We start from the raw sequence: 56,021 nt of genomic DNA on the forward strand, positions 1-56,021 counted from the left end.
CGGACGAGCGCAGCCTGGAGCTGTGGAACATCAACGTGGAGGTGCACCGTCGCGGACTTGAACTCATCAAGCCGGGCGCCGTCTGCAAGGACATCGCCGCCGAGCTCAACGAGATCTTCATCAGCCACGGACTGCTCGCCAACCGGACCTTCGGCTACGGCCACTCCTTCGGCGTCCTCTCCCACTACTACGGACGGGAAGCGGGACTTGAGCTCCGCGAGGACATCGACACCGTCCTCGAACCCGGCATGGTTGTCTCCATGGAGCCCATGATCACCGTGGCTGACGGTGAACCAGGTGCCGGCGGCTACCGCGAGCACGACATCCTCGTCGTCGGCGAGGACGGAGCGGAGAACATCACCAGGTTCGGCTTCGGCCCCGAGCACAACATCATCGACGCCTGAGCCGGTAATGACGACGGCGCCCCCCTTCCGGTGCCGGCGCCGCCGTCGTTCCTTTCCACACTTCGCCCACCCAGCAGGAGAACACACATGACGCGCACCAGCGTGTATATGGAAGAACTCGACGCTTTTACCTACTCCAGGAAGATCAGCGCCGAGGACGGAATTGTCCTCATTCCCGCCGGCGCGATCGAGCAGCATGGCCCGCACATGCCGCTGAACGTTGACGTTCTGCTCTCCCGTGCGATGGCAGGGGAAGTCGCGGAGCAGATCGGTGCGCTTGTTGCCGCGCCGATCATGTACGGCTACAAGTCCCAGCAGCGCTCGGGCGGCGGCAATCACCTCCCTGGAACCACCAGCCTCGATGGAGCCACCGTCGCCGCCATCGCCAGGTCCCTCACGCTGGAGCTGGCACGCCACGGAGCGCGCCGGATTGTCTTCGTCAACGGCCACTTCGAGAACTACCAGTTCCTGTACGAGGGCGTGGACCTGGCAATCCGTGAGCTGCAGCTGGCCGGTCTGGACGACCGAAGGGTGATGCTGCTCTCCTACTGGGACTTCGTCGACGACACGACCATCCGCGAACTGTACCCGGACGGTTTCAGCGGCTGGGATGTCGAGCACGGCGGTGTGCTTGAAACATCCCTGATGCTGCACCTCTACCCCGAACGGGTCGATATGGAACAGGTCGAGGATTTTCCCCCGGCTGTCCTGCCCAACTACGACCTCTTACCCGTCCGTCCAGAGCTCACTCCCGGCTCCGGATGTCTGTCCTCCGCCGCGAAGGCCTCTGCGGACAAGGGAGAAATCCTACTAAAAAGGGCGTCGAACAGCATGGCTGACGCGATTTCCCATGAGTTCAGGAGAGATCAACGATGATCACCAACAAGCAGGCGGCAGCCACCACTGCGCCCAACGAGGATGCCCCTCTCGAAAACGGGGAAGCGGTGGAAACCCCGGTCCAGAGAAAGCGCAGGGCGGTGGATGACACGGCCATCAAGTGGCTGGCCGCGGTTCTCGTGGTGGCCATCCTTGTCGGCACCATCGCCACCCCCGACGCCGCGGCCGGAGCCATCGGTACCGCCCGCACCTTCGTCACCGAATACTTCACCTGGTTCTTTGTCCTCTTCTCCGTCCTCGCGCTCGCGATCTGCGCGTGGCTCGCATTCGGCCGTTACGGCCGGGTCCGGCTGGGCGGCGCAGGCGCCAGGCCGGACTACAGCAAATTCGCCTGGTACTCGATGCTCTACGCGTGCGGACAGGGCATCGGGCTGATCTTCTGGTCCGTTGCGGAGCCGATCATGCTCAAGGAGGAGAGCCCGCTGTTCACCGGAGTCGACGCCGGCGTGGCCCAGGATGGCTCCATGGCGTGGTCCTACTTCCACTGGGGACTCACCGCGTGGGCGATGTACTGCATCGTTGCGATCTGCCTGGCCTACTCCCACTACAACCTCGGCAGGAAGCTGACTTTCCGGGACGCCGTCGTCGACTTCTTCCCGGTGAAATCCCGCCGGAGCATCGGCGTCGTGGTCGAGGTTCTCGCCATCCTGGCCTGCGTGCTCGGTCTGGCCACCTCGTTCGGCTTCGCCACGCTCCAGTTCACCTTCGGACTCACGTCCTTCACCCCCATCACGGGCGGCATGCCGGTGTGGATCGCCGTCGTCGTGGTTTTCGCTGCTCTCACCGCGGTCTCCGTCTATTTCGGCATCAGCAAGGGCATGAAGCGCATCAGCGAGCTGAACTCGATCCTCAGCATCGTGCTGGTCGGCGCGGTCCTGCTCTTCGGCCCCGCGGTCTACCTGCTCTCCTCCGTGCTACAGACCTTCGGCGTGTACTTCCAGAACTTCCTGGCGATGAGCCTGTGGTCGGAGTCCGACGTCGCGGGCGCCGGCATGGACAGTTGGCAGGACAGCTGGAACGGGTGGTGGACCGTCTTCATCTGGTGCTGGGTCATCGCTTTCTCCGCCTTTGTTGGTCCATTCATTGCCCGGATCTCGCGGGGCCGGACCATCCGCGAGTTTGTTGTTGGCGTCACGGTCATCCCATCCGTCATCGTGATGGTGTGGATCGGGGTTCTCGGCGGCGCAGCGCACTTCTACGACAACGCCAACGACGGCGCCATCTCAGGACAGATTGCCGAGAGCACCGAAAGCGGGCTGTTCGCCATGCTCGACTTTGTGCCCGTCGTCGGCACTGTCCTGATGGTGGTCTCCACCGTTCTGGTGGCTACCTACTACATCACGTCGCTGGACTCCGGAGTCCACGCGCTCTCCGGCTTCGTCGCCTCGGCCAAGAGCCCGAGCAGGTGGTTCCGGGTGCTGCTGGTGGGAGCGATCGCGTCGGTCACCGTGGCGCTCCTGGTCCTCGGCGGGGTCTCGGTCATCGGAACGGTCCAGACCGGCACGATCATCGGCGCTTTCCCGCTGGCGTTCATCCTGATCATCATGGTCCTCAACTTCATCAAGCGGCTCCGGAGCAGCGCCACCAGAACTGCTCCTCCTGCTCCGCCGGCCCTTGACGTCTCCCTGGACGGGAAGGAACCGCCTGCACCCGAACTGGTGGCGTCCGACGGCGGTGCCCATCTGAACTAGCGCCTCGGGGTACTGCCGGCGGCGTCACCCAGCAGGGTGGCGCCGTCGGCGTTTCGCGACGAATAAGTCCCAATAGGGGATGATGAAAGACATCATGACAGCACAACCGGAAACCAGGGACAGCAAAGGGGCTTCGGTCATCTCCAACGTGATCGACGTGCTCCGGTGCTTCAGTATCGAAGAACCGCTGCAGGGAGTGACCGAGATCGCGGTGCAGGTGGGCCTGCACAAGAGTACGGTTTCGCGGATCCTTGCGACGCTCGAAAACGAGAACATCGTTGAACGGGACCCGCTCTCCCGGCGCTTTCGCCTTGGGCTCGGGATCATCACGCTCGCCGGTCCGCTGCTCGCGGACCTCGATGTCCGGAAAGTGGCGCACCCCGTGCTGCAGGAGCTGAGCCGGCAGACGGGCGAGACTTCCGCCCTGGTGCTGTGGAACGAGACGGAATCGATCTCGGTGGAGCAGGTGGTCAGCAGGAGCAACGTCAAGCACACCTCTCCCCTCGGTACCAGTTACGGCACGGCGCTGAGCGCCAGCGTCCAGGTGTTCCTTGCGCTGGAGGAGGAGGACCGCGTGCGGCAGCTTCTCGGCAGCGGGACAATTCAGCACCCCTCCCCCAACCGCGAGGGGCTGGATGCCTATCTCACCCGGCTCGGGGACGTGCGCAGCCACGGCTACGCGGTAAATTTCGGTGAAACCTCGGTGGAGGAAGTGGGAATCGCCGTCCCCGTGCATGACCACCGCGGGGATGTAGCGGCCGCTGTGCTCATTTCAGCACCCCGTTTCCGGGTGGACAGGGATCAGCTTGAGGTCCTGGTGTCAGCGTGTGTGCTGGCCGCGAAAGACATCACCCGCCGGCTCGGCGGGCGTCCTCCGGTTGATGCCGGCCTTCCGTAGGGGGCAGACAGCACTGCCGGGTGAGGCGGATACTAAGGGTGTCGGCACGCTTGACGGAGGGTGGCTAATGAAAGCATCAGTCGGTGACCGCATCCTTGTTCACGGAGCTCACGTGGACGACGCGGAACGCGAGGGTGAAGTGCTGGAGACGCGCGGCGAGGGCGGCGCACCGCCGTACCTGGTCCGCTGGTCCAACGGCTCGGAGGGTCTGGTGTTTCCCGGTCCCGGCGCGGAGATCCGCGCCACCGGTTCGTAACCGGCAGCGCCAGCAAACCCAACAACTCGGAGAACTACAGCCCTGCGTAGACCTCGCGCAGCAGGCGGGCGGTCTCGGACGGGGTTTTCCCGACCTTGACTCCGGCGGCCTCAAGGGCCTCCTTCTTTGCCTGCGCGGTGCCCGCGGAGCCGGAGACGATGGCGCCGGCGTGGCCCATGGTCTTGCCCTCAGGCGCCGTGAAGCCGGCGACATAGCCGACGACCGGCTTGGTGACGTTGGCCTTGATGAACTCGGCGGCACGCTCTTCGGCGTCGCCGCCGATTTCGCCGATCATCACGATCGCCTTGGTCTCGGGGTCCGCCTCGAACGCCTCGAGAGCGTCGATGTGGGTGGTTCCGATCACGGGGTCACCGCCGATGCCGATCGCGGTGGAGAAGCCGAGGTCACGGAGCTCGAACATCATCTGGTAGGTCAGGGTGCCCGACTTGGAGACCAGGCCTACACCGCCCTTGCCGGTGATGTTCGCCGGGGTGATGCCGACCAGGGATTCGCCGGGGGTGATGATGCCGGGGCAGTTGGGCCCGATGATCCGGGTGATCTGCTTGCCGTTCTCATCCGTGCGGGACTGGGCCAGCGCCCAAAACTCGGCCGAGTCCTGGACGGGGACGCCCTCGGTGATGATGACCACGAGGCCGATTCCGGCGTCGATCGCTTCAACGACGGCGTCCTTGGTGAACGCCGGCGGGACGAAGACGATTGAAACGTCCGCGCCGGTCTCGGCGATGGCTTCCTTGACGGTGCCGAATACGGGCAGGGTTGTCTCACCGTGGGTGACGGTGGTTCCGGCCTTGCGTGCGTTCACGCCGCCGACAACCTGGGTTCCCGCTTTCAGCATGAGCGCCGTGTGCTTGGTGCCCTCGCCGCCGGTGATGCCCTGGACGATCACCTTGGAGTCTTTGTTCAGAAAGATAGACATGTTGTTCCTTAGTCCTTGGAGTCGCGACCGGTCAGCGAGCGGCGTAAGCCAGCTCGGCGGCCTTGTCGGCGCCTTCGTCCATGGTGTCGGCGAGGGTAACCATCGGGTGGTTGGCCTCGGCGAGGATACGGCGGCCCTCTTCGACGTTGTTGCCGTCGAGACGCACCACGAGGGGCTTGTTCTCCTTGTCGCCGAGGATCTCAAGTGCCTTCACAATGCCGTTGGCCACGGCGTCGCAGGCGGTGATTCCACCGAAGACGTTCACAAACACGCTCTTGACCTGGGCGTCATTCAGGATGACGTCGAGCCCGGCCGCCATGATCTCCGCGGACGCGCCGCCGCCGATATCAAGGAAGTTGGCGGGCTTCACATTGCCGTGGGCCTCACCGGCGTAGGCAACGACGTCCAGGGTGGACATAACCAGACCGGCACCGTTGCCGATGATCCCTACTTCGCCGTCGAGCTTGACGTAGTTGAGGTCATTCTCCTTGGCCTTGGCCTCCAGCGGATCGGTGGAGTCCTTGTCCTCGAGTGCGGCATGGCCCTTCTGACGGAAGTCTGCGTTCTCGTCCAGGGTGACCTTGCCGTCAAGGGCGAGGATCTCACCGGCGCCGGTCTTGACCAGCGGGTTGACCTCAACCAGCGTTGCGTCTTCCTTGGTGAAGACATCCCACAGCTTCAGGATGGCGTTCGCCACGTCTTCGCGGAGCTCGGGAGCGAAGCCTGCGGCCTCGACGATCTCGTCAGCCTTGGCGCGGTCAATCCCGACGGCGGGATCCACGGCGATCCGAGCGAGGGCCTCGGGCCGCTCAACAGCGAGCTGCTCGATTTCCATGCCGCCCTCAACCGAACACATGGCAAGGTAGTTGCGGTTTGCCCGGTCCAGCAGCACCGAGAAGTAATACTCCTCGGCGATGTCGGCACCCTGGGCGATCATCACCTTGTGGACCGTGTGGCCCTTGATGTCCATACCGAGAATCGCGGACGCGTGTTCAAAAGCCTCGTCCGGGGTCTTGGCTACCTTGACGCCGCCTGCTTTGCCGCGACCGCCAACCTTGACCTGCGCCTTAACGACGACGACGCCGCCGATTTTCTCGGCTGCTGCTTTTGCTTCTTCGGGGGTCTGCGCCACGATACCGGCCAGCACGGGAACGCCGTGAGCCTCAAATAGATCGCGCGCCTGATATTCAAACAGGTCCACTTATCTAGTGTCCTTCTGCGTCGAAGTAGGTTTACACAGGGAACTCTAGCCCCTTGGCTCGGAACGCCTTTCCCAGACTACCGGTTTCGTGAGTAAGCACACAGTTCTATGAGTTGTAGAAAAGTAACCCGGTCGGTTACCGTTGAGCGCGCTGTTCCGCCGCAAAGATTTCGAAGGTATCCGCTGACGCCGCAAACCCGGTCTCCGTCGCAACCGCGACACACACCAGGCCGCGTTCTCCGGTTCCGCAACGGAACCCGTTGAGCTCAACAGCCAGTCCGTCTTCCAGGACCGGTAGCCGCCCGAGCGCGCCCTCCATACTCACGGCGCCCGGGCCAAGTTCAGATTCCATGAGCGTCATGCCTACCCGGCATCCTCCGTAGGACGCACCGTCCGCGGTGAGGAGGACCGTGCCGCCTTTGAAACCGAGCCCGGTGCCGTGACAATCGTCGGTGATCTCCGCCGGATCCGGGTAGCGCGCCAGTTCGCAGTACACGGCGGGCACCTCAAGGACGGAGTCATCCCGTTGCCCGCCGGAGAGCCGTGGGTCCACCGGCGAGTTGATGATCCCGCCCTGCTCTGTGGTGATGGCGCAGTAGGCATTACGGTTTTCGGTGAGAAACGCGACAGCCTCCCCGCCGACGGACTGAAGCTCCTCCACAGGCACCTCCGGCATTGCAGCCAGTTTCTGTTGCGGGCTCAGCTCCGGCTCCGCACTCGGCGCCGGACTCACGGGCACCTCCACGCAGCCGGTGAGCGCTGCCGCGGCGAACACGATCCAGCCGACGACGGCGGCACGGATCCGGACGCGACGGCGGGCTCCCCCGGTGGCTGGCACCCGCTGCTACCCGACTTTGGTGAGGGGTGCGTAGCGGAGCAGCAGCCGCTTCTCCCCGATGTCGAACCGGACCTTGGCGACCATCTTGTCACCGCCGCCTTCCACCGCAAGGACGGTCCCGTTGCCGAACGTTGTGTGGTTGACCTTGTCTCCGGCCGATACGGCGACAACCTCCTTCTGGGGTTGCACCCTTCCAGCGGTTTTCCCAGGCAATCCCCGCCCGGCTTCGTTACCCGCACCCGCACCGGCCCCCCAGTAGGAGCCGCTGAAGCGGGGTCCGCTGATGCTCTGGCCGCCGGTCCAGGCCGGCTTTGCCGCGCCCTCGCGCTTCCAGTGGATCAGCTCCTCGGGAACCTCTGAGACAAACTGGCTGGCCGGGTTGTACTGGCTCTGCCCCCAGAGGCTGCGGACCTCCGAGCGTGTGATGTACAGCCGCTTGCGCGCGCGGGTGAGGCCGACGTAGGCGAGCCGGCGCTCCTCGGCGAGCTCCTTGGGGTCCGTGGCCGACCGCTGGTGAGGGAAGATCCCCTGCTCCATGCCGGTCAGGAACACCACCGGGAATTCGAGGCCCTTGGCGGTGTGCAGGGTCATCAGGGTGACAACGCCCTGCCTCCGTGCTTCCTCCACCGCCTTCTCGACGTCTTCCCCGGAGCCCTCCGGTGCGTCGGGGATCTGGTCCGCGTCCGCCACCAGGGACACCTGCTCGAGGAAATCGCCCAGCGTCCCTTCCGGGTTCCCGACCTCATACTCGCGGACCACCGCAACGAGCTCGGCGAGGTTCTCCACGCGTGACTCGTCCTGGGGATCGGTGCTGGTACGGAGCTGCGCCAGGTAGCCGGTCTGCTCGAGGACGGCTTCGAGTGCGGCGGAGGCCCCGGATCCCGCAGCGACCTCGGCCAGATCATCGATGAGTTTCACAAACGAAGCCACCGCGTTGACTGAGCGCGTTGCCATCCCGGGCGCGTCATCCGCCCGGCGGAGCGCCTCCATGAAGCTCACGCGGTCCCTTTCCGCGAGCGCCGCGATGGCGTACTCGGCGCGGTCTCCGATGCCGCGCTTCGGTTCGTTGAGGATGCGGCGGAGGTTGACGACGTCGTCCTGGTTCACCAGCACGCGCAGGTAGGCCAGCGCGTCCTTGATCTCCTTGCGCTCATAGAAGCGGGTGCCGCCGACCACCTTGTAGGGAAGGCCGACGCGCATCAGAATTTCTTCGATCGAGCGTGACTGCGCGTTGGTCCGGTAGAACACCGCAACGTCCCCGGGACGCAGGTTTTCCTGATCCTGCAGCCGGTCGATCTCATCGGCGATGAACCTGGCTTCCTCATGCTCATTCTCACCGACGTAGCCGATGATCTTCTCGCCGTTGCCCTCGGCAGTCCACAGCCGTTTCTCCGGCCGGTTGGGGTTGCGGGAGATTACCGCGTTGGCGGCATTCAGGATGGTCTGGGTGGACCGGTAGTTCTGCTCGAGCAGAATGGTGCGGGCGTTCGGGTAGTCCTTCTCGAACTCCACGATGTTTCGGACGTCCGCACCCCGGAATGCGTAGATGGACTGGTCCGAGTCACCCACGACCGTCAGCTCGGCGGGTTCCTCCACGTTGTCCCCGGCTACGCCGACGATCTCCCGGACCAGCGCGTACTGCGCGTGGTTGGTGTCCTGGTACTCGTCCACCAGGACGTGGCGGAACCGGCGACGGTAGTAATCGGCGACCCCCGGGAAGGCACGGAACATGAAGACGGTCTGGGCAATCAGGTCATCGAAGTCCATGGCATTGGCCTGGCGTAGCCGCTGCGCATACCCCTTGTAGACCTCGGCGACCGCCTGCTCGAAGGGGTCCGAGTAGTTCGCGGAGGAGGCGTACTCCTCCTCGTCAACCAACTCGTTCTTCAGGGCGGAAATCTTGTGCTGGATGGCCTTGGGCGCAAACCGCTTGGGATCAAGGTCCAGACCCTTGGCTACGAGGGTGATGAGGCGGAGAGTGTCCGCCGAATCATAAATGGAGAAGTTCGAGTTCAGACCGATGGACGCGGCTTCACGGCGGAGGATCCTGACGCACGAGGAGTGGAAGGTGGAAATCCACATGCGCTTGGCGACCTCGCCGACCAGCCCCTCGATACGCTCACGCATTTCCGCAGCGGCCTTGTTGGTGAACGTGATGGCGAGGATCTGCCCGGCATGCGAGCGCCCGGTCGCCATGAGGTAGGCGATGCGGTGGCTGAGCACACGGGTTTTGCCCGAGCCTGCGCCGGCGACAATCAGCAGCGGCGAGCCGCTGTGCCGAACCGCTTCCTCCTGCTGGGGATTCAGTCCATCCAGCAGTTCCCGGGCGCGCGCCTCATCGGCGTGGCCGCAGCGCCGAGGATGCTCTGCGGCATCGGGCGAGGACGGCGACGGCGCGGCGCGCCTGCCTGCGGCGGGTGTGCTGAGGTGCGGGTCGAAAAGCAAGTCCATGGTGCCTTTAAGTCTAGGCGCTGGCACGGACAGAACCTGTCCGCCGTCGTTCTGCGAGCCTTACCTTCCCGTGGACGCGGGCCGGAACATAACGGTGCCCGCCGGGTCCGAGGACCCCGCGGGCACCGTGCGGATGGGTGGGTTCAGTTACCGGGCAGCCGTTTCGCGGTCCTCGGGCTCGGTGCCGAGATCGAGCAGCTTTCCGCTCTTGCGGTCGGCGAGGTAGTCCCGCATCTCCTTCTTGATGACCGGCAACAGCATGTAGACACCGAGGAGGTTGACGAAAGCACAGACGAACAATGCGGAGTCAGCGAAGCTGAGCACCTGTCCGAAGGTCAGGACCGTTCCGGTCACGGTGAAGAACAGGAAGATGACCTTGTAGAGAATCTCCGACATCTTGCCGCGGCCGAAAAGGTATTCCCAGGCCTTGAGTCCGTAGTAGGACCAGGTGATCAGCGTTGAAAAGGCGAACAGCGCCACGGCGACGGCAAGGACGATCGGGAACCAGTCGATGACGGTCGCGAAGGCGTCCGAGGTGAGGATGACGCCGTCCGGCGGACCCTCGCCGGCCTGAACCTGGTCGATTCCCGCCTGCAGGCTTGGAGCGCCGGCGATCACGATAGTCAGCGCCGTCATGGTGCAGATGATCACGGTGTCCACGAGCGGCTCGAACATCGCCACGAAGCCCTCGCTGACCGGGCGGCGGGTCTTGACCGCGGAGTGTGCAATGGCGGCGGAGCCGAGGCCGGCCTCATTGGAGAAAGCCGCGCGCTGGAAGCCGACGATCATGACGCCGACAACGCCGCCCGCCATTCCGGCAGGAGCAAACGCGCCCTCGATGATCTGGCCGAATGCTGCAGGAACCTGGCCGATGTTCACGATGATGACGAACAGGCAGGCGGTGACATAAATGATGCCCATTGCCGGAACGAGCTTGCCGGTTGTGGCGCCGATCGACTTGATGCCGCCGAGGATCACTGCGCCGACGAGTACGGCCAGGATGATGCCGAAGATCAGCGCGGCGCCCGGGTTTCCGAGGAAGCCGTCAGCACCGCCGGTGACTTCCTGCGCCTGAGCGAAGGTCTGGTTTGCCTGGAACATGTTGCCGCCGGCGACGCCGAAGATGAGGATGGCGACCGCGAAGATTCCCGTCAGGATCTTTGCCGGCCACTTGCCGAACTTGGCGAAGGCCACGGGCAGGTACTTGAACGGTCCACCCGAAACTGTGCCGTCCTCGTGAACCTCGCGGTACTTCACGCCCAGGGTGCACTCCGCGAACTTGGTGCACATGCCAAGGAGACCGGCGAGGATCATCCAGAAGGTTGCACCGGGCCCACCCAGCGCCATTGCTGCGCCGACACCGGCAATGTTTCCAAGCCCGACCGTGCCGGACAGCGCCGACGTCAGTGCCTGGAAGTGTGGAACCTCTCCTGGGTCGTCCTTCGCGGAGTAGCGTCCGCGGATTACCTCATAGGAAACCTTCAGCCCCCGGAACTGGATGAATCCGAAGTAGACCGTGAAGATAATTCCGGCGAGGATGAGCCAGGCGACGACCGCGGGGAAGCTGACTTCGCCGAGGGTGATCGGAAAGAAGACAACTGCGGCGAACCAGGTGGCAATAGGTTCAAAGACGGCGTCAATGGCGTCTTCGATGGCTGCGAGCCACCCCACCTGATCTGCAACGGAAGACATGGGAAGTGCTTGGTTTATAGCCATTGCTTAAAGAAACCCGGTTCTGGCTGTGATTGCAATCACGGACCCCCTGAATGCGCTATTGATATCAAAACGAGATCAAATCTGCTCTGGATTTTTCGGAACGGTTGCTGCATGGTAGTGGCCTAGCATTAGGGGTATGGGCAAAACGAGAGCGCAGATCGCACGCAAGCACGGGCCGGCAGCAGCCGGGCTGCCGTTATCTTCCGGTGACCGTCCTGCGCTACCCAGGCACAACGGAAATCTCATCCTCATTCCGGCGATTGCGGCGGCACTGTTCCTCTTCTGGTACTTCCATCTGCTCACGCTGTCCCAGATGACCCAGCTGTCCGGCGGGCTCGCGATGCCTGACATGCTCATCGGCGGCTATGACGCCGCCGTCATCGATCGGTTGCGTTCAGCTATGGACGCTGACGCGCTTGGTCAGCTCAGCTACGTGCACAAGACGGCGGGGACCCTGTTCCCGCTCCTCTTCGGGCTGGCGTGGCTGCTGCTCGTGCTGCTCTTCGTCAGCCGCCGTGGACTGCGTTGGCTCCTGTGGAGTCCGGTGCTGCTGTTCGTCGCCGTCGATCTGTGGGAGAACGTGGCTATTGATGCAGCCCTGGCAGGGCCCGACGGCGGATCGGTTGCCCTCGCATCGGCCCTCACTGTGAGCCGGTGGATACTCTTTGCAGTGAGCTGTGCTGCTGGCCTGGCGGCTGTGCTGCTGCCCCGCGCTGTGCGGTCCGCCCGCGTCAAGACTGTAAGCTAGTACCGCCTGCGGCGCCGTGCCGTGCTGTACAGGTCCCGCCTCTGTAGCTCAGTAGGATAGAGCGTCCCTCTCCTAAAGGGAAGGCCGTCGGTTCGATTCCGGCCAGGGGCACCATCATCCCCATGGGTAGCCCTGCCCATGGCACGGTTCCGCCCGCTGCATTAGCTTTGCGGCATGGGGATCTCGTCAGCCGTGCCGCCGCCGCATCATGTCATCCGCCTCTCGCCTTCCGCGTGGGCGCTGGCGCTCAGCGCGGCCGCGTCCGGACTGCCGGAAAGCGGCGACCCTCCAGTGGGCGGCAGGGCGGCCCGCATTCTCAGTGAACTTGACCATGCAGCGGTGCAGGACGGCTGGACGGAACTGCACCGCGAGGGCGTTGCAGACGGTTCCGGGCTGGCGGGCCGGTGGCGCGAAGCACTACAGGAAGTCCTCGCACCGGTGACGCTCCTCCGGCTCTCCGCGGCGTACAACGGCATCGGCGCGAACAGCGACCTCACCATCACTGCCGGCCGCGGGGTCTGCGTCCACCGCCGCAGCACCCTGGAAACCGATCCCGACGGCGGCCTCCGCACCACAGGGCATGAACCTTCCCTTGAGATAGCCCTGTTCGACGCCGGTTCGGCCTGGGGAGCCATCAGGCGTGTCCTGCCGCCGCTCAAGAAACTCCGCGCGGACGCTGCCCAGGCCGGTACCGTACACGCCGATAACGCCCTCCAGCTGCCGCTCACTCCGGCGGAGGCAGCTGGCCTGGCGCCGGAAGAGGTGATTCTGAGCGCCGCGATGACCACCCGGGCTGGGGACACCCGGCAGGTCTGGGCCGGCCGCTGGTCGGTGTGCGGCGGAACGCTCTATTCAGTGCGCACGGCGGACGGTGCTCTGCTCCTGACACCGCAGCGCGCCGGCCACGTGGCACGCGAAATCACGTTCGCCCTCGCCGGTGCCTACCAGTTCATTTCCGGAGCAGCAGCAAGGGTATGAACCGTCTCCTGGGAATGGACCCGAGCCAGGTCCGTCGGCTTGCCCGGAGTCTTGAGTGCGCGGCCGGGGAGCTCGAGCTGCTGGAGTTGCAGGTCGCCGGGAAGATGTCCGTCATTGGCTGGCATGGCAGCGACGCCGATGCCTTCCGCACCGATTGGGTGAGCCGGCATCGTCCGGTGCTGCTGAACATCGCCCAGGAGCTGAGACAGGCGGCGCTCGTTGCAGCCGGCAACGCCGACGCGCAGGAGGGCACCAGCGAGGCCGGGGCCGCCGCTGGTCCTCCGGCAGCCACCGGCGCCCAACCGGCACCCGGTACAGATTCGGCGCACCGAGATGCGGCCAGCGGACAGGCGGACAGCGGACAGGACAGCGGCTGGCTTGCGAATGGGCTGGACTGGGTGGCCGACGGCGCGGACTGGGTCACCGGCACGGCCGGTGACGGTGCCGGATGGTTCGCTGACCGGGCGGAACTGGGGTACGGCAACATCATCCGGTCATTCAGCGACGCCGCGTCCGATTCCGCTCATCTGCTCACCCTGCTGGACGCCTGGGCCGGAGGGAACCCTCCCTCACTGATGGAACTCGCCGCGTCCTCGTCGCTCGTCTGGACCGGCGCGGTGGACCTGAGTGCGACCATGGGCTCCCTCGGACAGCTGGCGCCGCTTCTGCTCGACGACGGGACGCCGTGGGCAGGAGAGCCCATCGCCGTCGGGATCTCCCGCGACGGCATGGGTCCGGCTGTCAATGGCCACCGGCCGGGCGTGCTGCCCTCGGACCTCGGCGCGATCGCACTCAACACCGCCCAGGCCTACAATGACGGCGACACCTCCTCGGCACCGGACGGCGCCGTGCGCATCACCAGGGTGCTGGACGGGGACGGCCCCTCCTACATCGTGACCATCCCGGGAACGCAGTCGTGGAGCCCGCTCACCTCCGGAACCGCAGCGGACCTGACCGGGAACCTGGTCACGGCGTCCGGTCAGCTTTCAACGGCTACCGCCGCGGTGGCGCTGGCCATGGAGCAGGCGGGCATCGAGCCGGGCGCACCGGTGATGCTCTCCGGCCATTCCCAGGGCGGAATGACCGCCGCGGCCCTGACCACCGACCCCGCCTTCATGGAGCAGTACAACGTCACCAACGTCATGACGTTCGGTTCTCCCATCGACGCCGCGGGGATCCCGCCCTCCGTGGAAGTCATCGCCTTCCAGCATGAGGACGACGTCGTTCCGCGCCTTGATCTCGGCGGCGTCACAGCGGACGGGGAATCACCACGGCGTCACGGGGTGCAGGTGACGCTGCCGAACCCGGGCGGAGGTACCTGGAACAACGTCGTGGCCAATCATGACTACAACAACTACGCCGCATCCATTTCCGACGCCGGCGCAGACCCAACCGGCGCGGCTGCGCAGTATGCGGGCCGCCCGGCCACCCTGCAGTTCCTCACTGATGATCCCACGCAGGTAGAGTCCTTCGTGGTCCCGGTCGGGAGGAGGCACCCATGAGACGGGCAATCGCGCTCTCCGCTGTGCTGTTCTGTGCGGCACTCACCTCGTGCTCGGCCCCCTCGCCCGCTCACCGGTACCAGCAGGCAATCTCCGCCGTCAGCGGGGTCGCTGACGTTGAGGTGGACTACGCCCGGCACGGGGGCACCGGGGATTCAACGGATGTCGAGATAGTCGCGGACACCAATGATTCCGAGGAACTGCAGCGGATCCTGGACCGGTCCCTCCGCGCGTTCATCGAGAGCACCGACCCGAAGGAGGAGACGTCCCTGAATTATCTGGTGTACTCCCGGGACAGGTCCACCTACCTCACTCCCAGCGATCTGGGAACGGTGCTGCGAACGCTCGCCGATATCCGGCGGCACTACGGGCTCGACTAGGACAGCTCCGGGACGCCCGGTTCCCGCTCAGCCGGACGCGTGGCCGATACTGGGAACATGTCCCGTCTCCTGGTGCGCCGCACTGTGCAGCTTCTCGTCGGTCTCTTCCTGTATGGGTTTTCGATCGGCATGATGATCCGGGCTGGAATCGGCGTATCCCCGTGGGACGTTCTGGGGCAGGGCGTGTCCCTGCAGAGCGGCATCCCGTTCGGCCTGGTCACCAACCTCATTGGGCTCGCGGTCCTGATCCTATGGATCCCGCTGCGGCAGAAGCCCGGAGTCGGGACAGTGCTCAATGTCCTGCTTGTCGGCCCGAGCGCGGAGATCGGCCTTGCCGTGATTCCGCAGCAGACTGAGCTGTGGGTCCAGATTTTCCTCTTCACCGGCGGACTGCTCCTGCTCGCCGTCGCCACCGGGCTGTACATCGGTGCGCGCATGGGCCCGGGGCCGCGTGACGGCCTCATGACCGGAATGAACAGGCGCTGGGGCTGGCCCATCTGGGCGGTGCGCACCGGCATCGAGGTGTCGGTACTCGCTGCCGGCTGGGTCCTTGGCGGCACCGTAGGCGTGGGCACCGTGGCGTTCGCCCTCTTCGTGGGTCCGCTCGTCAACCTGACGCTCCCCCGCCTCCGCGTCCCGGAACAGCCGAACGAGCCGGACCTCGGCAGCCGCACCGCAGCCTCCGGGGTCGCACCGTAAGATCCCGGCGGGCGGCAGCCGGTGCGTCAGGTTCCGGGGCCGGTCGCGGTGAGGGCCTCTGCGGGCTCATCGGGTGCCACTGTCTTCTGCACGGCAAACTGGGTGCGGTGAAGCTCGGCATACCGGCCCCCTTGAGCAAGCAGCTCCTCGTGGGTGCCCCGTTCGGCGATGTGCCCGTCCTCGATCACGAGGATCTGGTCCGCACTGCGGATGGTGGACAGCCGGTGGGCAATCACCAGTGCGGTCCGTCCTTCCAGCGCCTCGGTCAGCGCCGCCTGGACGGCAGCTTCCGACGTCGAATCCAGTGCGGCGGTGGCCTCGTCCAGGATCACGACGCGCGGCTGGGCGAGAAGGAGCCGCGCGATGGTCATCCGTTGCCGCTCACCGCCCGACAGCCGGTAACCACGTTCACCCACCATGGTGTCCAGCTGGTCCGGCAACGACCGGATCAACGTTTCCAGCCGGGCCCGGCGAACTGCGTCCCAAAGTTCCCCGTCCGTGGCATCCGGGCGTGCCAACCGGAGGTTGGAGGCAATAGTCTCGTGAAACAGGTGGCCATCCTGGGTCACCATGCCGAGTGTCTGCCGCAGCGACTCGAACGTCGCATCCCGGACGTCCATTCCTCCGATCCGGACCGCACCGGAGTCGACGTCGTACAGCCGCGCGAGCAACTGCGCGATGGTGGACTTGCCCGCTCCGGAGGTTCCCACCAGCGCAACGGTCTGGCCCGGTTCGATGCGGAAGCTGACGCCGTGCAGAACCTCCTCACCCCCGCGTGTGTCCAGGGTCGACACCTCTTCCAGGGAAGCGAGCGAAACCTTGTCCGCAGACGGGTAGGCGAAGCGGACCTCGTCGAACTCGACCCCCACCGGACCGTCCGGGATGCTGCCCGCTCCCGGCTTCTCCTTGATCAGCGGGTCAAGGTCCAGCACCTCGAAGACGCGCTCGAAGCTCACCAGTGCGCTCATGATCTCCACCCGTGCGTTTGCAAGGGAGGTCAGCGGCGCATACAGGCGGGTCAGCAGCAGCGCGAGCGTCACCACCTCGCCGGTGTCCAGGGCGCCGCCGAGCGCCAGGGAACCACCTAGTCCATAGACCAGAGCCAGGGCGAGCGCCGAGACAAGCATGAGGGCCGAGAAGAACACCCACTGGAGCATGGCCATCCGGACGCCGATGTCCCGAACCCGTGCTGCCCTGGCCCGGAACTCCTCCGACTCCTCATCGGGGCGTCCGAAGAGTTTCACCAGTGTGGCGCCCGGCGCGGAGAACCGCTCGGTCATCTGCGTGCTCATGGTGGAGTTGTAATCTGCGGCTTCCCGCCGCAGGGATGCCAACCTGCTTCCCATCCTTCGCGCGGGCAACAGGAAGATGGGCAGCATGATGATCGCAAGCACTGTGACCAGCACCGAGGTGCTGAGCATGACAATCAGCGTCAGGATCAGCGCCACCAGATTGCTCACCACCCCGGAGAGGGTGCCGCTGAAGGCCTGCTGGGCCCCGATGACGTCATTGTTCAGCCTGCTCACCAGCGCTCCGGTGCGCGTTCGGGTGAAAAAGGCAATGGGCATCTTCTGGACGTGGTCAAAGACAGCCGTGCGCAGATCCAGGATGACGCCTTCCCCGATCCGCGCGGAGTACCAGCGCGTCAGCAGGCCCACCCCGGTATCCGCGACGGCCACAAGCGCAATGACGACGGCGAGCCAGATGATGGTCCCAACCGGCGCCTCCGCGATGATCTCGTTGACCACCTGGCCGGCCAGGACAGGAGTTGCGACCGCGAGGAACGCGGACACCACGGACAGCGCGATGAACAGGATCAGCTTGACCCGGTAGGGCACAGCGAAGGACAGGATCCGCTTCAGCGTCTCCTTTGAGAATTTGTTGCTGCCGTTCTTGGCGGAGGAGATCCGGTACAGGGAACTCCAGGCCGCGCCTTCCATGCTCATGGATGCCTCCCGTTAGTGGACTTCAAGCTTAGGACCCGGGACTGACGCGCGAAGTCCGTGCCCGTGAATCCTCGCGGGCCTGTCCGCCCAGAGCGTCATTGACACGCGGGAGGACCTCCGTTCCCAGCAGCTCAATGGACTCCAGAACCTGAGCCTGCGGCACGGAAGAAAAGTCGAGCTGGAGGATATGGCGGTCGTGGCCCATCCCAGCATGCGTGAGAACGATTTTCTCCGCCACCTCCTCGGGATTTCCCACATAAAGGGCTCCCGTCCGCGCCGCCTGCATGTTGTACGTGACCCCGCTCGGCTGCGGGAAACCGCGTTCGGCCGAGATGCGCGTCATGGTGTCGAGCCAATACGGACGGAACGTGTCCTTCGCGCCATCCCGGAGAACCAGCCCGACGCCGCTCACCCCGATCCGGGGCGCGGCACCCGCTGCGTCGTTGAACTGTTCCCGGTACAGCGCCGCGTGCTGGGTGAAGTTGTCCACCGCGCCGCCCAGCAGGGCGTAGATGACCGGGGTGCCCAGCCGTGCGGCCCGTACGGAGGAGGCGGGCGTTCCTCCGGTGGCAACCCACACATCCAGCTTGTCCTGCAGCGGGCGCGGCAGAATCAGCGCGTCCTGCAGCGGTGGCCGGAACCGGCCTGACCAGGTCACGCGTTCCTCGTCGTTGAGGTGAAGCAGGAATTCGATCTTCTCGTTGTACAGGGCGTCATAGTCCTCAAGGGCGGCCCCGAAGAGCGGGTAGGACTCGATGAAAGACCCCCTGCCGGCCGTCAGCTCCGCCCGTCCGCCGGAAAGGAGATCGAGTGTGGCGAACTGCTGGAAGACCCGCACCGGGTCCTCGGTGCTGAGCACCGTCACTGCGGATCCCACACGGATGGAGGTGGTTTGCGCTGCCGCTGCAGCCAGCACGGGCACGATCGAGGACACAGCGTAATCCGGACGGTGGTGCTCTCCGATGCCGAAGTAGTGCAGGCCCACCTCGTCGGCCAGCCTCGCCCGCTCCAGGAGGTCCGCCATCCTCTGGCCGGGTGACACCCGCTCACCGGTTACCGGGTTGGGGTGGATGTCGCCGAAGCTGAAGATGCCGAGTTCCATACTGCTGTGCAACCCCGGACCGGGTACCCCTATTCCGGGCTCGGATCAGCTTCGATGCGCCGCGGATGGGTGTAGCAGTTCAGGGTCCGCCCTCGGCTGAATCCCACCAGCGTGATGCCCGATTCCTCCGCCAGCTCAGCAGCCAGCGACGACGGCGCGCTCACCGCGGCGAGCGTCGGGATGCCGGCGAGGTGTGCCTTCTGGACGAGCTCGAACGAGGCACGCCCGGAGACCTGCAGGATCATTCCCCGCAGCGGCAGCATTCCGCGCCGCAGCGCCCACCCGACCACCTTGTCCACCGCGTTGTGCCGTCCGACGTCCTCACGGAGGCAGAGGAGCTCCCCCTCGCGGCTGAAGAGACCCGCGGCGTGAACGCCACCGGTCCGGTCAAAAAGCTTCTGGCTGGTCCGCAGCCGGTCCGGCAGGGAGGCGAGGACCGACAGCTTCACTGTGCCGTCGTCGTCGTGCACCTCAAAGCGGGCCGATTTGCGGACCGCATCGATCGAGGCCGTCCCGCAGATACCACAGGAACTGGAGGTGTAGACGTGGCGTTCCATGGAGGTGTCCGGCAGGGCAACGTCCGGCCGGAGCTGTGCCTCGACCACGTTGAAGGTCTGCCGGCCTTCCTCGTCAACCCCCGCGCAGTAGCGAAGCGCCAGTATCTCTCCCGGCTCCGCCACAACGCCTTCGGAGACGAGGAAACCTGCCACGAGGTCGAAGTCGTCGCCTGGAGTGCGCATGGTCACGCTGAAAGCCCGGCCGCCCAACCGGATCTCCAGCGGTTCCTCACCGGCCAGCCGGTCTTCCCTGTGGCTGGCAGCGCCGTCCAGCCGGTAACGTGTGATTCGGCGCCGATCCATTACTCGCGTCATCGAGGTTGTCCTTCGTTTAGGTCTGGACTGAGCCTAGTTGACGCTCCGGCAGCCCAGCTACCGGAGTTCGTTGTACCCATAAGGGCGGCTCCTGAGCGACAATGGATCAGGTAGGACCACTCAGCGCTGAGAAGCGGCCAGAAAGGATGCGCCCATGACACGCTCCAACCCTCCCGTCGAGGAAGCAGACGAGAACGATCTCGACGTCAGCAAGCCCAAGGACTGGGCGGCAGGATTGCCCGGTGTGTATCACTCGATGCAACCGGCGTTCAAACACATGGGCGTCGAACGCAGTGTACGAACCCTGCTCCGGATGAACCAGAAGCAGGGCTTCGACTGCATGAGCTGCGCGTGGCCGGACCCGTCGGACCACCGCAGCACCTTTGAATACTGTGAAAACGGCGCCAAGGCTGTCACGTGGGAAGCAACCCCGGTGACGGTGTCCTCGGACTTCTGGGCGGAGCATTCCATCACGGAACTGCGGGGACGTTCCGAGTTCTGGCTGGGCATGCAGGGCCGGCTCACCGAGCCCGTCTACAAGGCAGCCGGCGAAGACCACTACCGGCCGATCGGCTGGGACAGGGCGATCACGCTTGTTTCCGACAAATTGAAGAGCCTTGGGTCCCCGGATGAGGCAGCGTTCTACACCAGCGGCCGCGCCTCCAACGAGGCGGCCTTCATCTACCAGCTTTTCATCCGCGGGCTCGGCACCAACAACATGCCGGACTGCTCGAATATGTGCCACGAATCCTCCGGCGTGGCCATGAGCCAGACGATCGGCATCGGCAAGGCCACCGTCGCCTATAACGACTACCTCAACTGCGACCTGATGATTGTCATCGGCCAGAACCCGGGAACCAACCATCCCCGCATGCTGAGCGCAATGGAGAAGCAGAAGGAAAACGGGGGCCAGATCGTCGCCGTCAACCCGCTCCCCGAGGCCGGCCTGCGGCGGTTCAAGAACCCGCAGAAGCCCAAGGGCGTTGTAGGCCGCGGCACCGACCTGGCCGACCAGTTCCTGCAGATTCGCGCCGGCGGTGACATGGCGCTCCTGCAGGCCATCTCCAAGCGCGTCCTTGAAGCCGAGGACAGGAACCCGGGCACCGTGCTGGACCACGAGTTCATCGCCAAGTACTGCGAGGGGCTGGATGAGCTGCGTGCGCACCTTGCCACCCTGGACGAGCAGACAGTACTGGAGGCCACCGGCCTCCGGTCCGAGGAAATCGACGAACTGGCCGACCGGTACATCAAGTCGAAAAAGACCATCATCACCTGGGCCATGGGCGTCACACAGCAGAAAAACGGCGTGGGCACCATCAAGGAGATCATCAACCTGCTCCTCCTGCGCGGCAACATGGGCCGGGCAGGTGCGGGCGCTTCACCGATCCGCGGGCACTCCAACGTGCAGGGCGACCGCACCATGGGAATCTGGGAGCAGATGCCGGACTCCTTCCTCGACGCGCTCGGCAAGGAATTCCGCTTCGAGCCTCCGCGCGAGCATGGTGTCGATTCGGTGGCGGCAGTGCGCGGGATGCGCGACGGCGACATCAAATTCTTCCTCGCTCTGGGAGGCAACTTCGTGGCCGCGATGTCAGACACCGCCGCCACGGAATCGGCAATGCAGAACCTGGAGATGAACGTTCAGATCTCCACGAAGCTGAACCGGTCGCACACGGTTGTGGGAACGGACACGGAGTCACTCATTCTGCCCACGCTAGGCCGTACCGAGATCGATATCCAGGCAACTGGTCCGCAGTTCGTCTCGGTCGAGGACACAGTGAGCGCAGTACACTCCTCCGAGGGCAGGGTTGAACCGGTGGCACCGGGCCTGCTGTCCGAGGTTGCGATTGTCAGCCGGATTGCACGCGCCACCCTCGGGGACCGTATCGCCGCTGACTGGCAGGGTTTCGAGGACGACTACGACCGCATCCGCGACCACATCGCGCACGTGGTGCCCGGCTGTGAGAACTACAACCGCCGGATCCGGGAGAAGGACGGGTTCCTGCTGGCGAACGGACCGCGTGATGCGCGCAAGTTCAACACTCCCACCGGCAAGGCCGTGATGACCGTCAACGAGCTTGACCCGCTGGACTGCCCGCCGGGACGCCTCATCCTCCAGACCATGCGCTCCCATGACCAGTTCAACACCACCATCTACGGCTACAACGACAGGTACCGCGGCATCAAGAAGGGCCGGCACGTGGTCTTCGTGAACCCCGAGGACCTGGCAGAGCTCGGCTTCAAGGATGGCGATCTGCTGGACGTTCACGGCGAGTATGTGGACGGCAAGGACCGGGCGCTGCGCAAGTTCCGCGCGGTGGCCTACCCCACCGCCCGCGGCTGCGCCGCCGCGTACTACCCCGAGGCCAACGTCCTGGTGCCGCTGGACGACACGGTCAAGGGAAGCAACACCCCGGTGTCGAAGGGCGTCATTGTCCGTCTGGAGCGTGCCGCTGACGGTCCCGCCGGAGGCACCAGCGACGAGAACGCTCAGAAGGACATGCCGGCGACGGTCTGATCCCCGCGTACCTGCCGTGGTTCAGTCAGCTGAACCACGGCAGGGGCAGCGCTTCGACTTTCTCATCCGGTTCGCAGCCCTGCTCCGGCACAACAAGTACCCCGTCGGCGTCAGCCAGTCCGCGCAGCATGCCCGACCGGTGATGGACCGTGGGCATGGCGCGCCCGTCCTCGGAGCGGTACGGCACCAACCGCGTGCGGCCCGGCAACGGTTTGAACGCTTCTCCGGCAAGAACCGAACGTGATTCGGGAAAAGCTGCTCCGCGCAGGCCTGCAAGGAGCGGCGCACCAACAGTTAGCAGCGCCATCATCGCGGCCAGCGGGTTACCCGGCAGGCCCACGAAGAAACGCCCGTCCGGCAGGTGCGCAAGCAGCGTCGGGTGCCCCGGCCGCATCGCGATGCCGTCGATGATCAGCTCCGCTTCCAGCACCGTCAGGGCACGCCGGATGTGATCGGCGTCGGACGCTCCAGTGCCTCCGGTGCTGATCAGCACATCCCCCGACGCCCGCGCAAGCGACACTTCGTCCATGGCTTCTGCACTAATGGCGGCCACCACGTCATCGAGATCATCCCGAGCCCGCGCGACGGTATCCACATGGCCGCCCAGCATCCCGATGAGGCCAGGCAACTGCGGGCCGAAGGTGTCACGTACCTGACCCGGCTCCGGCAGACCGGATTCAATGACCTCATCCCCGGTCAGCAGAAGGGAGACCCGCGGCGCACGCAGGACGGGAAGCGTGTCATAGCCGCAGACGGCAGCCAGCGCGATCTGGGCGGGATTCAGCACGGAGCCGGCGGCGATCGCCTGGGTTCCTTCGGCTGCTTCCTCCCCGGCGGGCCGGATGTGCTCGTTCTCGGTCGGTTCATCGGGACGCGCCCGCTCGTTGCGGGTCAGGACACCATCCTGTACGGCACCATGCTCGGTGCGGAGGACCCCGGTGGCTCCCGGAGGAACCACACCGCCGGTAAGGATGAAGGTAGCCTGACCAGGCTCGAGCGTCGCGTAACCGGACTTCTTGTGCTCGTGCGCACGGTGCCACGGGCTCTCGTCCTCCTGGACCGGTGTGATCAGCGTCCACGGGGGTTCACCATTCAGTGCCCAGCCATCCATGGCTGAGGACGCGTAATGCGGCATCGGCTGCAGGGCCACAACCGGTTCAGCCAGCGTCTGCCCCAGGGCGTCTGCGAGATTCACGGTCTGTGCGGGCTTGGCGGTGGCCGACTCATACGCCAACCGGCGTGCTTCCTGCCAACTCACCTGGTGTCCCGCGCCGCTCATCGGCGGTCCTCGCTGTCGGGAACAGGTGGGCACGCCGAGCCTGCGGTCTCGAGCGCCGACCGCATGGCGGTGGAACTGTCGGCCTGGCCGATCCCCACCGCCATTCCGGCCGCATACCCGGCGATAAAGGTGGTGAGCGGTGCCGCAGGACGGACCACCGAGTGCGCCGCCTGGCCGGCCAATGCGAGGATGGCGTCGACGTCGATCTCCGTCCCCTCAAGTTCGAACGTTTCCAGGAGCAACTCGCTCCACTGCCTGAGCAGGCGATCCCGATCCTCCATGGTGAACCTCTCGCTTATTTGCCCGCGCCGGGCTCCTCCGCACCGAACTGCAGGGCGTCGGACCACGTGTCAATGTCATTGGTTGAGCCTGCGGGAACTTCAACTGGACTCCATGTCACCCTAGCAAGGAGGGCGCGCATAGAAAGATTCCTTACCTCTTTCTGGTCGACGGCCGCCACGAGGTCCGCCCAGCGGTACAGTGCAGCGAGCGGCTGGTCCCTGCCGCCGTCGTGGGCCAGAACCGACCGGCCGCCGGCACCGGCCCCGGCAACCAGGGCCGGCAGTGCCCGGCTGATATCCGGCATGTCGCAGGCAAGCAGGAGAACCCAGGGCGCCGGGTCGGCACGCAGATGCGCGACGGCGGCACTCACGGCCGCTGCCGGCCCACCGAACGGAGGGTCCTCGCGGATCACCTCGTGCCCGGCAGGGACGTCCGGGGTGGAAGCGCCGACAACCACCAGCCGCCGTGCCGCACCCAGCGACGCACAGGTGCGCGCCAGCAGCGACCGCCCGTCGACCTGGAGAGAGGATTTGGCCACACCCCCCAGGCGGGAGGAGCGTCCGCCGCTCAGCACGACGGCGTCGAACATCAATTCTCCGGCGACCCTGCCGGCGGGAGGCCGGCCGCTCACGCCGCGTTGTCTGCGGGCAGGAACTCGCTCCACTGCGGTGAGGGCTTTTCCAGCTCGCGGATCTGCCAGAAGGATCCACGCGGTGGCTTCGGTGCGAACCTGAGCGTCCATCCCAGCGCGGCGAGGGTCTTGTCTCCCTTGACGTTGTTGCAGCGAAGACAGCAGGCCACAAGGTTCTCCCAGCTGTCTTCTCCCCCGCGGGAACGCGGCATCACATGGTCGATGGTTGAGGCGGTCTTCCCGCAGTACGCGCACAGGTGGTTGTCACGGCGGAGAACTCCACGCCGGGTCGCCACGGAGCCGGAATGATAGGGGATCTTCACATACCTGTTGAGCAGGATGACCGACGGACGGGACAGGACTTCGTTTGGCCCCACCACGGGATCCTCGCCTTCTGCGACCACGCTGGCTTTGCCTGTGAGCACAAGGACAAGCGCCCGGCGGAAGGTCACTACCGCCAGCGGTTCATATCCAGCATTCAGAACGAGAGTGCGCATGCACATTCCTCTTTGCCGTCCATAGCCCAAGGGGTTCGTAGACCCCTGACGCCCCTGAAGCTACAGCGAGGGTACTTCGGATTGACAGTGCAAGAGTAAGCCGTTCCGGCGCTGATTCGTCAATCGCCGCACGGGCTCATGACCATCAGCACAGACAAAAGCGCCCCCTGCCGCACTGGCAGGAGGCGCTTTGTCACTCATGAGGCTGAATCAGCCGCCAACGCGGATGTACACGCCGCCGGAGCCGAGCTCGGCCGGCGCAATAACGGTCTGGTTGCCGTTGAAACCACCGTGGACGGCCTGGCCGCCGCCGATGTACACAGCAATGTGGGCTGCGCCCATACCGCCGTCGGCGTAGTAGATGAGGTCTCCGGGGATAGCCTCGCCCGCGCTGACCGTGCGGCCAAGGGAGAGGTAGCCGGCCGGCCAACCGTGGAAGTTGATGCCTGCCGCGGCGAGGGCGTTGCTGGCAAGACGGGTGCAGTCCTGTGTTACGCCGAGCTGGGCCTTGGCGGCCGCCGCGATGGTCGCTGCTACCCCCGAGGAAACCTCCGGCGCGGCCGGAGCCGGCGCCTCGGCGACAGCCGGCTCCGCAGCGACAGCGACCGTTGCTTCGACTGCTGCTGCGGGCTCGGGTGCTTCGACCTCGGCGACCGGCGCCGCTACCGGCGCGGGCTCGACGGTCTCCGCCAGAGGCTGCACCACAGGGGCGGCCACAACCGGGGCGGCGACAGCCTTCACGGCAGTCTTGTTGAAGGAGATCTCCGCGTCAACCGGCGCCTGGACCGGGGCCTTTGCGGCCTGGACCTCCAGGGTGGTGGTCAGCGTGTTGCGCTCTGTGGGCAGTTCGACCGCATTCGCGGCAACACCGCTGGTCAGGACCAGGCCGGAAGCTGCTGCGATGACGGCTGCCTGGCGGCCTACGCCACCGGCGTTCTCACTGACGGCGCGAGCGATCGAGGAGAGGTGGGCTGAGCGCTGAACTTCGGCGCGGTGGCGTGCGATGGCACGGGTATTCGAGGTCATAAGTGGGAGCTCCAGGTAACGGGTCTTAGCTAACGCGGACGAAGCTGTAGCCAGAGAGATCGGACAGGCTGTGAAGGCCGGTATTCATACCATTCAGGCCACCGCTGATGACCTGACCGTTGCCTACATAGATGGCAACGTGACCACCGGAGACCACGAGGTCACCGGGTGCGGGGGAGGAAACAACTGATCCGAAGGCGAAGAAGTCGCTGGGAGCGATGTCGCCGACGGACTTGCCGATGGAGCGCAGAGCCTTCTCCACCATGGCGGTGCAATCCTGTGCGACTCCGATCTGGGAGTAGGCAGAACCAACCAGTGCTGCGCCGACTCCGCTTGAGGCGGGGGCCTCTGCGGGAGCCTTCACTGCGGCGGCCTCGACCTTGACCTCAGCAGGAGCTGCTGCAACCTCGACCACGGGCTCGGCAACCGGCGCCGGAGCGGCCTCGACTGCTACAGCCTGGACGGCAACCTCGGGAGCGGGAGCGGCTTCAACCACGGGCTGTGCAACCGGGGCTGCTACAGCCTCGACTGCTGCGCGCTCGAAGGTCACGGCTGCATCAGCGGAGGCACTGACGATGGTGGGCTGGGATGCTACTGCGCTGAGCGTCTTGACGGCCTGCGCAGAGCGCTGGGCGTCCTGTGCGCCGTGGGCCGGAAGTCCGGCGGTGAGAACGAGGCCGGAAGCGGCAACGATGACCGCGGCCTGACGTCCTACTGAACCTGCGTTTGAAGATACAGCCTTCGAAATGGCTGCGAGCGAGCTTGTATGAGCCGGAACCGCACGATGGCGTCCCAGCGCAGAGCTGTTTGACACGTTAAATTGCCTCTCCCTACGCCTGCGAGGTGAGCTGTCGGATTCGGATGGGAGTCACCCGGCCGCGGATCGTCTCAGATCCTGCGACTTAACCCCAAGGACTTCTGAAAAGAAGCCCACAATTGGTTCCCCCGCCCCTGCCATGCGATTGTTGCGAACGGACCTCGTGCGGTGGCAGAGCTAGGCGATCTGCACGAGAGTGCCGAACCCCCTGCGATTCGGCACGAGTTAGACGGTACATCAGATTTTGGGGTATGTCACATTCAGATCACGGAACGGTGTGTTCACGGTAACGACGGACCTGAAACCGTTCAGAGCCAGCCCAGCGGATCGACGTTCTCGCCGTCGACCAGGACCTCGAAATGCAGGTGGCAGCCCGTGGAGGCGCCGGTGGACCCCACGCGCGCGATGGCTTCGCCCCGCTCTACAACCTGACCCACGCTGACATCCATCGCGGAAAGGTGGTTGTAGGTGGTTTCCAGTCCGTTGGCGTGCTTGACGACAACGCGGTTGCCGCCACCGAAGGCATGCCAGCCCGCGAACGTCACAGTCCCGGCCGCTGCGGCCTTGACTGCTGTTCCGCAGGCTTCGCTCATGTCCTGGCCGGTGTGGAGCTCTCCCATGCCGGTGATAGGACTGATCCTGGTACCGAAGGGGGAACTCATGGCGGCGCCGTCCAACGGTGCGGACAGGGATCCCCTGGATTCCGCGGCGATGATCCCGCCGTCGGACGCCGAAACAATCTCGACCAGCTTGGCATCGGGATCAAACCTGCCGTGCAGCGCAGCACGGTCGAAAGTGACCTCGGCGTTGGCCGCGGCCTGCACCGGCTCTGCCTGGGCCTGCCCTGCGGCCGCCTGCGCATCGGAGGGCACCACTGCCGCGGTGGTGGGCAGCGCCACGGTCAGCACCATGCCGGAGGCAGCGGCAGCGATGGCAACCTTCTGGCTCAGTCCGGCGAAGGATACGTCACGGCGCGCCGATACTGCCCGACGTCGTCGTTCGATGCGCTGCAGGTCACGGGGGCGCGTGTCGGCCGCGGAAAATGAGCGGGCTCCGTTACCACTGCGGGCCTCGCGCCGCGATAGCGGGGCCGGGGAACAGGCTGCAACCTGCACCGGCGCGGTGATCAGGTCAATTTCGCGAGCCACAGGTGCGGCGGGCGCGGGCACAGCGCGGGCCACAGGTGCGGCGGGCGCGGGCACAGCGCGGGCCACGGATGCGGGTGGTGCGGCGGGCGCGGGCACGGCCCGGAAGACAGGTACGGCGGCCGGGGGTGCGGCGCGGACAGTCGGTGCGGGTACAGCAGGTGCGGCGGCGGCAAGAGATTCCTGGCGTGCAATGCGCTCCGCCCGCTCCCGCCGGTGGGCGTCGCGTGGCCGCGCTTCAGTACCCGGGGTGCTGGCACGGCGGCGCCCCGAAACAGTATTCGACAAAGAGACCCTCTCTCATTTTTCGCCTGCGAAGTTAGCTGTCGGATTCGAGTATGAGAAAACTCGGCTCAGGTACGTGCGCTGTAGCATTCCCCGAACTTCACCCCAAGGCCATGGCGAGCCATGACCGGTAGTGGGTCCTCCGCCCCTGTCCATCTGTTCAGCACTGCGTCCGCTGACAGGGTTAGGCATGCGAACCAGGTAACGCTGAAGTATCAGCGCCAGGTACCAACTATAACGGGATCGGAGTGAAAGTAATCATTTCGTAACCATGCTGTGGATATCCTTCGCCAATCCAGAGACTCCGGCTCTCAGGACGAGGGCTGGACCGCCACGAAGACGTGCGAAGCAACTTCTGGAGGCAGTTCCAGGGCACCCTCAACGCCGGGCACCCGCACTGAGACGTAGTCCCCGACTGCCTGCAGGTTGAGCCGCGCACCCGGGCGGAGGCCGCCTTCATCCATCTGGGTCAGCAGCTCCGGGTCAACCTGGATAGGTTCAGCCAGCCGGACAAGGGTCACGGTAGATCCGGGCGAATAGTTCGCCATCGCTTCTGTCAGCGTGCTCACGCCCAGGGTGAACGCTTCCGGCGGTGAGCCGCCGAGGGCTTCGAGGCCCGGTATGGGGTTGCCGTACGGCGACTGGGTGGGCTGGCCAAGCAGTTCGTAGAGGCGGCGCTCAACCCGCTCGCTCATCACGTGTTCCCACCGGCAGGCCTCATCATGGACATAGGCCCAGTCGAGACCGATAACGTCCGAGAGCAGCCGTTCCGCCAGGCGGTGCTTGCGCATCACTTCGGTGGCCCGCCGGCGGCCGAGCTCGGTCAGCTCAAGGTGGCGGTCCCCTGTCACCACTACCAGTCCGTCGCGTTCCATCCGCCCGATGGTCTGGGAGACCGTGGGCCCGGAGTGGCGCAGCCGCTCAGCGATCCGCGCACGCAGCGCCACGATGTTTTCTTCCTCAAGCTCAAGGATGGTCCGCAGGTACATCTCGGTGGTGTCGATGAGGTCCGTCATGCGGCGTTCAGCTCCTTGGCACTGGTGCAGATTGAGCGTTGATGCAGCGGCTGCATGCCGTCCCTAAGTCAAGACCGCCGTCGTCATCCCTACGCCACACAAGGTTAACCCATATACCTGCGCCGTCTGACGGTTGTCCCTTCGCGGTGGCGCAGGCAGCCGGCGGCGGTCATAATGCGCCGGTGCCGTTCCCGCTGGGGCAGAATGGTTGGCGACCTTCCATCGAACGCAAACGTCCTGGAGTAACCATGAGCAATTCCACCGACATCCGCATCCCCACCGAGTTGTTGCCCCAGGACGGACGCTTCGGCGCAGGTCCTTCCAAGGTCCGTCCGGAGCAGGTGGAGGCGCTCACCCGCGCGGGCCTTACCCTGCTTGGCACCTCCCACCGCCAGGCGCCCGTGAAGAACCTGGTTGGTTCTGTCCGCTCGGGACTGATGGACTTCTTCGGCGCTCCCGACGGCTACGAGGTTATCCTCGGTGTCGGCGGCTCCACCGCATTCTGGGATGTCGCCTCGTTCGGTCTGGTGGAATCGCGGGCGCAGCACCTCTCCTTCGGGGAGTTCGGATCCAAATTCGCCGCTGCTACCTCCCGAGCTCCGTTCCTGGGCGAGTCGACTGTCATCACCTCGGACCCCGGCACGCGCCCTGTCCCTGCAGCCGAGTCCGGCGTCGACTTCTACGCCTGGCCACAGAATGAAACCTCCACCGGCGTGGCGGCTCCGGTGGAGCGCGTCGCAGGAGCGGATGACGGCGCGCTCATCGCCATCGATGCCACCTCCGCGGCGGGCGGTCTCGCCGTGGACGTGTCACAGGCGGACGTCTATTACTTTGCGCCGCAGAAGAACTTCGCGTCCGACGGCGGACTGTGGCTTGGCCTGTTCTCTCCCGCAGCGCTCGAACGGGCGGCCGCGATCAAGGCCTCCAAACGCTGGATCCCCGATTTCCTCGACCTGCAGACGGCGATCGACAACTCCCTGCAGAACCAGACGTACAACACGCCATCGCTGGGCACCATCGTGACGCTCAATGCACAGGTTCAGTGGCTGAATGAGAACGGCGGCCTGAAATTCGCCGCAGAGCGCACCGCCGATTCCGCAGGCCGGGTCTACAGCTGGGCCGAGGCGTCTGCCGTTGCAACGCCCTTTGTGCAGGACCCCGAACACCGCTCCAACGTCATCGCCACGATCGACTTCGATGACTCGGTCGATGCCGCCGCCGTGGCGAAGGTGCTGCGCGCCAACGGGATTGTCGACGTCGAGCCGTACCGGAAGCTTGGCCGCAACCAGCTGCGCATCGCAATGTTCGTGGCGATCGAGCCCTCCGATGTCTCCGCGCTGCTGGAGTGCATCGATTACGTGGTGGAGCGCCTCTAACCATTCCTTTCAGCGGTGTCCCGTGCGGTGGCGGCCAGGGTCAGCCTGAGCCGCCGCGGCGCGGGGTTGAGAGGCGGAGCGTGACGTGGTGGGACCGCCAGACCCAGACCAGACCGGCGACGGCGGCAACCAGCCCGGAGGCAGCCGCCACCACCAGCCCCCACCGGGGGCCGTAGGCGTTGGTCACCCATCCGACAATCGGTGCACCGATCGGGGTGCCGCCGAGGAAGATCGCGAAGTACAGGGCCATGACCCTTCCGCGCATTTCCTGGACCGTGGTTGTCTGTACATAGGCGTTGGCGCTGGTCATCAACGTGAGCGCGAAAAGCCCCACCGGAACAAGCGCGACGCCGAAAAGCCACACTGAGGGAGCCAGCGCTGCGAGGGCACATGCCAGTCCGAAGGCGCCCGCAGCCCCGAACACAAATCGGAGGCGGGGCCGTTCACGGCGCGCTGATAGCAGCGCCCCGGTAACTGAACCGACCGCCATGATGGAGGAAAGCGTTCCGAAGACGCCCGCTCCGGTTCCGAACTCCGTGCGTGCCATCGCTGCGATGTAGACGGCGAAATTCAGGCCCAAGGTGCCGACGACGAAGATCGCGAACATCACCATCACCAGGTCCGGCCGCTGCCGCACGTAGCGGAACCCTGCGCGGATCCGGCCGCGTCCGGGTGCAGACCGGTTCAGGACACGCAGTTCACCCTGCCGGATGGTGGCCAGGACAAAGATCATCGCCCCGAAGGTCACGGCGTTGATCAGGAAGACCCAGCCGGGACCGACTGCCACCGTAAGCAGGCCGGCGACGGCAGGTCCGAACATCCTGGCGCCGTTGAAGGAGGCGCTGTTGAGTGCGACTGCGTTGGGAAGGTATTCGTCCTTCACGAGCTCGGATACGAAGGCCTGGCGCGCCGGTGCGTCGAGGGCCGAGACCAGTCCAAGCGCAAGGGCAAACGCATAGACGTGCCAGAGCTCCGCGAGACTGAGCACCACAAGGATGCCGAGACCGACGCCGAGTGCGGCCATGGCAGCCTGGGTTAAGATCAGCAGTTTGCGGCGGTCCACCGAGTCCGCGATCAGCCCCGCCCAGGGCGCGATGAACAGCTGCGGACCCAGCTGAAGGGCCATCACGATCCCCATGGCCGCGGCGTCCTGGTCCGTCAGGATGTCGTAGACGAGCCAATCCTGTGCGGTGCGCTGCATCCACGTACCCACGTTGGAGATCAGGGCGCCGATGAACCACAGCCGGTAGTTGTGGATACGCAGGGACCGGAACATGCTCATCAGGCAGCCCTCCTTCCTGCGTTACCCACGCCCTTAGGCGACCGGGGATTGATCTCCCGGGGTTTCCGGATCTTCACTTGCGGGAACGTCCGGGGTGCCGTCGTTGTCCGTAGCATCGTCGTCGTCCGGGGCACCGTCGGTCTCCGGAACAGCGGGCGCGTCGGCTTCGCCGTCGGTCTCCGTTCCGCCGTCGGTGTCCGCTCCGCCGTCGGTGTCCGCTCCGCCGTCGGTGTCCGGTCCACTACCCAGTTCCTGGGCACCGTCGGTATCCGGAGCACCGGAAACACCCGGTGCCTGTGCGGTGCCGGCGTCCGCGGTTTCCGTTGCCTCTTCTGCAGCGGTGTCTTCCGGGCGCACGCGCTCGGACCAGGGAACCCAGTCCGGTGCCAGCAGGGCGTCCTCCGAGGGCAGCAATCCCACCTCGCAGACAGTTGCGTCCTTGCCGCGGGGAACCCGCGCGAGGGTCGCGAACCAGTGCCACCCCACGTAGCCGGGAACCTGCGCGGCGAACCGGTGGGTTACCAGCCGTTCCGCCTCGGGAAACGCGCCCAGATGTTCACCTACCGCGGCGTCTCCGGCGATTTCAAGCACACCCCTGCGTGCAGTTTCCACGGCAGCCGCCAGCACTGCGTCAGGTTTGGACGGTTTCCGGACCGCCCGGCGCCTGGCAACCGGAGCCGCAGACTCAGCCGACACCGGCTCGGCCAGCACGGACTCAGCCGGCAGCGGCTCGGCCGGCCCTGTTTCCGTTTGGCTCAGTACGGCTGGTTCCATCGACGCCGGAGATTCAGTCATCGGGTTCAGACGTCCAGATCATCCGCTACGGCGCGCAGCACTGCGGCGACCTTCGCGGCATGCGACTTGTCGGGGTACCGGCCCCGACGCAGACCGTTGGAGACGTCATCGAGCAACCGGATCAGGTCTTCGGTGATGACGGCCATGTCTTCCGCCTTCTTGCGGGTTGCCTTGGCAACCGAAGGCTGGGCATCAAGAATGCGGGCGGACAGGGCCTGGAGACCCTTGCGGCCGTCCGCGACGCCGAACTCGAGCCGGGCGCCGGGCTTGACCTCGGTCACTCCCGCAGGAAGCGCCGAGGCATGGAGGAAGACCTCCTTGCCGTCATCCGTCGCCAGAAAGCCGAAACCCTTTTCAGAGTCGAACCACTTGACCTTGCCGATAGGCACGTAATTACCTCGTTCTCGAACTGCTTTGCGCGCGTGCCGGCTCCGGTTCCATTGGCGGTACCGATCAGAATCGGGAAACCACCGGCCGTCCGGCATGCGCAGGGAAAAAGTCTGCCCTTAAAGGATACCGGCACGGATGCGGGGAATCGGCGCGGAGTGCCCTTGTACGCTAGGAGCATCATGTCGCAGAACTCCTCCTCAGTCCCGGCAGCCGACGACGACGGCGCCGCCACCGGCCGCGACCGCAGCCAGACCACGCCCGCACGGCTTGTCCTCCTGGTTGCCGCTGTTGCCCTCGCCATCATCGGGCTGCTCTCCCTGGGCGCGGTGCTGGTGTCCGCCTGGGCCGGGGCGGACCCGTGGCCGGGCTTCGTGACGGCAGCCTACTTCTGCCTGCCGCTCGGCTTCCTGTTGATGCTGGTCACCGTGGTGGTCAACATCGTGTCTCGCGGGCGCAACTGAGCTCCGACGGAAATCAGGCCCACCCACGGACCGGTCCGTATCCGGACAACTGCGTACAGCGCGGTACGAGTAACGTTAATACGGTGTCCGCCATCCGCGCCCTCGCCGAGGATCTGGCTTCACGCAGTGACGCCGAGCTGCGGAAGCTCATGGCTGCACGCCCGGATGTTGTTCTCCCGCCGGTGCCGGATTTCGCCGCTCTCGCAGCCCGGGCCTCGACCCGCGTCAGCGTGCAGCGGGCCCTCGAAGGACTGAATGCCCCGCAGTTGATGGTTCTTGAGGCGGTGGCGCTGACCACCGACCTCGACGGTCCGGCCGGAAGCACATCGACAACCCTCAAGAGGGCAATCGCTTCAATGACCGCCAAGGCGCTGGAGCCATACCTGAGCCAGCTTCACGGGCTGGCTCTCCTGCGAACCGGACCTGTGGTCAAGAGCCGGCCTTCCTTCTTCCCGCTCGAGACCCTTCATGATGCGCTGGGCCCCTACCCTGCCGGCCTGGGACGCCCGATGGCCGCGCTGGCCCGGCAATACCCAGGGTACGTAGAGCGGATCCGGTCCGGACTTGAGCTGCTCCAGGCCGCCGGTGTGCCTGGTCCGACGGATAACTCCGGCACGGACTCCGATGCCGAGGCGCTGGCGGCCGTACTGGAATCATCCTGGCCCCGCATTCTGGAAACCGCTCCCGAGAGGACCTGGGATCTTGTGCGGAAGCTCTCCGTTTCTCCGGTCGGCTCGGCGAAATCCGGGCCTCCGGGCACGTCGGCGCCGCTCGACTGGCTTCTCGACCGCGGGCTGCTCATCCGGCTCGACGCCAACCATGTTGAGCTCCCCCGGGAAGTGGGCATCGCAGCACGCGGAGGCCTGATCATCCCGTCATTACCCGTATCGCCCCCCGTGCCGCAGCTCACCTCCGTGCGCATCAGCCTTCGGGACAACGCGGCCTTCGGCGCAATCGCGGAGACGTTGCGGATCCTCACCGAGCTTTTGGGCAGCGTGCAGGCATCCCCTGTGGCAACACTGCGCACCGGCGGGGTCGGCGTGAGGGAGATACGCCGGCTTGCTGAGGCGCTGCGGATCGACCGGGCCCAGGTGGGCTGGCTGCTGGAGCTGGCAGCGCTGGCCCGGCTCATTGTGCTGGACCCCGACAGTTCACGCTGGATGGCCGCCGCCGACGGCTCCTGGCATCTGGCCGAACGGGACGAACAGTGGTCACGTCTGGTACGCACCTGGCTGGACTCCGAGAGGGCTCCCTCTCTCGTCGGAGGCCAGCTGTCCACGGGCGGCGCGGTGAACGCTCTGTCCTCGGAGGCGACGCGCACGGACGCGCCTGCTGTCCGTCGTCGTATCCTGTCTGCCGCAACAGCGCTTTCAGCGGAAGCGACGCACGACGACGGCCGGGCCTGTGTCCTTGACGCGCCCTCCCTGATTGAGCGGCTCACGTGGCATCAGCCACGGCTGCGCCGGCGCTTCACCCGGCTGGTACCGGGCATGATCGACGAGATGGGGCACCTCGGCCTCCTGGGCTCCGGCGCCCTGACGGAGCTGGGCGCGGCCATCGCCGGGGACCGGTTCGACGACGCCGAAGCACTCCTCCGCGACGCGCTCCCGGAACCGCTGACCCACTTCATGCTGCAGGCGGACCTCACCGCCGTGGCTCCGGGCTACCTGGAACCGCACGTGGCCCGGGAACTTTCGCTCCTAGCCTCCGCTGAGGGTCAGGGGCCTGCGACCGTATACCGGTTCTCTGCACAGTCCGTTCGCGGGGCGCTTGACGAAGGGCAGGACGCGGCGGGGATCCTGTCCTTCCTTGAGCGCCACTCCGCCACGGAGGTTCCACAACCCCTGCGCTACCTCGTGGAGGACACAGCATCCCGGTACGGTTCTCTGCGCGTCGGTCCCGCCTTCAGCTACGTGCGCAGCGACGACGACGACGCGCTGACTGCCCTTCTGGCCGACCCCGGAGCCGCTGCACTGGGACTGGTCCGTCTCGCTCCAACCGTGGTGGCGGCGCAGGCCACGCCGTCGGAACTCGCGGCGGCACTGCGTGAACTGGGTTACTCTCCGGCGCTGGAAGGAGGAGCCGCTCCACGGCAGGGCGCCCGCGCAGGAACGGGCTCCGCGCCGTCGTCGTCCGCTGTCCGGACCAATCCGTGGGTGCTCACGGAGGATGACGTGGAAGCGCAAATGGGGGTGCTGCGCGGCAGCGCCCGTCCGGGCCCGGGAGCCGGAGCCGAGAGCGAGGCGATGATCGGTCTCGAGACGCTGCGGACGGCCATCCGGACCAAGCGGGCCGTCCGGATGGGCTTCGCTGACAGCGCCGGGAATTCCACCCGGCAGGTCTTCGTTCCACTGTCGGTTCATGCCGGCCGGGTGCGCGTCTTCGACCCGGAGAAGGAAACCGAGCGCGTGATCTCCGTGCATCGGATTATGGATGTCGAAACTGTGGAAGGTGCTTCAACCGATGCCTAACGGGCCGCTGATTGTCCAGAGCGACAAGACCATCCTGCTGGAGGTCGATCATGAGCAGGCCACCGAGGCCCGGCATGCCATCGCCGCCTTCGCTGAGCTGGAGCGCGCGCCCGAGCACGTGCACAGCTACCGTCTCACCCCGCTGGGCCTGTGGAACGCGCGGGCGGCCGGACTGGACGCCGAGCAGGTGCTGGATACCCTGCTGAAGTACTCGCGCTTCCCCGTTCCGCACGCCCTCCTGGTTGATATCGAGGAGACCATGTCGCGTTACGGCCGGCTGCGGCTGGAGAAGGACGCCCAGCATGGACTGGTGCTGCGCACCACCGACTACCCGGTACTCGAGGAAGTGCTGCACGCCAAGAAGATCGAGCCGCTCCTCGGTCCCCGGATCGACGGCGAGACCGTGGTGGTCCATTCGTCGCAGCGCGGGCAGCTGAAGCAGCTGCTGCTGAAGCTCGGGTGGCCGGCTGAGGACCTGGCGGGTTATGTGGACGGGACGCCGCACCCCATCATGCTCAATGAGGACGGCTGGACGCTGCGCCCCTATCAGAAGCTGGCAACGGAGAACTTCTGGGCGGGCGGTTCCGGGGTTGTGGTGCTTCCCTGCGGCGCGGGCAAGACGCTCGTGGGCGCCGCGGCAATGGCCACCAGCTCCACCACCACCCTCATTCTCGTGACCAACACGGTGTCCGCCCGGCAGTGGAAGGATGAACTGCTCAAGCGCACTTCCCTGACGGAGGAGGAGATCGGTGAGTACTCCGGGTCGGTCAAGGAGGTCCGGCCGGTCACCATCGCCACCTACCAGGTGCTGACGCTGCGCCGCGGCGGGCTCTACCCCCACCTCGAGCTGCTCGACGCGAACGACTGGGGCCTCATCGTGTATGACGAGGTGCACCTGCTGCCCGCGCCGATCTTCCGCATGACCGCCGACCTGCAGGCCCGGCGGCGGCTCGGCCTCACTGCCACCCTGGTGCGCGAGGACGGCCGCGAGGGCGAGGTCTTCTCCCTGATCGGCCCCAAGCGCTACGACGCACCGTGGAAGGACATCGAGGCGCAGGGCTACATAGCCCCCGCAGACTGCGTGGAAGTGCGCGTGGATCTACCCCGGGATGAGCGGGTGGCGTACGCCATGGCCGACGACGGCGACAAGTACCGTCTCTGCGCAACCTCGGAGACAAAGACGTCGGTGGTGGAGAAGCTTGTGGCCGCCCACAAGGGCGAGCAGCTGCTGGTGATCGGGCAGTACATCGACCAGCTCGATGAGCTCGGTGCGCGGCTCGATGCCCCCATCATCAAGGGCGAGACCTCCGTGAAGGAGCGCCAGCGCCTGTTCAACGCCTTCCGTGCGGGCGAGCTGAACACGCTCGTCGTGTCGAAGGTGGCGAACTTCTCGATCGACCTGCCGGAAGCGTCGGTTGCCATCCAGGTTTCGGGCTCCTTCGGGTCACGCCAGGAAGAGGCCCAGCGGCTGGGGCGGCTGCTCCGTCCCAAAAGTGACGGCCGGGCAGCACGCTTCTATACCGTCGTCGCACGCGACACGCTGGACCAGGACTTCGCCGCCAAGCGGCAGCGGTTCCTGGCGGAGCAGGGCTACGCCTACACCATCCTGGACGCCGCGGACATACCCACGCCCTGAACCGGGGCGCGGTTGCAAGGCTCACCGCAAACGTCCAGAAAACTCCCAGCTATCGGGAGCAGACTGGGAGTCGTGAATAAATCAGGACCTGAAGCCAAACTGCTTGTAGTCGACGACGAGCCGAATATCCGGGAACTGCTCTCCACCTCACTGCGTTTCGCCGGATTCGAGGTCGTGGCCGCCGCCAACGGACGCGAGGCCCTTGCCGCCGCAGAAGCGCACAACCCTGACCTCGCGGTCCTTGACGTGATGCTTCCGGACATGGACGGCTTCACCGTCACCCGCCGGCTCCGCGCCGCGGGCCGCCATTTCCCTGTGGTCTTCCTGACCGCCCGCGACGACACCGATGACAAGGTCACCGGCCTCACGGTGGGAGGCGACGACTACGTCACCAAGCCCTTCAGCCTCGACGAGGTGGTGGCCCGCATCCGGGCGGTGCTGCGCCGCACGCAACCGCACGACGACGACGGCGCCGTGATCCGCGTCGATGACCTGGAACTGGACGACGACGCCCATGAGGTACGCCGCGGCGGCGAAGTCATTGATCTCTCCCCCACCGAGTTCAAGCTGCTGCGCTACCTGATGATGAACCCCAACCGTGTGCTGTCGAAGGCGCAGATCCTTGACCATGTGTGGGAATACGACTTCAACGGAGACGCCTCGATCGTGGAGTCCTACATCTCCTACCTGCGGCGGAAGATCGACCGGAACCCTGACGCCCCGGCGCTGATCCAGACCAAGCGCGGCGTCGGCTACCTGCTGCGCACCGCCGACAAGCGGTAGCACCATCTCCGTACCCGCTGTGATCCGACGCTGGAAATCCGCATCGCTGCGCACGCAACTGATCGCCATCATGACCCTGCTCATGGTGTTCACGGTCGCCATCACGGGCATCGTGACCATCTCCCTGCTCCGGAGCAGCCTCGTTGTGCAGATGGATCAGGACATCGAGGCGAATGCGCAGTCGGTCACCAACAGCATCGGCACCATGGGCAGCGATACCAGCCAGAACCTGTTCCGGTTCTACGGCGTCTGGCTGGACGGCAACGGGTCCGCCATCCGCTCGACCCATTCCGCCACCGCGGCCGAAATCCCCGAGATCCCGGCCCTGGACCGGGACGACGTTGAAGACCTGGACCAGGAAGGCTTCACGGTTCCAGGCAGCAGGGGTGAGAGTGAGTGGCGGGTCATCGTTTTCCCGCTGCAGGCGGATGACACCTCCGTGGCCGTTGCCACCCGGATGTCCACCGTCAATGACACCGTGTCCGAGGCCGGGCGCATCATCTTCACTGTCGGTCTCTTTTCGATTGCTGCCGCGTCCATCGTGGCCTACCTGGCCGTCACCCGGCAGTTCCGCCCGCTGGGCAGGGTGGAACGGACCGCCGCAGCCATCGCCGCCGGAGACCTCTCGCGCCGCGTCGAGGTGGAGCGCCCCGCGACGGAGGTCGGCAGGCTTTCCCGGTCCCTCAACGCGATGCTCGCGCACATCGAATCCGCGTTCGCCGCCCGGACGGAATCCGAACGCAAAATGCGGCGTTTTGTCGCGGATGCCTCCCATGAACTGCGCACACCGCTGGTCACCATCCGCGGCTTCTCCGAGCTGTACCGTCACGGCGCTCTCCAGAACGACGACGACGTCCGTGCCGCCATGGGACGCATCGAGAGTGAAGCGAAACGCATGGGACAGCTGGTCGAGGATCTGCTCACCCTCGCCCGCATCGATGAGCAGCGGCCGCTGGAGTCCCAGCCTCTTGACCTCCTGGTGTTGGGAAACGACGCCGCTATGGACGCCCGGGCCATCGCACCCGAGCGGACCATCCGGGTGATCGGCCTCGACGGTGGCCCCGCGCGGCATGCCCCGGTGGTCGGTGATGAGGCCCGGTTGCGTCAGGTGGTGGCGAATCTGATGACCAATGCCCTGCGGTATACGCCGGAAGGCTCCCCGATCGAGGTCGCGGTGGGAGTCGCTCCCGTCATCCACGGCAGGAGCGACTCAGTCATTGAGGTGCGTGACCACGGTCCGGGCATCTCCGAGGACGACGCCGCGCGGGTTTTTGAGCGCTTCTACCGGGCTGATTCCTCGCGTTACCGTGAGACCGGCGGCACCGGGCTCGGCCTGGCCATCGTGGCCGCCCTCGTGGCGCAGCATGACGGCAGCGTACGGCTGGAGGAAACCCCCGGAGGCGGCGCCACGCTGTCCATCAGGCTGCCCCACGACGACGGCGGCGCAGCGCCGGCCGGAGACTGACCGGCTGGGCCGGCTCCCTCACGCCACCGACCATCCCTCCACAGCAGACATGTTGCGGGCAGGTTTTCCACATGGCGTTCGAGCGGCTCACCCGGCTCCTGAGCACCTCCTAGCGTAAGAGTCGCGCGGCACCGCCGGCAGGAGAATTTCAGGAGGAAAGAATGACCTACTTCAACGTCAACACTGACACTTTGGCCGCAAAGAGCGCCGACGTGCAGAACACCATCGCGCGGCTGCAGGCGGAGGTGAACGCCATGCAGTCCGGGCTGAGGTCGCTGGAGTCCGAGTGGCAGGGCCAGGCGTCGCAGAACTTCCAGCAGCTGGTGACGGACTGGCGTGCCACACAGGCGCGGGTGGAGGAGTCGCTGGCCGGCATCAACCAGGCCCTCGGCGTCGCCACGGAACAGTACGCACAGGCCGAACTGAGCAACGCCCGGATGTTCCTGCACTAGCCCTACAACACCGCCCAACCCGGAACTTTCGTGCACCTATGGCGGCCTCCGCGCCCGGGATCCCGCCATAGGTGCACGAATCTTCCGGCTTTCACAACATAGAAGGCCGGCCCCCGAGGGGACCGGCCTTCTGTGTTGTCGAGCAGGTAGGGCTGGGAGCCTAGAAGCCGCCCATACCGCCCATGCCGCCCATCTCGTCGCCGCCGCCTGCGGGAGCAGCCTTCTCAGGCTTGTCCGCGACAACAGCTTCGGTGGTGAGGAACAGGCCCGCGATGGAGGCGGCGTTCTGCAGTGCGGAACGGGTCACCTTTACCGGGTCGTTGACGCCGGCAGCAAGCAGGTCCTCGTAGTCGCCGGTTGCGGCGTTGAGTCCGTGGCCTGCGGGCAGGCCGCGGACCTTCTCGATGACAACGCCGGGCTCGAGGCCTGCGTTGAAAGCGATCTGCTTGAGCGGGGCGTCGATGGCGATGCGCACGATGTTTGCACCGGTTGCCTCGTCGCCTTCCAGGTTGAGGTTGGCGAACGCCTTGGCGCCGGCCTGGATCAGGGCCACGCCGCCGCCGGCAACAATGCCCTCTTCAACAGCAGCCTTCGCGTTGCGGACAGCGTCCTCAATGCGGTGCTTGCGCTCCTTGAGTTCAACCTCGGTTGCAGCACCGGCCTTGATGACTGCAACGCCGCCGGCCAGCTTGGCCAGACGTTCCTGCAGCTTCTCGCGGTCGTAGTCGGAGTCGGAGTTCTCGATCTCGGCACGGATCTGTGCAACCCGCCCGGCGATCTCCTCGGCGTTGCCGGCACCTTCGACGATGGTGGTCTCGTCCTTGGTGACAACGACCTTGCGGGCCTGGCCCAGGAGGTCGATGGTGGCGTTCTCGAGCTTGAGGCCAACCTCCTCGGCGATGACCTGGCCACCGGTGAGGATGGCGATGTCAGCGAGCTGGGCCTTGCGGCGGTCGCCGAAGCCCGGAGCCTTGACGGCAACCGACTTGAACGTGCCGCGGATCTTGTTGACCACGAGGGTGGCCAGGGCTTCGCCTTCGATGTCTTCGGCGATGATCAGCAGCGGCTTGCCGGACTGCATGACCTTCTCGAGGACAGCGACGAGATCCTTGACGTTGGAGATCTTGGAGTTGACGATCAGGATGTAGGGGTCTTCGAGGACCGTTTCCTGGCGCTCTGCGTCGGTGACGAAGTAGCCGGAGATGTAGCCCTTGTCGAAGCGCATACCCTCGGTGAGCTCAAGCTCCAGCCCAAAGGTGTTGGACTCCTCGACGGTGATGACGCCTTCCTTGCCCACCTTGTCCAGGGCTTCGGCGATGAGGTCGCCGATCTGCTGGTCGCCGGCGGAGATCGAAGCCGTAGCTGCGATTTCTTCCTTGGTCTCAATTTCCTTCGCGGAGGCGAGGAGTTCGGCGGTGACTGCGTCAACGGCCTTCTCGATGCCGCGCTTGAGGCTCAGCGGGTCGGCGCCGGCAGCTACGTTGCGGAGGCCTTCCTTCACGAGCGCCTGGGCGAGGACGGTTGCGGTGGTGGTTCCGTCACCGGCAACGTCGTCAGTCTTTTTGGCGACTTCCTTGACGAGCTCGGCGCCGATCTTCTCGAACGGATCGTCGAGTTCGATCTCCTTGGCGATGGAAACGCCGTCGTTGGTGATCGTGGGAGCGCCCCACTTCTTCTCAAGGACAACGTTGCGACCGCGGGGGCCCAGCGTTACCTTGACTGCATCAGCGAGGGTGTTCAACCCGCGCTCGAGGCCGCGGCGTGCCTCTTCATCAAAAGAAATGATCTTGGCCATAACGGCGTAGGTCCTTTCGGGACGGTCATGCGTATGCTGCTACCCGCCTGTGATGCCCGCGACGGACGGACGGATCCGGGAGGATCTCTGTACCTCCCGGACCAGCCCTCACCACAGAGGTTGCCTGGTTCACTCTCGGGGTGCCGTCTTAGCAGTCGTCACACCTGAGTGCTAAGTCAATAATTAGCACTCAGACACTGCGAGTGCAAGCTGTTCACCTGAGGGGAAACAACGACGACGGCGCGCCACCCCTTCCGGGGAGACGCGCCGTTGTTCTTCGGCAAACCGTGGGCGGGGTCAGGACGCGAGGCGCACAGCCTCCGCCTGCGGCCCCTTCTGGCCTTCCCCGATCTCGAATTCGACCCGCTGGCCCTCATCGAGTGCGCGATAGCCCTCCATCTCGATCGCAGACCAGTGCACAAAGACATCTGCCCCGCCCTCATCGACAGTGATGAAGCCGTAACCCTTTTCAGCGTTGAACCATTTCACGGTTCCCTGCGCCATGTTGTTCTCCCACTATGTAGATCCCCCGCGTGGCTGGTGATGGCGGGGCTGAAATACATCTAATCCCACATCGCGGGGACAGTGACGGGGAACACAGGGAATGTTATTGATCCTTAACCGGCGTGCTTATTGAAAGCCGGGGCCTACCACAACAGTGATGCCTCCCAATCCGGCTTCGCCCTGCACCGCTCCGATTCCCAGAGCTCCGGCAAGCGCTTCGGCGGTAGACCGCTGTTCTTCACCGTTATAGAGGACGATCGAACCCTGCAGCGGCTGACCGGACCAGTTGCCGATCTGGGTAACATTCCAGCCTTCGGACTGAAGGCGACCGGCCGCTGTGCTGGCCAGCCCACTGACGCTTGTCGCATTCAATACGGCAACCGGCTGCGTCCGGTCCGCGGCGGCGGCAGGCTCGGTAGTGTCCGTCACCGGTTCCTCGGCAGGTGTTGTTTCCTCGCTGGGGGTTGGCTCTGGGCCGGGTGAAGCGGGAGGTGCGGACGCCGTGGGATTGGCCGTGGGATCGGATTCCTCGCTGGGCGTGGCGCTCGCTGCGTCGTCGGCGGTGATCGAGGGCATCGGCGCCGAACTGCTGGTCTCGGGTGTGACACTGGAGGCCTGGCCGAGTCCCAGCCGGGGAAACAGGAAGTACGCAACCAGGCCGACCGCGAGCACAAGCATGCCCGCGATGACTTTCAGCACCAGGCCGCTTGAACGCGGAGGCACGAGCCGTTCGCGGTGCACTCCCTGCCTCGCGGCGGATTCCGGCACCTGGTCGAATTCGTCGCGGGGGTATTGGGTCATCTGCCGGGGAGTCCTTGGGTTGGGGTTGCGGAAAAACTAGACGTCGACGCCGAGTCGGCGCGCGGAACGGGCGCGCTGGCGGGTCGTACGTAGTCTACGCAATCTCTTCACGAGCATCGGATCGTGGGCGAGGGCCGCTTCGGTATCGATCAGCGCGTTGAGGATCTGGTAGTAGTGCGTCGCGGAGAGATCGAACATCTCACGGATGGCCTGCTCCTTGGCGCCCGAATACTTCCACCACTGGCGCTCCAGTTCGAGCATGCGCTGTTCGCGCTCCCCCAAAGCCGGCTCCCGCGTCTGTGCGGCACCATTCTGATCTGCCTGCGCTGCCGAGCCCTGCATACCCACGACACACCGTCCAATCCACCGTTTCCGCGGTATCAACTTCGTCCATGGTAGTGGCGAATCACATGCTTGTCATTTACCCGCCACCTAACCCTCTGCCCGTGCCGGCACGCAAGAATAGAGACATGCACGACGACGGCACCCCCACCCTGCCCCTGCCACCGCCTGCCGGGGAACCGATCCCGTTCGCTGCGCCTGCGGCGCTCCATGAGGTGATGGCACCTGACTGGGCTGCGGCGCTTCGCCCGGTACAGTCCGAGGTCCACGAGCTGGCCCGCGTCCTCGCCACGGAACAGCAGCGCGGGGTGCAGTTGCTGCCGCAGCCGGAATCCATCCTGCGCGCCTTCACCTACCCGCTGGGCCACGTCAAGGTTCTGATCGTGGGCCAGGATCCCTACCCCACGCCCGGCCACTCCGTAGGCCTTGCCTTCTCTGTGACGCGTCAGACGCGGCTCCCCCGCAGCCTTGCCAACATCTACAGGGAGCTTGAGGCAGATCTGGGCGCCCCCGCGCCCGCCCACGGCGATCTCTCCCCCTGGGCCGAGGAGGGAGTCCTCCTGCTGAACCGGACCCTTACGGTGCGTGCCGGAGAAACCGGCTCGCACCGTGCACTGGGGTGGAACGCTGTCACCGACGCCGCCGTGCGGGCACTGGTGGGCCGCAACCAGCCGCTGGTCGCGATCCTCTGGGGCCGTGAAGCCCAGCAGTTGAAGCCGCTGCTGGGGTCCACGCCCCTGATCGAGTCTCCCCACCCCAGCCCGCTCTCGGCCTCACGCGGGTTCTTCGGGTCGCGGCCCTTCTCCAGGGCCAATGACCTCCTCCGGAGGCAGGGCGCCGAACCGGTGGACTGGCTGCGCAGCTGACTGTCCGGCCTCAGCGGCGGCGGTTACGACGGCGTTCGTTACTACTGAGCTTCTTGGTGAAAGGACGCGCCAGGTTGTCGCCAAGCACCACTCCTCCGGCAATGGCCAGGATGATGGTGAGCGCGTTGAACAGCCCGATCGCGCCGGCGCCCGTCACATCGGTCTCGATCGTCAGGTCGTACATCGACCGGAAGATCGTAAGCCCCGGGTACAGGAACATCACCGCGGGCACCGCGACCACCAGTTGCGGCGCCCCCATGCGCAGTGCCACCACCCGGGCGAGCATACCGATCAAAACGGCCGCAACCGCGGGCGCGAGCCGGTAGCCCACGCCCAGGTTGACCACCAGTGAATACAGGAGGAACCCGGCGGTTCCGATGAGCGAGGTGGGGATGATCAGCGACAGGTCCGTCTGCTCGGCGACGCAGATCATCGCAATCGCTACGAAGACAAACACCGCAACCACGGGCAGCGGATACAACGAGCCCTCCGAGGATGTGACGTCGAGTTCCGGCACGCCGATGAGTTTGCCGAATACCAGCGCGACGGCGATCCCGGACACCAGACCTGCGAACACCAGGAAGGCGGACAGGAACCGGCCGGCCGCAGTCACCGGGAAGCCGTTGATGGCGTCCTGGGTTGCTGACACCAGCCGTCCTGTCGGCAGGAGGAGCAGGATGCCGCCCACCACCACGAGCGCCGGCGAAATCGGCGCCTCCAGCCACCACATCAGCATCGCAATGAACGTGACCAGGGCAGCCGACGTCGCGGTTGCAAAGAACTCCGGCACACGCCAGCGTCCCAGCTGACGTGAAAGCAGATCCACTCCGATACAGCTCGCAAACGAGATGAGCGAGCCCAGCGGTCCGCCGCCGATGAACGCCACAATGGCCGCTGCGAACACGCCGAACGCCGCAGTGACCATCCAGCGTGGGAACGGCTTCGGCCGGTGGGTGATCTCTTCGAGGCGCCGGATCGCTTCGGAGCGGTCCACGCCGCCGTCGGCGATGTCGGTCACGAGCTGGTGCACGCGTGTCAGACCGGCATAGTTGTTGGTCCAGGACCGGACTACGCGCAGAACTGTGGTCGGTGTCTGGTCTTTGGCGGAATAGTTGAGCACCACGGACTGGTTGGTGATGTCGACCTCGATGTTGTCCAGCCCAAACGCAGCGGTCACCGCGATGATGCTGGTTTCCACCTCCAGCGCACCCGCACCGTAACGGAACATTGTCTCGGCAAGGCTGAGGGCAAAGTCGAGCGTGCGGCGTGCGCCGACGTCGGGCCCTCCCACCTGGACGGTGGGATTGGCAAAGGGACTGCCGGCGAGCCGCTCAACGAGGTTCATCGCCTGCGTGGGCGGGGCTTCCCCCTGGACCAGGCGCCGGAGCATCTTGCGGGCAGCAAGCTGCGAGCGGTCGGGCCGGGCGGCCTGCGGTGTGATCGGCAGGGCGTCGGTCGGGTTGGCCGGAGGTCGTGAGCCGCCGGCTTTCCGGGCAACCTTCGCTCTGGCCTTGCCCGGCGCCGCCGGTGACGATCTGGCCTTGTCCGGGGTTCCCGGTGATGACTCAGCCTGCCCCGGGGTTCCCGGTGAGCCCACAACAGGCAGCTGTTCAGCCACCGGGGAGGGGTTGGTGTCCGGGCTCCGGCGCTTACTGGCACCGGACTTGTCTGCCACGTGATGTCCCTTCCTGGACTCGGATTCCTTCAACGGGTCCGGAATTGTTCCGGTTTAGTAGAACGGCTGGTGGGTGCGCCGCCAGTAGACCTGCCGCAGGACCCGTTCGCCCAACTTCTGCCACGCACGGTACTTCATGGGGCTGAGCACCAGGTCGTAGCACCCCACAAAGTCCGTGACCGTCTTGGTGAAGCTGGTCTTGAACAGGCCCAGGCCGTGGTGCTGGTGGCTCTTGTCCTTCAGCTGATCGCTCGGAGGCGTCCCACAGAAGTCGTACTCGACGATATTGTGCTCTTCCTTGAGATCGTTGATGGCCCTCCATTGGAGGAGGTGCGAGTCACCGTACTGCGAGCGCCCGGGCTTCGACCCGCCGTCCTTATAGGTGCCCTTGCGGCCGTAGTTGATGACAAACGCACCGACCGACGGTTCGCCGTCCTCGTGGACGAAGTAGAGCCGGCCCTGTCCCGCGGCCACGAAGTTGGACCAGAACCGCCGGTAATACTCGAACGAGCGCAGCCGGGCCGCCGACCGGTCCTCAATGTGCGCCATCAACCGGTACATCGTGCGGAAATTCTCCTCGGTGGGCTCCATCCGCTGAACGGTGACTCCCTCCCGCTCAGCGCGCCGGACGGCGTTGCGCCCGCGTGAGTGCAAGTTGCGCAGCAGTTGCCTGGGTTCCGGCGTCGTGTCGAGGATGGCCGTGTGATCGTTGGGCTGGAGATTGAACGCCTTGACCAGTCCCGCGCGGCGGAAGATAGTCCGCACCTCGGCATTGTCCTCGATGTCCGGCTCGATCTTGAGCGCAAAGACCGGCAGCTTCGCCTCCTCAATGAAGGTCCGGAAGGCATCCAGCACAGCCGGGACGTCCCCGGGGCTTGCGACGTCCGGGCCCTTGATCAGGTACCAGAGGCTGCCGAGCAGCGGGACCTTTTTTTCAAGGACCAGATTGTAGGTGGTGTACTCCGCTGACTCGCAGGCGACGAACAGCGGCTGCCACCCGTGATGGGACTTGACCTCGGCGAAAGCCGCCGACTGCAGCAGGTTGCCGCCGTTTGGGTTGGCTGTGACCAGCGAGTCCCAGTTCTTGCGTTCTTCCTCAGTGGCAAATCGCGCAGTAAACGTACCCATGGTCCTCAATCACAACTGGTCGGCAGGCGGTCGATTCAGTCTAGCCGTTGGCGCTGGAGGGGCCACGCCCGGAGGGGCGGCCCTGTACCGGCGGGGAACTCCATGGATAGCATCGAAAGCATGGAATTCAGATACCTCGGAAACAGCGGACTCAAAATCTCGGAGATCACCTACGGAAACTGGCTGACCCACGGCTCACAAGTGGAGAACGACGTCGCAGCCCAGTGCGTGCGCGCCGCGCTCGACGCCGGAATCAGCACCTTCGATACGGCGGATGTCTACGCCAATACGGCAGCGGAAACAGTTCTGGGTGAAGCCCTCAAGGGCGAGCGCCGGCAGTCGCTGGAAATCTTCACCAAGGTGTATGGGCCCACCGGGCCGAAGGGCCACAATGACACCGGGCTGTCCCGCAAACACATCATGGAATCGATTGACGGCTCACTGCAGCGGTTGCAGACCGATTACGTTGACCTGTACCAGGCGCACCGCTTCGACTTCGAGACGCCGCTCGAGGAGACAATGCAGGCCTTCGCCGACGTTGTCCGGCAGGGCAAGGCGCTGTACATCGGCGTGAGCGAGTGGACGGCCGAGCAGTTGCGGGACGGAGCCGCACTCGCCCGGGAGCTGGGCTTCCAGCTCATCTCCAACCAGCCCCAGTATTCAATGCTGTGGCGGGTGATCGAGGAAAAGGTGGTGCCGACGTCGGAGGAACTCGGCATCTCCCAGATTGTCTGGTCCCCCGTCGCACAGGGAGTGCTCACCGGCAAATACACGCCGGGACAGGCGCCGGAGCAGGGCTCGCGCGCAGCTGACGACAAGGGCGGTGCGGATATGATCAAGCGCTGGATGTCCGATGACGTCCTCACCGGCGTCCAGAAGCTCCAGCCGATCGCCGAGGAAGCCGGTCTCACGATGGCACAGCTTGCCATCGCCTGGGTCCTGCAGAACCCCAACGTCGCTTCCGCAATCATCGGCGCTTCGCGTCCTGAGCAGGTCGAATCCAACGTTGCCGCCGCCGGGGTGAAGCTGGACCCGGCGGTGATGCAGAAGATCGATGACGCAGTCGGGCACCTCGCCGAGACCGACCCGGCAAAGACCACCTCTCCCGAGACGCGCCAGGCATGAGGGTTGCTGTCACCGGCTCCAGCGGCAAACTGGGGCGCAGCGTCGTAGCCGGGCTTCAGGAGGCGGGGCATGAGGTGCTCGGCCTTGACCTGCAGGGCGAGCGCGGACGGGATTTCCTCGCAATCGACCTCACCAACTACGGCGATGTTGTGGACGCCATTCTGGGAGTGGATGACCGGCACTCGGGTTTTGACGCCGTCGTGCATCTGGCGGCCATCCCGGCTCCCGGCCTTCGGGCGGATGCGGCCACTTTCCACAACAACATGCTGGCCACCTACAACGTCTTCCAGGCGTGCAGGCGGGCTGGGGTCACGAGGATTGTCTACGCCTCCAGCGAGACCGTCCTCGGGCTGCCGTTCGATGAGGCGCCGCCGTACATCCCGGTCGACGAGGAGTATGACGCCCGCCCCGAGAGCACCTATTCGCTGGTGAAACACCTCGAGGAGCAGATGGCCATCCAGCTCACCCGCTGGGACCCGGCACTGAGCATCACCGCCCTGCGGTTTTCCAATGTGATGGACCCCGAGGATTACGCCGATTTCCCCTCCTTTGATGCGGATCCGATGCTGCGGAAGTGGAACCTGTGGGGCTACATCGACGGTCGGGACGGTGCCCAGGCCGTTCTGCGCGCCCTGGAAAACGCGCAGAACGGTTTCGACCGGTTCATCATCGCGGCATCAGACACTGTAATGAGCCGCTCGAGCGCCTCCCTGGCCGCCGAGGTGTTTCCCGACGTCGAAGTGGTCAGGGACGTAGGCGAGCATGAGACGCTCCTGTCCATCGACAAGGCCCGGCGGGTGCTCGGCTTCGAACCGCGGCACAGTTGGCGGGATCACGCCGGCAGCTAACTCGCCGGCGGGGTCTTCGGAGCATCCGCAGGCCCCGCCGGACTAGCCGGGCATCCAAATGATCAGTAGGCTTACTGGTTTCGGGGCGTCGCTCCGAAGTGCAATCGTCGAAAGGATCGATCATGACTGAGAATCTTCCCGATGAGGAACTGACCGTGGTCGGCGAGGAGCCGGACGCGGTGGATGAGTCGATTGCGCCGGAGGCTCTCGACCCGGTGAAGGACGGGCAGCCGGACAGCTACCCCACTGCCGCGGAGAACAACCCGGACAACTGGCAGCAGGATCCGCTGCTGCAGGATGAGCCGGGAGCCGGCGCAGGTCTGGAGGAAAGCGACCAGAGCCTGCGCGACGAGACCGAGGAAGCCCGCTTCCGTGAAGGCGAGGAGCAGGTTCCGCCGGAAGAACCGACCATCGGCGAGGCTGCGGCTGACGTCGACTTCGGTGAGCCGATGAGCGATGAGGAAGTCGACGCAAGCGATGACGGCGCCAACTTCGGCGGATCACCGCTGAGCCAGTTTGAACCGGAGGACCTGGACCGGTAGCAGCGGCGCCGCGGCCGGAGCACTCCCCGTAGAGTGGAAATCGTGAAGAAACTCGTTGCGCTGTCCCTGCTCGTGCCCTTTTCCGCCCTCCTCATGGGCTGCAGCCAGATCGAGGAAACTGCCGGCGGGATAGCCGGCGACGCCGCTTCCCAGGTGGCGGGGGCGGCCGCAGAAGAAGTTGAGTCCCAGGTCTGCGCCCTGGTCAGTGACGGCAATATCAGCGCGGAGGATGCGGAAATGCTCGGTTCGCTGGTCGACGCAGCCGAGACAGCCGGGGTTCCTGCTGAGATCACCGACCCGCTTCGGGATATCGCCGCGGCCGGGGACGAGGTGCCCGCGGAGTCGGTGGAGTCACTGAATGAGGCCTGCGCGCCGTCGTCGTAATTCCGCCAGGTAGCGTTTCGATGTCGATTGTCCATCAAGTGTTCAATTGACCGCGCGCTAGCAGTACGTTGTCTCTATGAGAGGCGGCTCCCCCAGGGTCGTACGTGAGGCGACTGCTTACCAGGACGCGGTGTCCCGGTCCATCAGGGCGGCTTGCGCGCGGTGGGTCGCGATCGAGCTCGAATTCGGGCTACTCAGCGGTTCCGAGGTGGACGCGCTCCTTGGCCCGCATTGGCCGCCCGCCGGTTGCCTCGCCGCTGAACGCCGGATCCTCGGCGTCGCCACCAAGGCCGGGCGCGTCCTGTATCCGGGATTCCAGTTCGATGCCGCCGCACGCACGGTGCGTCCCATCGTGGCCGAGGTAGCGCAGATCGGCCTGGACGGTGGCTGGAAGGACCGTCACATCCTGCAGTGGTTCTGCGTTCCGAACGGCTGCCTTCATGGTGAACGGCCCGTCGATCTGCTGGACGACCGCGAGCGCCTGCTCGCTGCCGTGCACGCTGATCTGGAGACAGTGTGGTGAAAGCGCTCATCATTGCCGCGGCGGCCGCGCTGCTGCTTTCCGGGTGCGGTGCGGTGGCAGTGCCGGGCGGAAACGCGGGCTCAGACCCGCCGTCGCCCTCGGAGGAACTGATCGGGCAGGGCACCGTGATCTCGGATGGAGACGGCATGGCGAGGCTGTGCCTCGGAGCCGTGATGGAGTCCTATCCGCCCCAGTGCTCCGGCCCTGAGATCATCGGTTGGGACTGGACCGCCGTGGACCAGTCGGAAACCGCCGCGGGAGTCACCTGGGGCACCTACGCCGTGCAGGGAACCTGGGACGGCACCGCCTTCACGCTGACCCAACCGCCTGTTCCGCTGGCCCTTTACGACCCTCCGGCGACTATTGATCCACGCACCGACCCCGCCAACCCCGGCGCCGGCAGCGAGGCCCAACTGGAGGCACTGCAGCAGGAGCTCGCGGGCGCGGAGCCCGGCGGCGTGCTCATGTCATGGGTGGAGAACGGCTATCTCTTCATCACCGTGGAGTACGACGACGGGACTCTCCAGAGCACCTACGACGCCCGGTACGGGCCGGATATCGTAGCCGTCCAATCGGCACTGCGGCCGGTTGGTCAGTGACTGATTCCTGACTCGCCGACCCCGCCCGGCAGGAATGTCAGAGCCGCGCAGTACCTTGGTCGCATGAATACATCATCTGCTTCCGCCATCACTCCCCCGCCCGCTGTCCGGCACCCGGAACGCGGGCGAAGGTACTCCATCGAGGAACTCCGCAGCCTCGCCGACGGCGGCGATGCCTGGGCGCTGTGCCAGGTGGATCAGTGGGAACTCGAGTTCGCCAATGTGTTTTCCGGCACCCTGTCCGAGCGGTGCACGGACACCGGATGCGAGGCCTACGGCGAACCCGTGGATACCTGCTATGACGGGGACGGCCGCCCGCTGGACGTCGACCACGGCGGGTGGGGCCACAGCGTCACCTGGGCACGAGCTGCCTGATTCTTCACCGGCAGAGGTGCCTTCCCAGACGGCCCCGCCCCGTCTGCAGCCCCTGGCGGGCAGATAACTCGGAACCCGACGCATGCGAAGTGACTGCACCCGGATACAGTGGAGGTATGTACCTCGATCACCCGCAAGCCCTGGCCGATGATGCGGTTCTCGAGAACCGCAAATCCATGTTGGCGACCGCGCCGCACATTCAGAGCCTGGAAGAGTGGCGGGCAGGCTACGCAGCCACTCGCTCCACCCCCGTCCCGCACTTCGATCCGGCTGACGCCGGCGACCAGGCACGCGTCCTGTTTGTTCTCGACCGCCCGGCAGAGGACGTTTTCTCCGATAACGGCACCGGTTTTGTTTCCGTGGACAACCCCGACAGCTCTGCCGAGCGGTGCTGGATCGAACGGGATTCTGCCGGACTGCACGAGGGCGTTCTCATGTGGAACATGGTTCCGTTCCTGGCTCCCAACCCGAATGCGGACAACCGTACCGCCGGTGCAAAAGCGCTCGGCTCGGTCCTGCGGCTCCTGCCGCGCCTCGAGGTGGTGCTGCTCTGCAGCGACGCCGTGCAACAGACCTGGGACAAGCACCTGCAGGACCGCGTTCCGCGCGTCACAGTAATCAAGGCGCCCGGGGTGGGCCCGCAGTCGCTCTCCCGCAAGACCAAGCAGGACGAACTCCGAAAGGCTGTCGAGCGCGCAAAGCGCCTTGTCGGCTGAGTACTGCGATCGGCTGGCTGGCTGAGCGCTGCGCCCGGTCGGCTGTGCCCTGCCATCGGTGAGGGTGGCTGTACGCCCGTCCGGCACCTGTGAGAGCTGTCTGCCCGGAATCTCTCCCGGCTTGCGGGCACAGTCTGGCCCGGGAAACGCCCGTCCGGGCGGGATATGATGGAGCCCCCTGTCGGATTCGAACCGACGACCCCCGCTTTACAAGAGCGGTGCTCTGGCCAACTGAGCTAAGGAGGCGCACTGGCTAAGCCAGCGTGCGCCGTCGTCGTGGGTGACGTTGACAGCGCTACACAAGATTAGCCCAGCGCCGCCGCAGGCGGGAAATCAGCCCGCGGGCGGGCTTCAGCTTTTCTCGTCGATTTTCGCCTGGGTCACGGCGGCGAATTCGCTCACTGCATCCGGAACTTCCTCACCGTCCACGAATACCGTGGGGGTCCCGCCCACGCCGTAGGTCTCCGCTGCCTGGGTTCCAAACTGCGCCCACGGCCGGAAGGTGCCCTCCGCCAGGCAGGTGGAGATGTCTTCGGCACCCACTGCCGCCGCCAGCTCCGCCAGCTCGGCATCCGACAGTTCACCGTTTTCGAAGTTGCCGAACACCGCCGCGGAGAAGTCCCAGTAGGCGCCGGGCGACGCGTCCGCAACGCATGCCAGGGCGGCTGCTCCGCGCGAGGAGTAGTCCGTCTGCGAGTTGGCATCGAGGTACGCCACGTTCCGGTATTCGAAGGTGATGGCTCCCTCGTCCAGCCAGGTCTGGATCTGCTCCGCGTGGGTCCGCTCGAAGTTGGCGCAGTGCACACAGTTGACGTCCACATAGGCCACAACCTGCACCGGCTCATCGGCGCCGGCCGCGCTCACGCCGGGCGGCGGATCCGCGGGGCTGGCTGCTTCCTCCGGCAGGGTGGCGATGTCCACCGTCTGCACGTCCGTGGCCGCCAGCTCCGTTGTGGAGGTCAGCGTGATACCTCCGAACTCGTTGCCGTGTGCCGGAGCGGGTCCGGCCTCGGGGACCTGGCTCCGGATGTTGCCTGCGACGATAAGGCCAATGATCACGAGGATGGCGATGACCGCCGCCACAACGCCCCACTTGATCAGAAAGGAGGCCCGCTTCTGGCGCCGGTCCCGCTCCTCCATCGCCAGCCGCGCCTGCTCGCGCGCTTCCGATTTCCGTTGGGCTTTGCTGGGTCTCGGGTTGCTTGAGCTCATCAGTCCTCGTTGTTCACGCGGTTACGTATCCAAACCACTTTAGGCGACGCCTCCGCGCAGCCGTATCCCGTCCAGCCGCACCGCGCGGCCGCTCCGCCCAACCGGCTAAAGTCATCAGTAGGCCTACCATCGTCAGGGGAGACAGTATGCAATCAGGTGACACCACATACGGTGAGTTTGAATTCATAGTCGTGTCCAACCGGCTTCCGGTTGACCGCGTGAACGACGACGACGGCAACGGCACCTGGCGGAGGTCACCCGGCGGTCTGGTCACCGCGCTCGCTCCGGTGATGGAGAAGGCGGACGGCGCCTGGGTGGGATGGCACGGCGCTCCCGATGAAACCCTCGATTCATTTGATCACACCGACATCCGGCTGGTACCCGTTCCGCTGAGCGCTGATGAGGTCGAGTTCTACTACGAGGGTTTCTCCAACGCCACGCTGTGGCCGCTTTACCACGACGTCATCGCCCCGCCGGAGTTCCATCGCCACTGGTGGGATTCATACCGGAAGGTCAACGAACGCTTTGCGGAGCGGACGGCGGCCATCGCAGCGGAGGGCGCCACCGTCTGGGTGCAGGACTACCAGCTTCAGCTAGTCCCCAAGCTGCTCCGCGAGGCCCGGCCGGATCTCAAGATCGGCTTCTTCAACCACATCCCCTTCCCGCCGCTGGAGATCTACGCGCAACTCCCCTGGCGGCGCCAGGTGATCGAGGGCCTGCTCGGCGCCGACCTGATCGGTTTCCAGCGGCCCAGCGATGCCAGCAACTTCCTGCGCTGCGTCCGCCGTTTCCTTGGCCTGGCGGTTCGCCAGCAGCAGGTGCAGGTGAAGGGCGTCGACGGCGCACCGGACTACGTGTCGCGTGCCGAAGCGTTCCCCATTTCCATCGACGTACAGCGCATCGTCGATCTCGCGAACCGCCCCGACATCATCGAGCGTTCCCAGGAGATCCGCCGGGAACTCGGCAACCCGAAGCACATCCTGCTCGGCGTTGACCGCTTGGACTACACCAAGGGCATCGGGCATCGCCTCAAGGCCTACGAGGAGCTTCTCGCCGACGGGATCATCCACGTGGAGGATGCGGCCCTCATCCAGGTCGCAAGCCCCAGCCGCGAGCGGGTGGAGCAATACCGGCTCCTGCGTGAAGAGGTGGAGGGCGCCGTCGGCCGCATCAACGGCACCTACGACACCATCAAGAACACTGCCATCCGCTACCTTCACCACAGCTATCCAGTCGAGGAAATGGTGGCACTGTACCTGGCGGCCGACGTCATGCTCGTCACCGCCCTCCGTGACGGCATGAACCTCGTGGCGAAGGAGTACGTTGCGGCCCGCACCGGCAACCGCGGCGCCCTGGTACTGAGTGAGTTCGCGGGAGCCGCGGACACGCTGCGCCAGGCCATCCTCGTCAACCCGCATGACATCGACGGACTCAAGAGCGCCATCCGCGGTGCGCTCGATATGAGCCCGTCGGAGGCAACCCGCCGCATGCGGACCATGCGCCGCCAGGTGCTGCAGAACGACGTCGAACGATGGTCGCAGGCCTTCCTCACCGAGCTGCAGGACGGCGCCCGGGAGGAAATCCTTGTCTGAGCCGCTCAGCCCCGAACTGCTCTCCGCGCTGGCGACGGCGGCGGCCACCGATACACTGCTGGTCGCACTCGATTTCGACGGCACCATGTCGCCCCTCGTTGACCGGGCGGAGGACGCCAGGGCGCTGCCCGGTTCCGCGGCTGCGCTGCGGGAGCTTGCGCAAATTCCACGTACGACGACGGCGCTCATCTCCGGGCGTGCGCTGGACAGCCTGCGTGCGGTTGCCTCGCCGGAACCCGAGACCCTCCTTATCGGCAGCCACGGCGCTGAAACCTGGACCGGGCCTGACGGCGCACCCCTGGAACTGACGCCGTCACAGACGGAGATCCTGCAGCGGGCCACCGACGCGGTCCGGAAGGTCGTGGATGCCCATCCCGGCACGCTCCTCGAACTGAAACCGGCCGGAGTCGTACTGCACACCAGAACGGCTGACGCCGAGACGGCCGAGGCCGCCGCCTCGGTTGCCCGCACCGAGGTGTCCTCGCTGGATGGAGTGCACCTGAGCGATGGAAAGAATGTTCTTGAGCTCTCCGTGGTGCAGGCAGACAAGGGCACCGGGCTGGAGTCACTGCGTCAGCTGGTGGGAGCCACGGCCGTGGTGTTCGCCGGTGATGACGTCACTGACGAGCACGCGTTGAAGACGCTCACAGCCCCCGATGTCGGCATCAAGGTCGGCGATGGCGAGACCGCGGCGAACTATCGCATCGAGTCCCCGGAACAGCTGGTGCAGGTCCTCGAGGAGCTGGTCACATTACGCCGTGCTGGCGCCCGGGCCTGACTTCATGCCATACTCGGTTCTTGTGACGCAGTTCACGGTGGGTCGAACCCGGCCTCCGTACTGAATCACTCCAACTGAATATTTTCCATTCAC

55 protein-coding genes, 2 tRNA genes and 2 riboswitches (1 of these 59 running past the window's edge) are annotated in these 56,021 nt (G+C 65.6%); of the genes, 30 read left to right on the forward strand and 27 right to left on the reverse strand.

Annotation, left to right across the window (positions count from 1 at the left end; all coding sequences use genetic code 11):
- From BLS52_RS08095 to BLS52_RS08115, 5 genes are all read left to right on the forward strand, one after another.
- Positions 1 to 404, forward strand: partial view of a M24 family metallopeptidase gene (locus BLS52_RS08095; protein WP_090585775.1) — the 3' end only. Its footprint begins 850 nt before the window's first position; 404 of the gene's 1,254 nt are visible here — the last part of the coding sequence; its start codon lies beyond the left edge, outside the window; it ends in the stop codon at positions 402 to 404.
- A gap of 87 nt (positions 405 to 491) precedes the next feature.
- Positions 492 to 1,280, forward strand: a complete 789-nt coding sequence (locus tag BLS52_RS08100) for a creatininase (RefSeq protein ID WP_090585776.1) — start codon at positions 492 to 494, stop codon at positions 1,278 to 1,280.
- Positions 1,277 to 2,992: a BCCT family transporter gene (locus BLS52_RS08105; RefSeq protein WP_090585778.1), complete on the forward strand. Its 1,716-nt coding sequence runs from the start codon at positions 1,277 to 1,279 to the stop codon at positions 2,990 to 2,992. The genes BLS52_RS08100 and BLS52_RS08105 overlap by 4 nt, the downstream gene beginning before the upstream one ends.
- Before the next feature lie 94 nt (positions 2,993 to 3,086).
- The gene (locus BLS52_RS08110; protein ID WP_090585890.1) at positions 3,087 to 3,890 is read left to right on the forward strand and encodes an IclR family transcriptional regulator; all 804 of its coding nucleotides are present in this window, start codon (positions 3,087 to 3,089) and stop codon (positions 3,888 to 3,890) included.
- 67 nt (positions 3,891 to 3,957) lie between these two features.
- Positions 3,958 to 4,146 carry a DUF1918 domain-containing protein gene (locus BLS52_RS08115; RefSeq protein ID WP_090585779.1) on the forward strand — a complete coding sequence of 63 codons (189 nt, stop codon included), beginning with the start codon at positions 3,958 to 3,960 and terminating at the stop codon, positions 4,144 to 4,146.
- Between the two features lie 34 nt (positions 4,147 to 4,180).
- On the opposite strand, the gene sucD is transcribed toward BLS52_RS08115, so the two are convergent.
- From sucD to BLS52_RS08140, 5 genes are all read right to left on the reverse strand, one after another.
- Positions 4,181 to 5,083 (reverse strand): succinate--CoA ligase subunit alpha, encoded by a 903-nt coding sequence (gene sucD, locus BLS52_RS08120; RefSeq protein ID WP_090585781.1) that lies wholly within the window; start codon positions 5,081 to 5,083, stop codon positions 4,181 to 4,183.
- Positions 5,084 to 5,114: 31 nt separating this feature from the next.
- Entirely contained in the window at positions 5,115 to 6,284 is a 1,170-nt protein-coding gene (gene sucC, locus BLS52_RS08125) for an ADP-forming succinate--CoA ligase subunit beta (RefSeq protein ID WP_090585782.1), read from the reverse strand.
- A 136-nt stretch (positions 6,285 to 6,420) separates the two neighbouring features.
- Positions 6,421 to 7,122 carry a hypothetical protein gene (locus BLS52_RS08130; RefSeq protein ID WP_090585784.1) on the reverse strand — a complete coding sequence of 234 codons (702 nt, stop codon included), beginning with the start codon at positions 7,120 to 7,122 and terminating at the stop codon, positions 6,421 to 6,423.
- Between the two features lie 6 nt (positions 7,123 to 7,128).
- Complete coding sequence (pcrA, locus tag BLS52_RS08135) at positions 7,129 to 9,573, reverse strand: DNA helicase PcrA (RefSeq protein ID WP_090585785.1); 2,445 nt, start codon at positions 9,571 to 9,573, stop codon at positions 7,129 to 7,131.
- A gap of 147 nt (positions 9,574 to 9,720) precedes the next feature.
- Positions 9,721 to 11,265, reverse strand: a complete 1,545-nt coding sequence (locus tag BLS52_RS08140) for an alanine/glycine:cation symporter family protein (RefSeq protein ID WP_175460117.1) — start codon at positions 11,263 to 11,265, stop codon at positions 9,721 to 9,723.
- A 160-nt stretch (positions 11,266 to 11,425) separates the two neighbouring features.
- Between BLS52_RS08140 and BLS52_RS08145 the strand changes: the two genes are divergently transcribed.
- The 6 genes from BLS52_RS08145 (at position 11,426) to yczE (ending at position 15,596) form a co-directional block, all read left to right on the forward strand.
- Entirely contained in the window at positions 11,426 to 12,037 is a 612-nt protein-coding gene (locus BLS52_RS08145) for a hypothetical protein (protein WP_090585788.1), read from the forward strand.
- A gap of 37 nt (positions 12,038 to 12,074) precedes the next feature.
- Positions 12,075 to 12,151, forward strand: a tRNA-Arg gene (locus BLS52_RS08150).
- A 60-nt stretch (positions 12,152 to 12,211) separates the two neighbouring features.
- Positions 12,212 to 13,015: a hypothetical protein gene (locus BLS52_RS08155; RefSeq protein ID WP_090585790.1), complete on the forward strand. Its 804-nt coding sequence runs from the start codon at positions 12,212 to 12,214 to the stop codon at positions 13,013 to 13,015.
- The gene (locus BLS52_RS08160; protein WP_090585792.1) at positions 13,012 to 14,517 is read left to right on the forward strand and encodes an alpha/beta hydrolase family protein; all 1,506 of its coding nucleotides are present in this window, start codon (positions 13,012 to 13,014) and stop codon (positions 14,515 to 14,517) included. Before BLS52_RS08155 ends, BLS52_RS08160 begins: the two co-directional genes overlap by 4 nt.
- Positions 14,514 to 14,897 carry a hypothetical protein gene (locus tag BLS52_RS08165; RefSeq protein ID WP_090585794.1) on the forward strand — a complete coding sequence of 128 codons (384 nt, stop codon included), beginning with the start codon at positions 14,514 to 14,516 and terminating at the stop codon, positions 14,895 to 14,897. Before BLS52_RS08160 ends, BLS52_RS08165 begins: the two co-directional genes overlap by 4 nt.
- Before the next feature lie 57 nt (positions 14,898 to 14,954).
- Positions 14,955 to 15,596, forward strand: coding sequence for a membrane protein YczE (gene yczE / locus BLS52_RS08170; RefSeq protein WP_090585797.1), 642 nt, complete (start codon positions 14,955 to 14,957; stop codon positions 15,594 to 15,596).
- Positions 15,597 to 15,622: 26 nt separating this feature from the next.
- Here yczE and BLS52_RS08175 read toward each other — a convergent pair whose 3' ends face one another.
- From BLS52_RS08175 to fdhD, 3 genes are read right to left on the reverse strand one after another with little or no spacing between them, the layout of a single operon-like run.
- Complete coding sequence (locus BLS52_RS08175) at positions 15,623 to 17,542, reverse strand: ABC transporter ATP-binding protein (RefSeq protein ID WP_090585798.1); 1,920 nt, start codon at positions 17,540 to 17,542, stop codon at positions 15,623 to 15,625.
- Positions 17,543 to 17,570: 28 nt separating this feature from the next.
- Complete coding sequence (locus tag BLS52_RS08180) at positions 17,571 to 18,644, reverse strand: LLM class flavin-dependent oxidoreductase (RefSeq protein ID WP_090585801.1); 1,074 nt, start codon at positions 18,642 to 18,644, stop codon at positions 17,571 to 17,573.
- Positions 18,645 to 18,673: 29 nt separating this feature from the next.
- Positions 18,674 to 19,516: a formate dehydrogenase accessory sulfurtransferase FdhD gene (fdhD, locus tag BLS52_RS08185; RefSeq protein ID WP_090585804.1), complete on the reverse strand. Its 843-nt coding sequence runs from the start codon at positions 19,514 to 19,516 to the stop codon at positions 18,674 to 18,676.
- A gap of 154 nt (positions 19,517 to 19,670) precedes the next feature.
- Between fdhD and BLS52_RS08190 the strand changes: the two genes are divergently transcribed.
- Positions 19,671 to 22,034 carry an FdhF/YdeP family oxidoreductase gene (locus BLS52_RS08190; RefSeq protein WP_051470565.1) on the forward strand — a complete coding sequence of 788 codons (2,364 nt, stop codon included), beginning with the start codon at positions 19,671 to 19,673 and terminating at the stop codon, positions 22,032 to 22,034.
- Between the two features lie 25 nt (positions 22,035 to 22,059).
- Here the strand turns inward: BLS52_RS08190 and BLS52_RS08195 are convergent, their stop codons facing one another.
- The 8 genes from BLS52_RS08195 to BLS52_RS08230 form a co-directional block, all read right to left on the reverse strand.
- Positions 22,060 to 23,313 (reverse strand): molybdopterin molybdotransferase MoeA, encoded by a 1,254-nt coding sequence (locus BLS52_RS08195; RefSeq protein ID WP_090585805.1) that lies wholly within the window; start codon positions 23,311 to 23,313, stop codon positions 22,060 to 22,062.
- Complete coding sequence (locus BLS52_RS08200) at positions 23,310 to 23,594, reverse strand: DUF6457 domain-containing protein (protein WP_090585807.1); 285 nt, start codon at positions 23,592 to 23,594, stop codon at positions 23,310 to 23,312. The genes BLS52_RS08195 and BLS52_RS08200 overlap by 4 nt, the downstream gene beginning before the upstream one ends.
- 14 nt (positions 23,595 to 23,608) lie before the next feature.
- On the reverse strand, positions 23,609 to 24,226 hold the full coding sequence (gene mobA, locus BLS52_RS08205) for a molybdenum cofactor guanylyltransferase (RefSeq protein ID WP_245702758.1): 618 nt from the start codon (positions 24,224 to 24,226) through the stop codon (positions 23,609 to 23,611).
- Entirely contained in the window at positions 24,223 to 24,723 is a 501-nt protein-coding gene (locus tag BLS52_RS08210) for an HNH endonuclease (RefSeq protein ID WP_090585809.1), read from the reverse strand. Before BLS52_RS08210 ends, mobA begins: the two co-directional genes overlap by 4 nt.
- Before the next feature lie 210 nt (positions 24,724 to 24,933).
- A complete protein-coding gene (locus BLS52_RS08215; RefSeq protein ID WP_026544667.1) occupies positions 24,934 to 25,749 on the reverse strand; it encodes an NlpC/P60 family protein in 816 nt (271 codons plus the stop codon).
- Between the two features lie 25 nt (positions 25,750 to 25,774).
- Entirely contained in the window at positions 25,775 to 26,563 is a 789-nt protein-coding gene (locus BLS52_RS08220) for an NlpC/P60 family protein (RefSeq protein ID WP_090585810.1), read from the reverse strand.
- Positions 26,564 to 26,568: 5 nt separating this feature from the next.
- Positions 26,569 to 26,729, reverse strand: a riboswitch (cyclic di-AMP (ydaO/yuaA leader).
- Between the two features lie 145 nt (positions 26,730 to 26,874).
- On the reverse strand, positions 26,875 to 27,999 hold the full coding sequence (locus tag BLS52_RS18785; protein WP_245702759.1) for a M23 family metallopeptidase: 1,125 nt from the start codon (positions 27,997 to 27,999) through the stop codon (positions 26,875 to 26,877).
- A 4-nt stretch (positions 28,000 to 28,003) separates the two neighbouring features.
- Positions 28,004 to 28,172, reverse strand: a riboswitch (cyclic di-AMP (ydaO/yuaA leader).
- A 135-nt stretch (positions 28,173 to 28,307) separates the two neighbouring features.
- Positions 28,308 to 29,012 carry an iron-dependent transcriptional repressor DtxR gene (locus BLS52_RS08230; RefSeq protein WP_026544670.1) on the reverse strand — a complete coding sequence of 235 codons (705 nt, stop codon included), beginning with the start codon at positions 29,010 to 29,012 and terminating at the stop codon, positions 28,308 to 28,310.
- Between the two features lie 248 nt (positions 29,013 to 29,260).
- Here BLS52_RS08230 and serC point away from each other — a divergent pair, with 248 nt between their 5' ends.
- Positions 29,261 to 30,388 carry a phosphoserine transaminase gene (gene serC / locus BLS52_RS08235; RefSeq protein ID WP_090585813.1) on the forward strand — a complete coding sequence of 376 codons (1,128 nt, stop codon included), beginning with the start codon at positions 29,261 to 29,263 and terminating at the stop codon, positions 30,386 to 30,388.
- Positions 30,389 to 30,428: 40 nt separating this feature from the next.
- On the opposite strand, the gene BLS52_RS08240 is transcribed toward serC, so the two are convergent.
- From BLS52_RS08240 to BLS52_RS08250, 3 genes are read right to left on the reverse strand one after another with little or no spacing between them, the layout of a single operon-like run.
- Positions 30,429 to 31,670 (reverse strand): MFS transporter, encoded by a 1,242-nt coding sequence (locus BLS52_RS08240; protein ID WP_090585815.1) that lies wholly within the window; start codon positions 31,668 to 31,670, stop codon positions 30,429 to 30,431.
- 33 nt (positions 31,671 to 31,703) lie between these two features.
- The gene (locus BLS52_RS18670) at positions 31,704 to 32,465 is read right to left on the reverse strand and encodes a DUF3027 domain-containing protein (RefSeq protein ID WP_245702760.1); all 762 of its coding nucleotides are present in this window, start codon (positions 32,463 to 32,465) and stop codon (positions 31,704 to 31,706) included.
- Between the two features lie 5 nt (positions 32,466 to 32,470).
- Complete coding sequence (locus BLS52_RS08250) at positions 32,471 to 32,854, reverse strand: cold-shock protein (RefSeq protein WP_026544672.1); 384 nt, start codon at positions 32,852 to 32,854, stop codon at positions 32,471 to 32,473.
- 180 nt (positions 32,855 to 33,034) lie between these two features.
- Between BLS52_RS08250 and BLS52_RS08255 the strand changes: the two genes are divergently transcribed.
- From BLS52_RS08255 to BLS52_RS08280, 6 genes are all read left to right on the forward strand, one after another.
- Positions 33,035 to 33,316: a hypothetical protein gene (locus tag BLS52_RS08255; protein WP_090585819.1), complete on the forward strand. Its 282-nt coding sequence runs from the start codon at positions 33,035 to 33,037 to the stop codon at positions 33,314 to 33,316.
- A gap of 83 nt (positions 33,317 to 33,399) precedes the next feature.
- On the forward strand, positions 33,400 to 35,787 hold the full coding sequence (locus BLS52_RS08260; protein WP_090585822.1) for a helicase-associated domain-containing protein: 2,388 nt from the start codon (positions 33,400 to 33,402) through the stop codon (positions 35,785 to 35,787).
- Positions 35,780 to 37,423 carry a DNA repair helicase XPB gene (locus BLS52_RS08265; protein WP_090585824.1) on the forward strand — a complete coding sequence of 548 codons (1,644 nt, stop codon included), beginning with the start codon at positions 35,780 to 35,782 and terminating at the stop codon, positions 37,421 to 37,423. The genes BLS52_RS08260 and BLS52_RS08265 overlap by 8 nt, the downstream gene beginning before the upstream one ends.
- 72 nt (positions 37,424 to 37,495) lie before the next feature.
- Positions 37,496 to 38,206 (forward strand): response regulator transcription factor, encoded by a 711-nt coding sequence (locus BLS52_RS08270; RefSeq protein WP_026544676.1) that lies wholly within the window; start codon positions 37,496 to 37,498, stop codon positions 38,204 to 38,206.
- Between the two features lie 19 nt (positions 38,207 to 38,225).
- A complete protein-coding gene (locus tag BLS52_RS08275; RefSeq protein ID WP_026544677.1) occupies positions 38,226 to 39,671 on the forward strand; it encodes a sensor histidine kinase in 1,446 nt (481 codons plus the stop codon).
- Between the two features lie 161 nt (positions 39,672 to 39,832).
- On the forward strand, positions 39,833 to 40,123 hold the full coding sequence (locus BLS52_RS08280; RefSeq protein WP_026544678.1) for a WXG100 family type VII secretion target: 291 nt from the start codon (positions 39,833 to 39,835) through the stop codon (positions 40,121 to 40,123).
- Between the two features lie 160 nt (positions 40,124 to 40,283).
- Here BLS52_RS08280 and groL read toward each other — a convergent pair whose 3' ends face one another.
- The 4 genes from groL to BLS52_RS08300 form a co-directional block, all read right to left on the reverse strand.
- Entirely contained in the window at positions 40,284 to 41,918 is a 1,635-nt protein-coding gene (groL, locus tag BLS52_RS08285; RefSeq protein ID WP_026544679.1) for a chaperonin GroEL, read from the reverse strand.
- A 297-nt stretch (positions 41,919 to 42,215) separates the two neighbouring features.
- Positions 42,216 to 42,422, reverse strand: a complete 207-nt coding sequence (locus BLS52_RS08290) for a cold-shock protein (protein WP_090585827.1) — start codon at positions 42,420 to 42,422, stop codon at positions 42,216 to 42,218.
- A gap of 126 nt (positions 42,423 to 42,548) precedes the next feature.
- On the reverse strand, positions 42,549 to 43,223 hold the full coding sequence (locus BLS52_RS08295) for a LytR C-terminal domain-containing protein (protein ID WP_090585828.1): 675 nt from the start codon (positions 43,221 to 43,223) through the stop codon (positions 42,549 to 42,551).
- 36 nt (positions 43,224 to 43,259) lie between these two features.
- Positions 43,260 to 43,565 carry a DUF3263 domain-containing protein gene (locus tag BLS52_RS08300; RefSeq protein ID WP_035778202.1) on the reverse strand — a complete coding sequence of 102 codons (306 nt, stop codon included), beginning with the start codon at positions 43,563 to 43,565 and terminating at the stop codon, positions 43,260 to 43,262.
- 104 nt (positions 43,566 to 43,669) lie between these two features.
- Between BLS52_RS08300 and BLS52_RS08305 the strand changes: the two genes are divergently transcribed.
- Positions 43,670 to 44,431 (forward strand): uracil-DNA glycosylase, encoded by a 762-nt coding sequence (locus BLS52_RS08305; protein ID WP_281241693.1) that lies wholly within the window; start codon positions 43,670 to 43,672, stop codon positions 44,429 to 44,431.
- Positions 44,432 to 44,441: 10 nt separating this feature from the next.
- Here BLS52_RS08305 and BLS52_RS08310 read toward each other — a convergent pair whose 3' ends face one another.
- Positions 44,442 to 46,106: a threonine/serine exporter family protein gene (locus tag BLS52_RS08310; RefSeq protein ID WP_090585832.1), complete on the reverse strand. Its 1,665-nt coding sequence runs from the start codon at positions 46,104 to 46,106 to the stop codon at positions 44,442 to 44,444.
- A gap of 54 nt (positions 46,107 to 46,160) precedes the next feature.
- Positions 46,161 to 47,234: a lipid II:glycine glycyltransferase FemX gene (locus tag BLS52_RS08315; protein ID WP_090585834.1), complete on the reverse strand. Its 1,074-nt coding sequence runs from the start codon at positions 47,232 to 47,234 to the stop codon at positions 46,161 to 46,163.
- A 120-nt stretch (positions 47,235 to 47,354) separates the two neighbouring features.
- On the opposite strand from BLS52_RS08315, the gene BLS52_RS08320 reads away from it, so the two are divergent.
- From BLS52_RS08320 to BLS52_RS08355, 8 genes are all read left to right on the forward strand, one after another.
- Positions 47,355 to 48,359, forward strand: a complete 1,005-nt coding sequence (locus BLS52_RS08320; protein ID WP_090585893.1) for an aldo/keto reductase family protein — start codon at positions 47,355 to 47,357, stop codon at positions 48,357 to 48,359.
- Entirely contained in the window at positions 48,356 to 49,207 is an 852-nt protein-coding gene (locus BLS52_RS08325) for an NAD-dependent epimerase/dehydratase family protein (RefSeq protein WP_090585836.1), read from the forward strand. The genes BLS52_RS08320 and BLS52_RS08325 overlap by 4 nt, the downstream gene beginning before the upstream one ends.
- 122 nt (positions 49,208 to 49,329) lie before the next feature.
- Entirely contained in the window at positions 49,330 to 49,749 is a 420-nt protein-coding gene (locus tag BLS52_RS08330) for a hypothetical protein (protein ID WP_090585839.1), read from the forward strand.
- Positions 49,750 to 49,791: 42 nt separating this feature from the next.
- Positions 49,792 to 50,133 carry a hypothetical protein gene (locus BLS52_RS08335; RefSeq protein WP_342707436.1) on the forward strand — a complete coding sequence of 114 codons (342 nt, stop codon included), beginning with the start codon at positions 49,792 to 49,794 and terminating at the stop codon, positions 50,131 to 50,133.
- 76 nt (positions 50,134 to 50,209) lie between these two features.
- Entirely contained in the window at positions 50,210 to 50,656 is a 447-nt protein-coding gene (locus tag BLS52_RS08340; protein ID WP_139186241.1) for a hypothetical protein, read from the forward strand.
- On the forward strand, positions 50,653 to 51,255 hold the full coding sequence (locus BLS52_RS08345) for a hypothetical protein (protein WP_139186242.1): 603 nt from the start codon (positions 50,653 to 50,655) through the stop codon (positions 51,253 to 51,255). Before BLS52_RS08340 ends, BLS52_RS08345 begins: the two co-directional genes overlap by 4 nt.
- Positions 51,256 to 51,318: 63 nt before the next feature.
- A complete protein-coding gene (locus BLS52_RS08350) occupies positions 51,319 to 51,630 on the forward strand; it encodes a hypothetical protein (protein WP_026544691.1) in 312 nt (103 codons plus the stop codon).
- Positions 51,631 to 51,746: 116 nt separating this feature from the next.
- The gene (locus tag BLS52_RS08355; protein ID WP_090585847.1) at positions 51,747 to 52,346 is read left to right on the forward strand and encodes a uracil-DNA glycosylase family protein; all 600 of its coding nucleotides are present in this window, start codon (positions 51,747 to 51,749) and stop codon (positions 52,344 to 52,346) included.
- A gap of 169 nt (positions 52,347 to 52,515) precedes the next feature.
- Here BLS52_RS08355 and BLS52_RS08360 read toward each other — a convergent pair.
- A tRNA-Thr gene (locus BLS52_RS08360) sits at positions 52,516 to 52,592 on the reverse strand.
- A gap of 105 nt (positions 52,593 to 52,697) precedes the next feature.
- Positions 52,698 to 53,558, reverse strand: a complete 861-nt coding sequence (locus BLS52_RS08365; protein WP_090585848.1) for a DsbA family protein — start codon at positions 53,556 to 53,558, stop codon at positions 52,698 to 52,700.
- 146 nt (positions 53,559 to 53,704) lie between these two features.
- Between BLS52_RS08365 and BLS52_RS08370 the strand changes: the two genes are divergently transcribed.
- Positions 53,705 to 55,150, forward strand: coding sequence for an alpha,alpha-trehalose-phosphate synthase (UDP-forming) (locus BLS52_RS08370; RefSeq protein ID WP_090585851.1), 1,446 nt, complete (start codon positions 53,705 to 53,707; stop codon positions 55,148 to 55,150).
- Positions 55,143 to 55,928, forward strand: coding sequence for a trehalose-phosphatase (gene otsB, locus BLS52_RS08375; protein WP_090585853.1), 786 nt, complete (start codon positions 55,143 to 55,145; stop codon positions 55,926 to 55,928). The genes BLS52_RS08370 and otsB overlap by 8 nt, the downstream gene beginning before the upstream one ends.
- Positions 55,929 to 56,021: the final 93 nt, after the last annotated feature.

The sequence above is a fragment of the Arthrobacter subterraneus genome (genome assembly GCF_900099735.1).
Classification (GTDB): domain Bacteria; phylum Actinomycetota; class Actinomycetes; order Actinomycetales; family Micrococcaceae; genus Arthrobacter_D; species Arthrobacter_D subterraneus.

What these genes read in the sequence shown, in the direction of transcription:
- BLS52_RS08200 (WP_090585807.1), bottom strand. Translation starts at nt 23,594, where the DNA reads ATGGAGGATCGGGATCGCCTGCTCAGGCAGTGGAGCGAGTTGCTCCTG.
- BLS52_RS08145 (WP_090585788.1), top strand. Translation starts at nt 11,426, where the DNA reads ATGGGCAAAACGAGAGCGCAGATCGCACGCAAGCACGGGCCGGCAGCA.
- serC (WP_090585813.1), top strand. Translation starts at nt 29,261, where the DNA reads ATGAGCAATTCCACCGACATCCGCATCCCCACCGAGTTGTTGCCCCAG.
- BLS52_RS08365 (WP_090585848.1), bottom strand. Translation starts at nt 53,558, where the DNA reads ATGAGCTCAAGCAACCCGAGACCCAGCAAAGCCCAACGGAAATCGGAA.
- BLS52_RS08110 (WP_090585890.1), top strand. Translation starts at nt 3,087, where the DNA reads ATGACAGCACAACCGGAAACCAGGGACAGCAAAGGGGCTTCGGTCATC.
- BLS52_RS08355 (WP_090585847.1), top strand. Translation starts at nt 51,747, where the DNA reads ATGTACCTCGATCACCCGCAAGCCCTGGCCGATGATGCGGTTCTCGAG.
- BLS52_RS18670 (WP_245702760.1), bottom strand. Translation starts at nt 32,465, where the DNA reads ATGACTGAATCTCCGGCGTCGATGGAACCAGCCGTACTGAGCCAAACG.
- BLS52_RS08215 (WP_026544667.1), bottom strand. Translation starts at nt 25,749, where the DNA reads ATGACCTCGAATACCCGTGCCATCGCACGCCACCGCGCCGAAGTTCAG.
- BLS52_RS08315 (WP_090585834.1), bottom strand. Translation starts at nt 47,234, where the DNA reads ATGGGTACGTTTACTGCGCGATTTGCCACTGAGGAAGAACGCAAGAAC.
- BLS52_RS08190 (WP_051470565.1), top strand. Translation starts at nt 19,671, where the DNA reads ATGACACGCTCCAACCCTCCCGTCGAGGAAGCAGACGAGAACGATCTC.
- BLS52_RS08325 (WP_090585836.1), top strand. Translation starts at nt 48,356, where the DNA reads ATGAGGGTTGCTGTCACCGGCTCCAGCGGCAAACTGGGGCGCAGCGTC.
- BLS52_RS08175 (WP_090585798.1), bottom strand. Translation starts at nt 17,542, where the DNA reads ATGAGCATGGAAGGCGCGGCCTGGAGTTCCCTGTACCGGATCTCCTCC.
- BLS52_RS08300 (WP_035778202.1), bottom strand. Translation starts at nt 43,565, where the DNA reads ATGCAGGGCTCGGCAGCGCAGGCAGATCAGAATGGTGCCGCACAGACG.
- BLS52_RS08230 (WP_026544670.1), bottom strand. Translation starts at nt 29,012, where the DNA reads ATGACGGACCTCATCGACACCACCGAGATGTACCTGCGGACCATCCTT.
- BLS52_RS08330 (WP_090585839.1), top strand. Translation starts at nt 49,330, where the DNA reads ATGACTGAGAATCTTCCCGATGAGGAACTGACCGTGGTCGGCGAGGAG.
- BLS52_RS08255 (WP_090585819.1), top strand. Translation starts at nt 33,035, where the DNA reads ATGTCGCAGAACTCCTCCTCAGTCCCGGCAGCCGACGACGACGGCGCC.
- BLS52_RS08295 (WP_090585828.1), bottom strand. Translation starts at nt 43,223, where the DNA reads ATGACCCAATACCCCCGCGACGAATTCGACCAGGTGCCGGAATCCGCC.
- BLS52_RS08210 (WP_090585809.1), bottom strand. Translation starts at nt 24,723, where the DNA reads ATGCGCACTCTCGTTCTGAATGCTGGATATGAACCGCTGGCGGTAGTG.
- groL (WP_026544679.1), bottom strand. Translation starts at nt 41,918, where the DNA reads ATGGCCAAGATCATTTCTTTTGATGAAGAGGCACGCCGCGGCCTCGAG.
- BLS52_RS08165 (WP_090585794.1), top strand. Translation starts at nt 14,514, where the DNA reads ATGAGACGGGCAATCGCGCTCTCCGCTGTGCTGTTCTGTGCGGCACTC.
- BLS52_RS08195 (WP_090585805.1), bottom strand. Translation starts at nt 23,313, where the DNA reads ATGAGCGGCGCGGGACACCAGGTGAGTTGGCAGGAAGCACGCCGGTTG.
- BLS52_RS08290 (WP_090585827.1), bottom strand. Translation starts at nt 42,422, where the DNA reads ATGGCGCAGGGAACCGTGAAATGGTTCAACGCTGAAAAGGGTTACGGC.
- BLS52_RS08265 (WP_090585824.1), top strand. Translation starts at nt 35,780, where the DNA reads ATGCCTAACGGGCCGCTGATTGTCCAGAGCGACAAGACCATCCTGCTG.
- sucD (WP_090585781.1), bottom strand. Translation starts at nt 5,083, where the DNA reads ATGTCTATCTTTCTGAACAAAGACTCCAAGGTGATCGTCCAGGGCATC.
- BLS52_RS08160 (WP_090585792.1), top strand. Translation starts at nt 13,012, where the DNA reads ATGAACCGTCTCCTGGGAATGGACCCGAGCCAGGTCCGTCGGCTTGCC.
- BLS52_RS08100 (WP_090585776.1), top strand. Translation starts at nt 492, where the DNA reads ATGACGCGCACCAGCGTGTATATGGAAGAACTCGACGCTTTTACCTAC.
- BLS52_RS08180 (WP_090585801.1), bottom strand. Translation starts at nt 18,644, where the DNA reads ATGGAACTCGGCATCTTCAGCTTCGGCGACATCCACCCCAACCCGGTA.
- BLS52_RS08340 (WP_139186241.1), top strand. Translation starts at nt 50,210, where the DNA reads ATGAGAGGCGGCTCCCCCAGGGTCGTACGTGAGGCGACTGCTTACCAG.
- BLS52_RS08240 (WP_090585815.1), bottom strand. Translation starts at nt 31,670, where the DNA reads ATGAGCATGTTCCGGTCCCTGCGTATCCACAACTACCGGCTGTGGTTC.
- BLS52_RS08140 (WP_175460117.1), bottom strand. Translation starts at nt 11,265, where the DNA reads ATGTCTTCCGTTGCAGATCAGGTGGGGTGGCTCGCAGCCATCGAAGAC.
- yczE (WP_090585797.1), top strand. Translation starts at nt 14,955, where the DNA reads ATGTCCCGTCTCCTGGTGCGCCGCACTGTGCAGCTTCTCGTCGGTCTC.
- fdhD (WP_090585804.1), bottom strand. Translation starts at nt 19,516, where the DNA reads ATGACGCGAGTAATGGATCGGCGCCGAATCACACGTTACCGGCTGGAC.
- BLS52_RS08320 (WP_090585893.1), top strand. Translation starts at nt 47,355, where the DNA reads ATGGAATTCAGATACCTCGGAAACAGCGGACTCAAAATCTCGGAGATC.
- BLS52_RS08155 (WP_090585790.1), top strand. Translation starts at nt 12,212, where the DNA reads ATGGGGATCTCGTCAGCCGTGCCGCCGCCGCATCATGTCATCCGCCTC.
- BLS52_RS08280 (WP_026544678.1), top strand. Translation starts at nt 39,833, where the DNA reads ATGACCTACTTCAACGTCAACACTGACACTTTGGCCGCAAAGAGCGCC.
- BLS52_RS08370 (WP_090585851.1), top strand. Translation starts at nt 53,705, where the DNA reads ATGCAATCAGGTGACACCACATACGGTGAGTTTGAATTCATAGTCGTG.
- BLS52_RS08105 (WP_090585778.1), top strand. Translation starts at nt 1,277, where the DNA reads ATGATCACCAACAAGCAGGCGGCAGCCACCACTGCGCCCAACGAGGAT.
- pcrA (WP_090585785.1), bottom strand. Translation starts at nt 9,573, where the DNA reads ATGGACTTGCTTTTCGACCCGCACCTCAGCACACCCGCCGCAGGCAGG.
- BLS52_RS08350 (WP_026544691.1), top strand. Translation starts at nt 51,319, where the DNA reads ATGAATACATCATCTGCTTCCGCCATCACTCCCCCGCCCGCTGTCCGG.
- BLS52_RS08115 (WP_090585779.1), top strand. Translation starts at nt 3,958, where the DNA reads ATGAAAGCATCAGTCGGTGACCGCATCCTTGTTCACGGAGCTCACGTG.